Origin of the sequence: Amycolatopsis sp. MEPSY49 (assembly GCF_051337345.1) — a bacterium.
Lineage (GTDB): Bacteria > Actinomycetota > Actinomycetes > Mycobacteriales > Pseudonocardiaceae > Amycolatopsis.
Window position 1 is genome coordinate 219,934 of sequence record NZ_JBDLYJ010000012.1, and the last position, 41,744, is coordinate 261,677.

Here is a 41,744-nt window from a genome sequence, read left to right on the forward strand (position 1 = left end):
CGACGTGTACGCCGTCTACAGTGGACCGTTCGGCACGAAGGACGCCGCCTGCGCCCATCGCACCGGCGGCGCGTACGTCAAGCGGCTCGACAACACGACGTCACCGACCCAGGTCGTCAACTGCTGACGGCGTTCCACACGGATTCGGTGTCCACAAAGGACTCCAACAACGCGGTCAGGCGGGCGTCGCCGCGCCCGTTGAGCGCGTCGGAGGCGATCCGGCGGGCGACCCCGGCGAGGAAGTCGGCGACCTGCACGCGGGCGTCGGACCGCGAGTCGACGAACCGGACGCCGGCCAGCCGGTGCCCGAGCGTCGCCTTGAGCTGCAGCACGCGCTCGCCGGTCAGGGCCAGCTGCTCGTCGTGGACCAGGGCGACCGGGGTGCCGCCGGTGCTGAAGTGCCGGACGGTGTGGATCACCGCGGGCACCAGCGGATCCAGCACCGGGATCAGCCCGGGGTCGGTCGCCAGCCGGACGCGGTAGTCGGCGACGCGGCCGCCGCCGTCCTTGAGCCGGCCCAGGATTTCACCGGCTTCGCCGGGGGTCGCGGCGAGTTCGGCTGCCAGAGCGAAGAACTCCGCCGGAGACGTCGTCACGCCGCGCCGCGGCCGGAGCCGCAGCACGCTGGTGAACGCGGCCAGGAAGTACGCCCAGCGCTCGGCGCCGAACGCGGCCGGACCGGCGCGGTGGAGGGTGCGCGCCATGGCGTCGGTGCCGTCCTCGGCCAGCAGCGTGACCGCGGCCCGCACGGCGAAGAACGTCTTGTCGGTCAGGTGCACGTGCCCGCGGCCGGCGAGGGGGCCGCCGGAGTCGAGCAGCCACTCGAGCACCGGGCGGTGCTTGGCGCGCAGCAGGTGGTTGGCCTTGTACTCCTCGGCGGGCGAACCGATCCGGGCCCGGATCTCGGCCACGCAGGCACGCGCGGCCTCGGGGGTCAGGCGGACGCCGGCGTGGGCGAAGACGTCCGTTTCGCCGCCGACGAGGTTCTCGCCCTCGGAGCCCGACTCGTCGCAGGCGATCTCGACCGGGCTCACCGGTCCGATGGTGCCAGACGGGCGGCCCGGCGGCGACCGGTTACCGGACGCGGCGACCGTCCACCGTGAACCGGCGGACCGGGGTGAACGCCTGGAGCGAGGGTCCGTGGTCCCGGAGGAACCCCAGCCGCGCCAGGGCCTGGTCGACGGTGGGCCGCCGGCCGTCGGCCACCCACCACAACGCGGTCGCGGGCGGCGGCGTCGGTGCGAACCAGTCGCGGCGGCGCAGGAGGAACCGTCCGTGCGCGCCGCGGTAGACGAACTCGTGCAGGCTTTGGTAGTCGCGCCACACCGACACGTTGACGACCACTTCGACCCCGGCGGTGGTGGCGAGGACCGCGTGACCCGACTCGGCGGCGAGCCGCCAGACGAACCCGGGCGCGGCTTCGGCGAGCCGCGCGACGACGTCGAAGGCGTTCGCGAAACCGGCCATCACCGGGTCGTCGAGCGGCGCCCGCGGCACCGCGACGTTCACTTGGGCGAGCTCGGCCACGCCCCCAGCGTAGGTCCCGCGCTGTCACGGTTGGGCCACGGCGGCTAACGACCAGGAGGGGTCCGGTGACTTGCCGGAAGTAGGTGTTCCGGGAGGCGCCGATGGCCACGAACGACCGGCCGGCCCGGCTCGCACTGACCGCGGCGGTGCTCGTGCTGCTGCTCGGTGGGGCCGGAGTGCTGGTGCAGCACCGCTTTCTCGCGACGGAGAGTCCGGCTGGGACGGTCGCCGGGATCGAGGTCGACGCGCGCGTCTCCGTGCGGCCGGTGCCGGAACCGGCCGTCGCGCCGCCGTTGACGCGGCGGGTCGGCGGCGGCGCCGACCTGGGTTTCGACGGCACCGCGCCGGTGCGGGTGCGGATTCCCCTGCCCGCGCCGCCGCCGGCCGGGTTCGCGCCCGTCGTCATCAGGGAGGGAACACTCGTCCCCGCGGTGTACGACGCCGCGAGCCGGAGCATCGTCGCGGACGTGGCCCGGGAAGGCCCGGTCTGGGGCGGGCTGCTCGACTTCGCCGCGCTCGGCCGCGAAGCCCGGCCGGCACCGGCGCCCCGGCCGGGCTGCGCCGGCCGCTCGGCAGGCTCCGACGGCGTCGTCGTCGCCCTCGGCGGCCTCGACCCGGCGGCACCGCTGTCCGCCTGCGTGAGCGCCGGCCGTGGCCACGCGAGCGTCACCTTGACGTCGAACGCCCGCGTGCCCTACCGGATCACCCTGCCGCCGGGCTGGCCCGCACCGGCCGCCCGGATGGTCACCGCCGGCGGGCCGGCCGGCCGTTCGCGGCAGGGTGACCTGCTCTGGCCGGGCTCCGCCGTGACCTACGACGTCCCGTTCGGCCGGCTTCCCGGCACCGTCCGCGGCCGGGCCGAGCCCGGGCCCGCGATCGGCACCACGCTCGCCGCGGCCACCCACCGCCTCGCCGCGCTGTTCGGCCTGACCGACGCCGCCGAGCCCGCTCCCGAGGTGGCGGCGTGCGCCGCGGACGCCGGCGCGGGGCACGTCACCGCGGACCGGCCGGAGGCCGCCGTCTGAGCCGCGCTCGGGTCGTGCCACCCGGCCGGCGGCGACGTGGTGCGCCGGTTCCTCGCGCCCGGGATCGGGCCGGTGACCGCCGGTCTCGCCGGGGAGGGCCCCGCGTTCGACGTCCGGGTCACGACGAGCCGTGCGCAGCGGTTCACCCAGACCGTCGAGTACCGGCCGCGGGCCACGGCGAACCGGGCGACCGGGGTCTGCGGCTCGGTGTCGGCGGTGACGGGCCGACACGACGCGTACCGCTGCACGAGCGGCGGGACGACGTACGACCCGTGCTTCGCCATCCCGGGGACACGGGTCGTTTGCCCGGCCTCGGTGGTGAAGGCCGTGCTGCTGGCCTACGGCGGTGCGCTGCCCGTGCCGCCGGAGCCCGGTGGGACCGCCGACCCGTTCCTGCTGACGCTGGAGGGCGGCGTGCAGTGCACGGCGGTCGCGGACGATTCCGTCCCCGGCACCCGGTTCGCCTGTGCGGACGGCCGCGTCACGCGGGGGTCACTGGACACGTCAGGTCCACTGTGGACAGTTGACGGGCTGACCGTCGTGAAGGCTTACGCCTAGGAGTCTCAGTCCACCGGGACGAAGTCACCGCCGGCCCGGGCGGCGGCGAGATCGGCGTGCGTGGACGCGCGGGTCAGGAAGCGGCCCCGGACCACGCGGACGCAGGAACCGTCCAGCGGGAAGACGAGCACGAACTTCGCCCCGTCGTTCCCGCGCAGCACGGATCCCTTTCTGAGGTTGCCGAGGAATTCGACGATGTCGCGTTCGATCTCCTCGGCGAATCCGCGCTGCCCGTCCCGTGCGATGCCGTACAGGTCGGTGTCGATGTCGTAGGTGGCGCTCCGGCCGGTCACCGGATCCCGGGCCTCGAACTCCACCCCGAGCCAGCGCCCGGGCTCGACGACGACGGTGGCCTGCCACGTCGATCCGCCGAGCCGCCACTGCGACCCGGTGCCCGTCTCCTCGACGGCCACCGTCCACGAGGTGGTCGCCCGGACCTCCCGGAGGAACTCGAGGAGCCGCTCGCCCGCCCCGGACGTCATGCACCCACCACTTCTCAGGCCAGCGTGATCTTGCCTTTCGCGACGGTGACCGCCTTCTTGTCCAGGGCCTTGGCCGCCGGGCCGTTCGCGACCGAGCCGTCGGCGATCTTGAACTTGCTGCCGTGGCAGGGGCAGTCGATGGTGCCGTCCGCGACGGTGTCCACCGTACAGCCCTGGTGCGTGCAGACCGCCGAGAAGGCCGCGAACGTCCCCGCCGCCGGCTGGGTCACCACCACCTGCTTGTCCGCGAACACCTTGCCGCCGCCGACCGGGACGTCCGCGGCCGCGCCCAGTTCGGTGCCACCCGGTGCGGCGGGCGCCGGCGCGGCGGACGATGTGGCCGTACTGCCGCCGTACGTGCTGCAGCCCGCCACCAGTCCCGCGCCGGCCGCCGCGATCGCCGTCCGGCGCGTGACCGCCGGGTCCGTGTCTTCGTTGCCCACGATCCCCCCTAGAACGTCAAGCCCGATTGGGTGAAGAACCACAGCGACGCGGTCAGCCAGAGCCCGACGAGCCCGGTGAACACGAGCCCGCCGAGGACCGGGAGCGACCATCCGGGCGCGCCGTCCTTGCGCAGCAGCAGCATCTTCGCGACGAACACGCCGTAGAAGAAGCAGCCCAGCAGCGAGTGCAGCAGCACGCGCGTGTCGAACGCCTGGAACCCGAGCGCGTAGAGGCAGTGCAGCGCCACCGGGATCGACACCAGGAACGCGAGCCGCCCCGACCACCGGTGCACCGGCGACACCCAGGCCGGGACGTTCCGGCCGAGCTTGCCGTACATCGCCAGCGCCGAGAGCAATTGGACGACGGCCAGCACGACGACGACCGTCGCGAGCCACGCCTTCACCGCCATCGGGCTCGAGAACCCGGCGACGTTCACCGCTACGCCGGTCGGCGTGTGCAGGCTGCCGTAGACGCCGAGCACCACCGAGACGACGGCGCCGACGACGAGGGGCACGAGGAGCGCGGCCGCGGCGCGGTTGCCCGCCGTGGTCATCAGAAGTCACCGTTCCCGGTGAGGCCGCTGACCGGCTCGGCGGTCACGGGCGCGCCGTCGACGGTCGCGGTGCCGGCCGCCGCGTCGAGCGCGGGAGCGGCCGCCGAGTCCGCCTCGGTCGTGAGGATGCCGACCTGGCTGCCGTCGGGCTGCACGATCCAGCCGACCTTCGCCGGCTTGCCCTTGACCTTGGGCGCCGCGCGGTAGAGCCCCGCGGGCTTCTTCGCCGTGGGCGCGATGAACTGCCAGGTCTTGCCGGACGCCGTCACGGTCCCGGTGACCGCGGCCGCGTCGAAGCTGCCCGTCAGGCTCGCGTTCTTCGCCCCTTTGAGGTCGAGTTTCCCGCCGACCGTCACGCCCTGCAGCCAGGCTTCGACCTTCTTGCCGTCGCAGAGGTAGGCGATGGCGTGGCCGTCGCGCACCGACACCGCGACGGACGCGCCGCCGCCGGTGACGCGCCCCGCGTAGTCCGCCCGGGCGGGCGCATCCACTTGGGGTGCTTCGGTTTTCGGCACGCCGGACGTCTTGGGCGGCGCCGCCGTGGTGCCGGCGGCGGCCGCGTTGGCGGCTCCGGCGACCGGTGCGACACCGGTCCCGGTCGCCAGGTTGACGATCCCGATCCCGCCGGCGAGCACGACACCGGCGAGCAGTGTGCACAACGGCCCCGGATGTTTCATGGTTCTACCCCGCATTCCCCTGACCCACCACCGTGCCCATAACACGGAGGTCGAGGCGAAACGGCTCAACGCTACGCGCGGAAAAGAGGTATCGCTTAGCCCCCGCAACCGGTTGGGCCGTGGTTGACTGGCGACATGCTGCCCTGGGACGGCGACCTCGCCGGCCGGCTCGACCGGCACACCGTCACTTCCGCCTTGCTGCGCGACAACCCGCTCGGCGACCCGCACGAGCGGCCGCTGTGGGTGTACGTCCCGCCGGGGTATGACGACAGCGCCGAGCGGTACCCGGCGGTGTACGTCATCCAGGGCTACACCGGGCACCTGTCGATGTGGGCCAACCGGACGCCGTTCCGGCAGCCGTTCGTGGAGACGGCGGACGCGGTGTTCGCGAACGGCGCGCCGGGCTGCGTCGTGGTGTACGTCGACGCGTGGACGGCTTACGGCGGCTCGCAGTTCGTCGACTCCCCGGGCACCGGCCGGTACCACTCGTACCTGTGCGACGAGATCGTCCCGTGGGTCGACGAGCACTACCGGACGATCCCGGACCGCGAGTCCCGCGCGATCGCGGGCAAGTCCTCGGGCGGCTTCGGCGCGATGATCACGCCGATGCTGCGCCCGGACCTCTTCGGCGCCCTGGCGACGCACGCGGGCGACTCGCTTTACGAGCTGTGCTACGTCCCCGACTTCGGCAAGGCGGTCCGCGCGCTGCGGGGCTACGGCGGCGACATCCACGAGTGGTGGGCGGACTTCCGGTCCCGCCCGGCGTTCACGTCCCCCGACGACCCGACGCTGCTGCAGCTGCTCGGGGTCTCGGCGTGCTTCTCGGCCCGCCCCGACGGGACGCCGGAGCTGCCGTTCGACCCGGCGACCGGAGTGCTCCGCCCGGAGGTGTGGCAGCGGTGGCTGGACTGGGACCCGGTCCGCATGGTCCCGGCGCGGGCGTCGGCGGTGAGTTCGTGGCGAGCGGTCTGGATCGACGCGGGCACGAGCGACGAGTACTTCCTCGACGTGGGCGCGGAGGCGTTCCGGGCGGAGGTCCTCAAGGCGGGGTTGCCGGCGGAGCGGATCCACTTCGAGCTGTTCGAGGCGGGTCACGCCGCGATCGACTACCGGTACCCGTTGTCCTTGGCCTGGCTGGCGGGAAAGCTGGCCCGGTGAACGTCACCGAAACCGACCTCGCCCTGCCCGGCGGGCGCACCCTGCACGTCTACGACACCGGCGGCCCCGCGCCCCTCACCGTCCTCTGGCACCACGGCACGCCCAACCTCGGCGCCCCGCCCGGACCGCTGCTGCCGCTCTCCGACACGCTCGGCGTCCGGTGGATCTCCTACGACCGGCCCGGCTACGGCTCCTCCACGCCCGTGCCCGACCGGACCATCGGGGACGCCGCCGAGTACGCGGCCGCCGTCGCCGATGCGCTCGGGGTCGGCCGCTTCGCCGTCATGGGCCACTCCGGCGGCTGCGCGCCCGCCCTCGCCACCGCCGCCTTGCTCCCCGACCGCGTCCGAGCCGTCGCGATCCTCGCCGCCGTCGCGCCCTTCGAAGCCGAGGGCTGGTTCGACGGCATGGCCGCCGCCAGTGCCGATTCCCTGCGTGCCGCCGCCGAAGGGCGGGCCGCCAAGGAAAAGTACGAAGCCGCCGCCGAGTTCGATCCCGAGGTCTTCACCGAAGCCGACTTCGCCGCCCTCAACGGGTCGTGGTCCTGGCTCAACGACGTCGTCCGGCCCGCGCTCGGAGCCGTCGGCCTGATCGACGACGACCTCTCCGCCGTCCGGCCCTGGGGCTGCGACCTCGCCGCCATCACCGCGCCGGTCCTGCTGGTGCACGGCGAGGACGACCGGATGATCCCCGCCACGCACAGCAAGTGGCTCGCCGAGCGGATCCCCGGCGCCGAGCTTCGCCTCTCCCCCGGCGACGGGCACATCTCCGTCCTGAGCCACGCCGCCGACGCGCTCACCTGGCTCGCCGGTCAGGACAGCAGCGCCAGCGACGCGACGACCGGGGCCAGGTAGAGCACCGGGAACGCCAGGTGCCCGTACGACCGCGCGCGGGCCACCGTGACCACCGCGCCGAGGAAGTACAGCACCAGCCCGATCGCCGCGGCGACGCCGATCGGCGGCACGAACAAGCCGACGACCAGGCCGGCCGCGCCGGCGGCCTTCGCCGCGCCGAGCCGGTTCCACCACGCCTGCGGCACGCCGTAGGAGGTGATCGGCTCGACGACCCACTTCGCGCGGGTGAAGACCGAGACGGCCGAGAAGCCGACGAACGCGGCGGCGAACAGGGTGACGATCACGTAGGCGGTGGACATCGGAACTCCTTCGAGGGGCGCGGACGCCGGGATTCGGTGTCCGTCACTCCCACGACTCCGCCCACCGCACCGATGTGACCGGCCGTGACGGCGATCACAAGTCGAGCCGCAGCACGATCTCCCCGTGGTCGATCTCGCCGGTCGGCGCGAACCCGTACCTGCGGTAGAAAGCGCCGGGTCCGTCGTCGCCGGGCTGGTGGCTCGTGAGCAGTTCGGTCGCGCCGGCGGCCCGTACCAGCGCGACGACCTCGTCCAGGACGGCGCGGCCGATCCCGCGCCCCTGGTGCCGGCCGTCGACGAGCAGCCGCCACAGGAAGTACGGCCCGAGGATGCCGTCCCGCCCGGGCGGGACGTTCCAGCTGAGCATCACGAACGCCACCGGCTCGTCGCCGGAGTACACGGCCCGGTACCAGGGCTCGCCTTCGGGCGTCGTCACGGCGTCGTCGAGGGACTTCGCCACCGACGCCACGAACCGCTCCTGGCCGGGCCGCACGCGCAGGGCGCACACCGCGTCGCGGTTCGCGTCGGTGATCTCGACCAGGTGCACCGAGGTGGTCATCCCGCTCCCGTCGGCCGGGGCACGCGCACCTCGGCGGGGGTCCGGTCCGGGCGCAGGCCGCGCCAGGACGTGTGGCGCAGCCGCAGGTCCGGGGTGACGCGGCGGTAGACGACTTCGCCGACGAGGTCCGGCTCGACCCAGTGCGCGCCCCGGGCGCGGTCTCGCGGCACTTCGGTGCCGAACGGGCACTGCGTGCGGGCCAGTGGTGCCAGGACGTCGCGAAGGCGGTCGAGCGCCTCGTCGGTGAACCCGGTGCCGACGTCGCCGATGTAGACGAGCGCGCCGTCGTCGTCGTAGCCCCCGAGCAGCAACGCGCCGAGCGTGCCCGCGCGACGGCCGGCGCCGGTCCGCCAGCCGCCGACGACCACTTCGCGCGTCTGGGTCAGCGCGTGCTTGGTCCACAACGGCGACCGCGTGCCGGGCAGGTAAGGCGCGTCCAGCCGCTTCGCGACGACGCCCTCGATGCCGTGCTGGGCCGCCGTCGCCAGCAGCTGGTCCGGCGCGATGTCGGCACGGGAGTACCAGGGCGGGACGACGAGCCGGCCGTCGGCGGGCCGGACCAGCTCGGCCAGGAGCTCGCGACGCTGCTCGTACGGCCGGTCCAGCAGCGGCTCGCTCCCGATCCGCAGCAGGTCGAAGGCGAAGTAGACGACCGGGACCTCGGCGCGCAGCTTCGCCGTCGGCTCGTGCATGGCGCGGCGCTGCATCAGCTCGAACTCCGGGCGGCCGGCCGCGTTCAGCGCGACGACCTCGCCGTCGAGCACCGCCGGGTGCCCGCCGAGCGCGGGCGCGAAGACGTCCTGCAGCTCGGGGTAGCGGTGGGTGTGGTCGCTGCCGCTGCGGCTGGTGATCCGGGCTTCGCCGCCGGCCGCGACCCGGGCGCAGCCGCGGAAGCCGTCCCATTTCCACTCGTAGCCGTGCTGGTCGTCGTCCGGGAGCGTCCCGTCGACGGCCAGCATCGGCGCCACCGCGTCCGGCACCGTCCCCATCGCTCCAGTGTGGAGGATCGCCCCGCGTCGCGTCACCCGGCCGGCAGCAACGGCAGCAGGTCCTGGTGGCTGCCCGCGCGGCGCAGCACGGGTGAGCCGGGCCCGTCCGGTGCCAGGTCCCCGGCGCGCAGCGCGGCCAGGAACCGCACGACCACGCGCGACGGCGGGAGGATGTCGGCCCCGCCGAGGTAGGCGAGCACGATCATCTCCTCCCCGCACGCCGCCTCGACCGCGACGGCCCAGCCGTGCACCTCGTCCCACAGCAGCGCCACGTCGCGGTCGGGGTAGCGGCGCAGCCGCCAGTCCACCGCGACGTAGGCCGACACCGGGACGTCGACGTCCACGGTGCAGGACTCGAAGCCGAAGCCGAGCGCGCCCGCCACCTCGCCGAGGTACGCGCGCAGGCCGCGCTGGAACCAGAACTCGAGATCGGTGTCGATCAGGACGGACACCCGTTTCCTTTCTTCCCGGACCCCGCCGGGCACCGTGCCCGGCCGGTCGAAGCGGATCAGCCGGCCGCCGCCAGGGCGTCGGCCCGATCCCGGTAGCAGGAGAAGCCGGCGACGCCGGTCCCCCGCAGCAGCCGCCGGACCGCCGGGGTGCGCACCACCCACGCGACCGGGACGGCCAGCTCGTCCGCGCGGTGCTGCACCCGGTGCAGCGCCCGGAGGCCGGCGCCGGAGCAGAACGTCGTCCCGCCGAGGTCCACGACGAGCGCGCCGCCGCGCGCGAGTGCCATTTCCGCGCATTCGACAAAAGTGGCGACGGTCGCCAAATCGATGTCACCCACCACCACGAGAAGCGTGCACCGGTTACCGGGGAACGTCGTGGTCACCGAGAACGGCTCGCACAACGCTCCCGGCGACGAACGGCCGAAAGCACGCGAAAGCCGCGGCGGTTTCTGGATCTTCATGACCGGCTCCGGCGGCTCAGGACGAACGGTTACGGGTAGACCGTACCCACTCCGTCCACCTTGCCGCACAACAAGATCCGCCCGCCCGCCGGGGTGTGCAGCGACACAGCCGTCTGCACGTGCAAAAGTCCACAAGGGACGATCGAAATCGCCTGGTCGGGCGTGCGGTTTCGCAATTCCACCGAACCGTCCGACCGACACCCCCGGAACCGGGGTGTCCACACCGGAGAATTGCGGTTTCCGAAATTCAGCCGAATGCGGGAATCGCGGCGCGCGTCCGGCCCAGGTCCGCGAACAGGTCGCCGAGGTCGTCGACGCGCTCGAGCACCTCGCCGGCGGTGAAGCGCAGGTGCGAGACGTGCCGGCAGGCGCGCACCTCGTCCCACGTGACCGGGGTGGACACGGTCGGCTCGTCGCGCCCGCGCAGCGAGTACGGCGCGACCGTCGTCTTGAACGGGTTGTTCTGGCTCCAGTCGATGAAGACCTTCCCCGGCCGCAGGGTCTTCGTCATCCGCGCCACGACGAGGTCCGGCGTCTCGGCGGCGAGCCGGTCCGCAAGCGCCTTCGCGTACTGCGATGTTTCGCCGGGGTCCGTCGTCACGACGCCGGCGTAGAGCTGCATCCCCTTGGAGCCACTGGTCTTCGCGACGGGGGTGAGCCCGTCGGCGGTCAGCACGTCGTGCAGGCGCTCGGCGACACGGCAGCAGTCGACGACCGTGGCGCCGGGCCCGGGATCGAGGTCGAAGACGAGCCGGTCCGGCGTGCTCCGCTCGTCGTCGGCGTCGACGGTCCACTGGTGGACGTGCAGTTCGAGCGCGGCGAGGTTGGCCGCCCAGACGAGCTCGGGCAGGTCGTTGATCAACGGGTAGGCGACGACCTCGGAGTCCTTCCCGCGCCCGCCGACGGTCAGGCGCGCGGTGCGCACCCAATCGGGCGCGTGGCGCGAGACGTCCTTCTCGAAGAAGGAGCTGCCGGCGACGCCGTCAGGGAACCGCACGAAGGTCATGGCGCGGTCGCGGATGTGCGGCAGCAGCACCGGCGCGACGCGGGTGTAGTAGTCGAGCACCTCGCCCTTGGTGAAGCCGTGCCGCGGGTAGAGGACCTTTTCGAGGTTCGAGAGCGCGAGCTGCCGCTCGCCCACCCGCACCGTGATCCGGCTCCCCGCCACGCCGCCGACGATATCACCCATGGTTATGATGCACTTGTATCAACACCGGGAGGGGACAGTCGTGAAGTTCGACGTGCTGCAGATCGTGGGGGCGGTTTTGACGGTCCTGGGCGCCCAGGGCGCGATCCGGCTGCTGCTGGACCACGGCAACACCGGCCTGCTGACCTGGCTGGGGGCGGGGTTCGCCGGAACGCTGGTCTGCTCCGTGGTGGTGACGGCGGCCGGCGTCGTCCTGGCCGGCTGGGCGCACGACCGCGCCAAGGCGCTGGGGCGGCGGAAGTAGGGGCTCGCCGAAGCTAGGCGCCTTGCTCCTCGGCCAGCGCCCGGTACACCGGCCGGAGCAGCTCGGCGACGTCCTCGCCGCCCGCCGTGATCGTGAACGGCGGGGCCTGGTCCACCAGCGCGTCGACCGACGTCCGCGGCCCGTGCAGCGGCGCCGCGCCGCCCAGGCCGGGGGCCGCGCCGCAGTCGAAGAACGTGTCCATGACTTCGGTCAAGGCCGGCGACCGGTCGTCGGGATCGAGCGGCTCGGCGGAGATGAGCCGGTTCTTCAGCTCCTCGAGCAGCGCTTCGCGGTCCCGGCCGCGCAATGCGAGGACGGTGAACGGATCGTCGGCGACCCGCGCCACGAGCGCGGAGAACACCGCGTTCAGGTGGCCGCACGGCACCTCGGCGGCCGGGCAGGTGCAGTCCAGCGACACCTCCCACGCCGACGAGGGGAACAACGGCAGCCGGACCGCCTTGAAGACCTCTTCGACGTCTCGGGGCAGCTCGCCGCGGAGCAGCTGGACCGTGGCCGACGCCTTCGCGGCGAGCGCGTGCGTGATCGCCGCCCACTCCGTCTTCCCGAACGCCGTCAGGCCGATCCGCACCTGATAAGTCCGGCTGTCCCGCACCTCGGCGTCGACGCGCCCGGCGCCGACCGTCAAGGACCCGACGCGTCCCTCGCCGGGTGCGGGCAGCAGGATCCCGATCGCCGTCAACGCCCGCATGAACCGGGTCGGCCACCACGGAAGCGGCTCAGTCATCGATCGCCTCCTCCCCCAGGGTGAGCACCCCGCGCAGCGCGTCCGTGGACAGTTCGGTGAGCCAGCTGTCGCCTTCGCCGACGACCATGCCCGCGAGCGCGCGTTTCCTGGTGATCAGCGTGTCGATGCGTTCCTCGATGGTGCCCGGGCAGACGAATTTGCGGACCTGGACGGTGCGGCCCTGCCCGATCCGGAACGCCCGGTCGGTGGCCTGGTTCTCCACGGCCGGGTTCCACCAGCGGTCCAGGTGCAGGACCTGGCCGGCGGCGGTCAGCGTGAGCCCGGAGCCGCCCGCCTTGAGCGAGAGCAGGAGGATCCGCGGCCCGTCGCCGGCCTGGAAGCGTTCCACGATCGCGTCGCGCGCCCCTTTCGCCAGGCCACCGTGCAGAAACGCGACTTCGGCGCCGAGCCGGTCCGTCAGGTGGGGCACGAGCAGGTGGCCGAATTCGGTGTACTGCGTGAAGCACAGCACCCGATCGCCCGACGCCAGGATTTCCGCCAAGATCTCCTCGAGGCGGCTGACCTTGCCGGAGCGCTGCCCGATCGGGGAACCGTCGTGCAGCAGGTGCGCCGGGTGGTTGCAGACCTGCTTGAGCTTCGTGATCGCGGCGAGGATGTTGCCGCGGCGCTTGATGCCCTGGCTGTTCTCGATCTTCGTCATCATCTCGTCGACGATCGCGCTGTAGAGCGTGCCCTGTTCGCGGGTGAGCCGGTATTCCTGGCGGATTTCGATCTTTTCCGGGAGTTCGGGGACGATCGCGGGGTCCGTTTTCACCCGGCGCAGCAGGTACGGCTGCGTGAGGCGGCGCAGCGCGGCCGCCGTGGCGGTGTCGCCGCCGCGCTCGATCGGGGCCGCGAACCGCTGCCGGAACTCGAACCTGGTGCCGAGCAGCCCGGGGTTGAGCACGTCCAGCACCGACCACAGGTCCGCCAGCCGGTTTTCCACCGGGGTGCCGGTCAGCGCGAGCCGGTGCCCGGCCGGGAACCGCCGCACCGCCTTGGCCGTCGCGGTGTCGGCGTTCTTGATGGCGTGCGCTTCGTCGAGCACCAGGCGCCGCCAGGTGACCGTCTCGAGTTCGCCGGCGTCCCGGGTCGCGGTGGCGTAGGTCGTGACGACGAGGTCGGCCGCGGCGACCTGCTCGGCGAGCGCGTCCCCGTGCGCGCGGGCGCCGCCGTGGTGGGCGAGGACCCGCAGGCCCGGGGCGAAGGTCGCGGCCTCCCGCTGCCACATGCCGACCAGCGACATCGGGCACAGCACCAACGTCGGCCGGCGCTCGCCTGCCGCCCGCTCGACGGCCTCGAGCGCCAGCGTCTGGACGGTTTTGCCGAGGCCCATGTCGTCGGCCAGGCACGCACCGAGCCCCAGCGCCGCCATGAACGCCAGCCACGCGACCCCGCGCTGCTGGTAGGGGCGCAGCGTGGCGCGGAACGACGGCGGCAGCCCGACCGGCCGGAGCTCCTGGTGGACCCGGCCGGCCAGGACGTCCCCCACCCAGCCGTCGGCGCTGACCTCGGCGACCGGGAGCGGTGTCTCCTGCCCGAGCCGGACGAGCTCCAGCAGTTCGGCCGCGGTGGGGCGCTCGGTCTGCCGCCGCGGGTCGCGGCGGAGGAACTCGAGACCGGCGCGGAGCCGGTCGGCGTCGACGCTGATCCACCGGCCCCGCAGCCGCACCAGCGGTGTCTTCGCCGCGACGAGCTTCGCCAGTGTTTCCTGGCCGATTTCGTCGTCGCCCACCGCGATCGACCAGCGGAACGCGGCCAGCTCGTCGCGGCCGACGCGGCTGCGGGCGACGACCTGTTCCGACGGCGTGCTGCGGACGGACAGCCGCAGCCCCAGCCGGCGCCGGCCGTCCCAGGTGGCCGGGAGCTGCGCTTCGAACCCGGCCTCGATCAGCCGGGTCGCGCCCGAGGTGAGGAACTGTTCGGCTTCCTCGACGGTCAGGTCGTACTCGGACGGCTGGGTCCGGCGCAACGCCGGCGCGAGCATCGGTTCCACCAGCGCGGCCCGGCCCAGTTCGGCGACGAACAGCCCCTTCGGGTCTCTGACCAGCCCGTTCGCCTCACCGGACCAGATCTGCCCCGCCGACAGCAGCAGGCTCGGATCGGCCGTCGCCCGCAGGAGGAACTGCAGCTGCCACTTGGTGCCGTCGCCGGTCTGGTCGTCGGGATCGTCCTCGGCCGGCCGGCGCAGGGTGCCGGCTTCGGCCAGCCGGAAGCACGCCCGCCCGTCGACGACGTCGGTGTCGGCGACCTCGTCCCACTTCGCGACGGCGTCGGCCAGGACGCCGAGCTCATCCAGCGGCAGCTCGACGCGGGCGTCGCCGCCCTGCAACGCGGACAGCCACACCCCGGCCGCGCCCCGGCTCCCGCGCAGGTCGACGGGCGGATCCGCCCGCGCCAGCCGGTCCCGGACCGCAGTGTCGACCAGTGCGTGCAGGGCATCGGTGGCGAGCGCGCGCGGCGACGCCCCGGTGAGCGGCGCGATCTGCTCGGCCCGCCCGACCGGCGGCATGGCCTCGACCAGCGAGCCGAAGGCGACGAAGTCGACGCCTTGGAGCACGGGCCGCCAGCGGGCCTCCGCCGCGTCGCCCCGGCGGACCAACGTCGGTAGCACCCGGCCGCGCCGCACGAGATCCGCGGCCAGGCGGGCCACTGCCCGCAGGTAGCCGACCGACGAGCCGTACGAGGCCGAGTCGTCGAGGTCGTCCAGCTCGGTCGCGTCGACGATCAACGCCGGCACCGACCAGGGCCGCAGCGACGGCGCACGCCGGTGGGCGCCCGCCGTCGGCTCGGAGGAGGCGAGCGGCCGGTTCGCCCGCGACGGCAGCAGCAACGTCGCCGACGTGGGCTTGCCGGGATGCAGCGCGGTCAGCTGCGCGCTGGAGACCGCGAACGGATGCGGAAGGGCGATGTGCGCCGAGCGGCTAGACGTGCCGGCCGGGCGCCGGTCGTGCTCGGCCCAGAGCAGCAGACCCCGGCCCGGAGACCACAGAGCGTGCACCAAGGGCAAGGTCTGAGGCTCCTTCGTCCGATCCGGGTTCCCCGCAGATCGTCGCACGGCGGAGGTCGCCGCCGGAGACCACGCCACCGGCCGGGCTTACCGCCCCAGTCGGTCGCGGAGTACGTGCTTGCGGATCTTCCCGGAACCGGTCAACGGGAATTCGGTGACGAAACGCCAGATCCGGGGTGTCTTGTGGGGTGCGAGGTGCCGGCGCACGTGGGCGAAGAGTTCCGCTTCGCCGGCGGTCTCGCCGGGCGTGAGCCGGACGAACGCCGCGACCTGTTCTCCCCATTCGGGGTCGGGGGCGCCGACGACCGCGACCTCGTGCACGGCCGGGTGGCCGAGCAGGACGTTTTCGATCTCCCGGGGGTAGATGTTCTCGCCGCCGCGGATGATCATTTCCTTGACCCGGCCCTCGATGCGGAGGTAGCCGCGGTCGTCCATGGTGGCGAGGTCTCCGGTGTGCAGCCAGCCGGCCTGGTCGATGACCTCCGCCGTCTGGTCGGGCCGGCCGTGGTAGCCGGTCATGACGTGGTAACCGCGGGTGCACACTTCGCCGATCTCGCCGTGGGCGCGCACGTCGCCGGTGACGGGGTCGGTGATCTCGACCTCGCAGCCGGGCAACGGCTTCCCGAGCGTTTCCGCCCGGTCTTCGGGGCTGTCGTCCAGGCGGGTCATGGTGATCCCCGGTGAAGCTTCGGTCTGCGCGTAGATGATGCTCATCGGCACGCCCAGCGTGGCCTCGACGCGCCTGACCAGTTCGGGCGGGACGGTCGCGCCGCCGGCCAGGGCGTAGCGCACGGACGAGAAGTCGGTGCCGGCGAACCGCGGGTGGCCGAGCAGAGCCAGCAGCATGGTGGGGACCCCGCCGAACACCACCCCGCGTTCGGCTTCGATCAGTTCCAGCTGCAGCCCCGGGTCGAACCACGGCAGCAGGACCTGGGTGCCGAGCGAGGCCATCGGCGCCAGGGTGGCCAGCACGCACCCGGCGGTGTGGAACAGCGGCATCGGGTTGACGAACGCCTCGCCGGGCCGCATCTCCAGGGTCCGCGCGTAGGACAGCCGGGCGTTGTTGGTGATGCCGCGGTGGTGCAGGACCGCGCCCTTGGGGGTGCCGGTCGTGCCGGAGGTGTACTGGATCTGCGCCGGATCGCCCGGGTTGACCTCGGGCAGCACTTCGGTGGGGGACCCGGATTCGCGAAACGCCGGCCAGTCCTCGAAGAGGACCGTCTCCCGCAGGTGCGGGAGGCCGGGACGCACCCGGTCGAGCGTCTCCGCCATCGGGTTGCCGCGGTAGTCCGCCACCAGGAAGATGCCGGCCGCCTGCGACTGGCTCAGCACGTGCCGCAGCTCCTTCTCGCGCAGGGCGGGGTTCACGGTGACCAGCGTCGTGCCGGCGAGGGCCGCCGCCATTTCCAGCAGCACCCACTCGGGGATGTTGTGGGCCCACACCGCCACCCGCTCGCCCGGCCGGAACCGGCCGAGCAGCGCCCGAGCCGCTTTTTCGGCTTCCGACAACAGGTCGGAGTACGTCCAGCGGCGCCGGGCCCCGGGGTCGGGAACGCCTTCGACCAGCGCGGGCGCGTCGGGGCCTGCCTCGGCAGCCGCACGGAGGAGGGAGCCGACGGTCAGCTCGCGGACGGCGTCCGCGTCCACCGCGGGTGCGTAGGCCAGGTCCGGCATCGAAGCCCTCCTCGGGTCGCCAGTACGAATAGCCACCACACGACGGCGGTTTTCCGACGATTCCGCCCATTCCCGAAATCGCGGCAAATGATTTCACAGCGGAATCTTCCGGGCAAGCTTGTCAACGATGACAACAAATGTCGTCCGGACATTTTCCGGTCCTGGCGCGGTATTGCGCGAGTCGGTTAACATCTGCCGCCCCGAGGGAAAGGAACGGAATGCACAAGACCATCAAGTCGCTCGCCGTGCTGGCTGCCGCCGCCGCGCTTCCCCTGACGACGAGCGGGACGGCGTGGGCCGACATTCCCTTCGACCAGCCCATCAACGGGCGCGCCACCTACTACAACGACGCCGGCTTCGGTGCGTGCGGCACGCAGATCGACGCCGCCACGCAAATGCTCGTCGCCGCGCCCGCCGCGTACTGGACCACCGCCAACCCGAACAACGATCCGCTGTGCCAGGGCGTGTCCATCCGGGTCTCGTACAACGGCCGGACGATCACCGTGCCCGTGGCCGACAAGTGCCCGAGCTGCGACAGCGCGCACATCGACCTCAGCGCGCCGGCGTTCGCCCAGCTGGCCGATCCCGGTTCGGGCACCATCCCGGTGACCTGGACGTTCGTGCGCTCATGACGGCGACGACCGTGAGCTCACCGGCGACCCCGGCCACCGGCGGGGCTCGTCAGGTCGGGAAGAAGGCGGTGGGCAGCGGTCCGCGGAACTGCTCGGCGGTGAAGCCGAACCCGAACTCGTCCGCGAGCACAGCCAGAGCGACGACGAACTCGGTACGCGAATCACGCGGTGTCTCCCGGTCGATGAGACCGGCTTCCCGCAGCGGCTGCTCGAACCGCGCGGTCGCCTCACCGGCCAGGCCGTCGTAGGCCTGCCCGACCTCGAGGCCGAACTGCAGGCGGCCACGTGCGATGTGGCCGAGCCACCCTTGGCCCATGAAGTTCATCGTGGCGATCACCACGTCGGTCTCGGACGGGCTCGATCGCCGCCGTCCAGGCGCCTGACGCGGCCACCCGCAGACACGGCCGTCCGTCGTAGGCAGCTCCCGAGGGCGCCCAGCAGTCCTCGAGGCTCCGCAGTGTCGCCGATGCCGGGTCAAGGCCGAAGGCTGTGAAGACAGCGTCGACGTCGGCAGTGCGCACGAACGTGATCCGGCCGTCGTCTTCGAAGATCGTCGGGTGCCGCAGGACCCCACTGTCGTCTCGGTGCATCGATCCGATTAAACAGCCCCGCTGGAAACGACCCGCTCCACGAACCGCTCGGCGATCTCGCGCAGTTTCACGTTCTCCCGCTGCGACTGCTCGACCAACAGCGCGAAGGCGTCGTCCGCGCCGACCCGGCGGATCGCCATCAGCATGCCTTTGGCCTGGTCGATGACCGCGCGGGAGGTCAGCGCCGTTCGCAGGTGCTCGGCCGTCTCGCGGGCCGCCAGGTACCGGTGGTACACGCGGAACACCGCTTCCACCGCCGTCGTGTACAGCTCGAGCAGCTGCGCTTCGATCTCCTCGAAGCCGTCGTCCTGCCGGCCGTAGCAGTTCACCGCGCCCGTGTACTCCTCGTCCGCCACCAGCGGCGCCGCCAGGAAGCTCCCGAAGCCCGCTTCCCTGGCGCCGCTCGCGAACGACGGCCAGCGCTCGATCGCGTCGGTCACCGACGTGCGGACGATCTTGCCGCTGCGGACGGCCTCCAGGCACGGACCGTCGCCGAGGCGGTACTGGTCGGCGTCGAGCTCGCCCACGACGGCGGCGGTCGCGGACGCCGTGTGCGGCTCCTCGGCGCGCACCAGCGTGATGGATGCTTCGGCGACGCCCGGGACGGCGTGACACACCTGGAGACACACGTGCCGCAGCAGGATCCGGAAATCGTCTTCCTGCCGCAGGACGGCGGTGAGGGCCTCGAGCGCCCCGGTGACGTCGTCGAGCGACGGTGAGGCCGTCGTGGTGGGTTCCGGCAGTTTCACGTCCGCTCCTCCCGCTGGGGCGCTCCGGGTACCCACTTCGCGCCCGGCCATGTGCACGTTTGACCGCGGCCTCCCCTTGGTATTCAGCGGCCATGGCGACTGAGCGGGCGGACGGGCTGCCGCTGGACGGTGAGCTGGCGGTGGTCGCCGCGCGCATGTCGGGGCTGCTGCTGTCGCGCGAGACCGTCGACTCGGTGCTCGAACTGGTCGTCTCGCTCGCGGGGAAGACGATCGCCGGCGCGGCCGGCGCCGGGGTGACGCTCGTCGACGACGAAGGCCAGCCCGCCACGACGAGCGCGTCGAGCCCGCTGGTGCGCGACGCCGACACCCTGCAGTACGAGCTCGGCGAGGGCCCCTGCATGGCCGCGCTCGCGGAGTGCTCGCCGATGCGGATCGACGACGTGACCACCGATCGGCGCTGGCCGCGGTGGTGCGCCGCGGCCGGCGCGGCCGGGCTGCGCTCGGTGCTCACCACCCCGCTCATCGCCGGGGACCGCTGCCACGGCGCCATCAAGATCTACGCAACGACCGCCGGCGCGTTCAGCGAAGCCGACGAGCGGACGCTGGCGTCGTTCGCCGCCCGCGCCGCCACGCTGGTCGCCAACGCCCGCGCCTACGAGCGGGCGAGCCGCTTCAGCGAGCAGTTCAAGCACACCCTGCGCGACCGCGACCTGGTCACCATGGCGAAGGGGTTCCTGATGGGCCGCGACGGCCTCGACGAGGACGCCGCGTTCGACCGGCTGCTGTCGCTGGCCCGCGCGGACGGCCTCAGCCCGGCCGAAGCCGCCACCGGCTTGCTCACGCCGGTGCCGCGGGGAAGGTGAGCCGCCCATGCACTTTCTGCCCGAGGACGAACAACAACGGCTGCTCACCGCCTGCTTCCCCCGCAGCGGCCTGACCCTGGAACAGCTGTGGATGCGCTACTTCGCGCTCGGCGGCAGCCAGAGCCTGCTGGAGCTGGACGCCTACCTCAACGGCCTGACCACGCTGCCCCGCGTCGACCGCGACATGCTCGCCCACGCCGTCAACGAGCGGCTCGACGAGCTGGCCGGGCCGCCCCGCGCGCCCTACAGCCACTCGGTCCGCGACGGGAAGCCGTTGCACGGCCCGCTGAAGGCGCTCGTCGATCTCCTCGAAGGCGCCCATCGGGCACCGCCCGAGCGGCTGCCCGCCGTCGTCGCCGCGGCCGGCCGCGCGCTCGACCTGCGGATCGGCCTGTACCTCGCCGACTACGACCAGCGGACGCTCGTGCGCGCCGACTCGGCCGCGGAGCTGGACATCGACACCACCGTCGCCGGCGACGTCTTCCGCCGCGCCGGGACCGCGGTGACGCGGGACGACCCCGGCCCCACCCTGTGGACGGTGCTGCTCGACGGCGTCGAGCGGCTCGGCGTGCTGGAGATCGTCCCCACCGACGACGCCGACCCCGACGACCCTGTGCTGCGGGAGCAGTGCCGGTGGCTGAGCACGCTGCTCGGGCACCTCGTCACGGTCACGACCCAGTACGGCGACGGTCTCGACGTCCGCCGCCGCCGGCGCCACCGCGGGTCCCCCGCCGAGCTGCTGTGGCAGAGCCTGCCGCCGCTGACCGGCGCGACCGAGAGCGTGGTCGTCGGCGCGAGCGTCCAGCCGGCGTACGACCTGTGCGGGGTCGTGTTCGACTACGCGCTCTCGGAACGGTGGGCGCGGCTGGCCATGTTCGACGCCGGCCCGCACACGGGCGACGCGAGCTATGCGGTGGTGAACGCGCTGGCGGCCTACCGCGCGGCGCGGCGTGACGGGGCGACGCTGGACGAGCAGTACACGGCGGTCGGCCGGCGGCTGGCCGGGTCCGGCGCGGCGGTCACGGGGGTGGTCGCGGAGCTCGACCTGGTGACCGGCGTGGTGCGCTGGCTCGACGCCGGTCACCCACCCCCGCTGATCCTCCGCGGCGACGCCGTGCTGCCGGAAACGGGCACGGTGGCGACCGGGTTCGAAGCTCCACCGCGGGCCACGGAAGCGCGGCTCCGCCCCGGCGACGTGCTCGCGCTGTACTCGCCCGGTCTGGCCGGCGCGACGGACCGGATGGGGACGCCGTTCGGGCGGGAGCGGGTGGCGGGGTGCCTGGCGGGCGGGACGCTGCCGCCGGAGACCGCGCGCTTGCTGACGCAGGCGGTCGTCGCGCACGCCGGCGGGGAGTTGAGGTCCGACGCCGGGGTGCTGGTGGCCCGCTGGCTCCCGCGCTGAGCGAGGCGGGTACCGAGGAGCACCTGCTGTAGTGAATGACTCATTCCTGTCGCCAGGCGACAGGAATGAGTCATTCACTACATCGGGACCGGATCAGGAACCGCGGCGGTCGGCGACCACGGCCGAGATGATGTCGTCCAGCGTCCGCGTGGGCGAGAAGCCGATCTGCTGGTTCGCCCGTGTGCAGTCCGGGATCCGGCGCTGCATGTCCTCGTACCCGTCGCCGTAGGCCTCCTCGTACGGGACCTTCGCGATCGTGCTCGCCGAGCCCGTCGCCGCGATCACGCGNAGGCCGTGTCCCGCACCCCCGCGGCCAGCAGCTCGCGCAGCGCGTCCGACAACGACGCGAACATCGGCACCACCGCCGCCAGCCCCGTGATCCGGAACAGCCGGGCCAGCGTGCGGCTGTTCGCCACCACCCCGAACCGCCCGCCCTCCGTGCTCGCGAGCTGCGCGGCGGCCGCCAGGGCGCGGGCGCCGGCCAGGCCGAGGAACGCCACCTGCGTGAGGTCGACCACCGTGGTCCCCGGTGGGGACGCCGCCAGCTCGCGTTCCAGGATCGGCAGGGTCAGGGCGTCGATCTCGCCGGCGAAGGTCAGCACCAGCAGACCGGGGCGATACTCCGTACGGCGCGCCGTGAGCGGCGCGGACCGGGTGGGGACCGGGGACGTGGGGGACACGGGTTCGGCAGGCCTTCCGCGCCGGCGTCCGGGGCCGGCGTCGCGGGTGGGGTGATCAAGGTCGGGGTCTTGATACCCAAACCGCCGGAACGGAAACGCCCTATTCCGCGGTGAACGCCGACCAGAGCCGTTCGGCCGCGTGCCGGGCCGGGGCGCCGGGGCGGATCTCGGGGGCGCCGCCGGGCCCGGGCGCGCGTCCGCCGCCGACGTGCTCGACCAGCGCGACGGCCAGCTCGCGGACCTTCACGTTGAACTCCTGGCTGGCCCGGCGCAACGTCTGCCAGGCCTCGTCCGGGGCGCACCGCCGGACCGCCATGACCACGCCTTTCGCCTGCTCGATGGCGGCGCGGGAGGCCAGCAGATCCAGCGTCTGGTCCGGGTCGCCCAAGGTGGCGGTCTCGGCGACCACCAGGGTCGTCTCGGTGAGCTTCTCGTAGCGCCGCAGGACGCTCAGGACTCCGGCGTCGAGCGGCCGGTCGAACACCGCCGACAGCACGAACGCGCCGGTGTCCTCCCAGAGGCCGGGCAGTGCGGCCGCGCCGTGGATCGCGGCGAGCTCCGGGCGGCCCGTGACGGCACCGGAAAGCCCGGGCCAGCGTTCGTCGGCGAAGAGGTCGTCGGTGGTCACCGGCTCACCGGTGGCGGCCGCGACGGCGACCGGGCCGCCCTCCGCCAGCGAAACGGGCAGCAGGCCGGCGGCGACGCCCGCGGCCGCCAGCACCCGCGGCGGGCGGCCGCCCTGCCCCACCGTGAGTCCCGCGCCCAGGCACCCCGGCAGCTCGGCGGTGATCCGCTCGAGCAGCGCGCCCAGCAACTCGGTCAGCGGTCTCCACCGGTCCGCCGCGTTCACCAACGTCTCGGTCACCCGAACCTCGCTTCCACCCGTGTCCTCGTCTCCCTGATTTACCCGGAGACGAGGCGATCCACCTCCGGGACGCGGGCGAACCGGTACCGCCGTCCGGGGGAACGGCGGATCACCCGGTGACGGCGGCCGCGCGACCCGAACGTGCGGTTTACCCACCGCGCGGAACCGGGTAGCCGATCTACGCCAACCGAGGAGGCGCCATGACCGACCGGCGGTACCGGTGATGTACAGCGAAGTCGTGGTCGTCGGGCAGATCGCCCGCGACCTGGTGGTCGAGGTCCCGGACGCGCCCGGCGCCGACTCCTCGGCGCCGGTGAAGCACCGGAAGGAGATGCTCGGCGGGAAGGGCGCCAACCAGGCCGTCGCGCTGAGCCAGCTCGGCGTGGCCGTGTCGCTGGTCGGCGTGGTCGGCCGGGACCGCACCGGCGACGCCCTGCGCGCGCAGGCCCGCGCCGACCGGATCGGCACGTCGCACGTGGTCCGCCGGCCGGGCACCGAGACGGCTCTGCTCATCGACGTCGTCGACGCCCACGGCCGCCGCCGCTACCTCGAGCACGTCCCGGAGGGGACGCTGGTGACCGAGACCGACGTCTTCGCCGCGTCCGCGCCGATCTCGGCGGCGAGCTCGCTGATCGTCCAGCTGCAGCAGCCGGCCCCGGCGGCGCTGCTGGCGGCGCGGCTCGCGCACACCGCGGGCACGCGGGTCGTGCTGGACGGGGCACCCGAAGACCGGGCCGACGAGCTGCTCGCGCTGGCCGACGTCGTGCGCGCCGACGGGCACGAAGCCGAGCTGCTCACCGGCCGGCCGGTGGACGACGTCGCGAGCGCGGCCCGCGCGGCGGCCGACCTGCGGGACCGCGGGCCGTCGCTGGTCGTGCTGGAGGTGGCCGGGCAGGGGAACCTCTTCGCGGGCCCGGCGGAGTCGTGGTTCGTGCCGCATGTGGAGACCGAGGTCGTCGACCCGACCGGCGCGGGCGACGCGCTGGTCGCGACGCTGACGGCGGCGCTGACCCGCCGCCGCCCGCTGGAGACGGCGGCGTGCCTGGCGGTGGCGGCCGCCGCGGCGACGACCGAGCACGCGGGCGGCCGGCCGCACCTGTCCCGCCCCGACCTCGACCGGCTGCAGCCCCGGAAGCTCGAGACCGTCCACGCCTGACCCCTCTCGTGAGTGCGTAACAGTGTTAGAGCACTGTTACGCGCTCACGAGCCCTTACAGGCCCGGCAGCTTCTGCTCGATCCCGAGCAGCACCGCGAACGGGTCGCCGTGCTTCGCCAGCCGCTCCGGGACGTCCCGGATCGTCCAGCGGTCCGGGGTGAGGCCGTCGTCGTCCAGCTCGGCCCACTCCAGCGGCACCGACACCGGCGCGCCCGGCCGCGGGCGCACGCTGTACGGCGCCACCAGGGTCTTGTTCAGCACGTTCTGCGTGTAGTCGAGCCGGGCCCGGCCCCGGCGCTTGTCCTTCGACCACGCCCAGCTCACCAGGTCCGGCAGCACCCGCCCGATCGTCTTCGACACGGTTTCCGCCCACTCCCGCGTCTGCTCGAACGTGCAGTGCGGCGCGATCGGCACCCACACCTGGATCCCGCGCTGCCCGGTCACCTTCGGCCGCCCGGTCAGGCCCAGGTGCTCCAGCGCCGTGCGGTGCAGCCGCGCCAGTTCCAGGACCTCGGCGAACGATGTCTCCGGGCCCGGGTCGATGTCGAACAGCACCCACGTCGGGTGGTCGACGTCGGCGGCACGCGACGTCCAGGCGTGCAGCTCCAGGGCGCCGTAGTTCGCGAGCCACGCCAGCGTCGCGACGCTGTCCGCCACGACGTACCGCTGGCTCTCCCCCGCCGCGGCGCGCTCGTTGCGCCACGTCGTCAGCCACTCGGGCGCGTGCTTGGGAACTTCCTTCTGCCAGAAGCCGGTCTCGGTGACGCCCTGCGGGAAGCGGTGCGTGTTGAGGGGCCGGCCCGCCAGGTACGGCAGCATGACCGGGCCCGCGGTGACGTAGTAGCGGATCAGGTCCCGCTTGGTCACCGGCTCACCGGCCCCAGCCGGCGGGAAGAGGACCTTGTCCAGGTTGGTCAGCGACAGCTCGCGGCCGGCGACCGACCACTTGCCCTTGGCGCCGAGGTCGTCGAGGGCCGCCAGCTCGTCGTCGGTGGCGGCGGTGAACCCGACGGTCTCCTCCGCCTGCGCGGCCGGCCGGTCGCCGTGCCACAACGCGCCGGGCGCGGCTGCCACCTCCTCGTTCGTGCGGCCGCTCTTCACCGAGCGCGGGTGGTTCTCGGCGTCCCAGCCGGCTTCGGCGTGGTCGTCCTCCTTGTGCAGGAGGAACCACTGGTCCTTCTCGCCGCGGTTGGTGCGGACGAGCACGAACCTGCCGGCCAGTTTCTCGCCGTCGAGGTCGAAGTGCAGAGTGCCGTCCTCGATCGCCTTCGCCGGGTCCGCGTCGACCGGCCGCCACTCGCCACGGTCCCAGACGATGACGTCCCCGCCGCCGTATTCGCCGCGCGGGATCACCCCTTCGAAGTCGGCGTACTCGATCGGGTGATCTTCGACGTGCACGGCCAGCCGGCGGGCCTTCGGGTCCAGCGTCGGGCCCTTCGGCACCGCCCAGCTGACCAGCACGCCGTCGAGCTCCAGCCGGAAGTCGTAGTGCAGGCGGCGGGCGCGGTGCCGCTGCACCACGAACCGGTGCCCTCCCGGCCCGCCCGCGGCCCCGCCGGCCGGCTCGGCGGTCCGGCCGAAGTCACGCATCTCCTGGTAGCGCCGCAGTTTGCGGGCGGAACCGTCTGCCATGCCGAAGGGGTACCCACTCAGTCCGGCGACGACCAGGGCGGGTTCTTCTTCGCCAGCTCCTGGTACTCCTCGACTTCCTGCGGCGTCGGGTCGAGCCCGGCCTCCTCCGCGAACTCCTCCGGGTCCCGGGGCGCTCGAGGTTCTTCGGACGTTACGGCCCTCACCGCCCCAGCGCGCCGCGGATGAGGTCGCGCGCCCGGTCGATGATCGCCGCGGGCGGGCCCAGCACCAGGTTCGCCGTCGCGCTCTCGACACCTGGGTGCGGCCGGGTCGGTCCGACGGCTTCGGCCAGCTTGGCGGTCGCGGCCATGGCGCGCAGCCGCTCCGGCGGCCGGTGGGCGCGCAGCAGCGGGAACTCCTCGCGCTCCTCGTGGTCGGCGTGCGCGAGGACGTCGTCGCGCAGCTGGACGAGCAGCGTGTCGAACCCGTCGGCGCCGGGCCCCATCTTCTGCAGGGTGGTCAGCAGTTCCTTCGCGCGGTGCTCCTCGCCGAGCCGCGCGTCGACGACCGGCCCGGCCGCGGGCTCGAGGTCCCGGATCTCCGGGTGCACCACCAGTTCTTCCGCCGTCTCGTGCACGGCCAGCAGCCGCACGAGATCGGCGAACACCTCCCGCCGCCGGTCGTCCTCGGCGGTTTCCAGCGCGGCAAACAGCTCCCGGATTTCGCGGTGCTGCCGCTGCAGCAGTTCGATGACGTCCTCGTCGTGGTCGGGCACGGAAAGCCTCCTCGTCGGTGGTGTGGGAGAGGCTTTCCCGGTCGCGGCCCGCTTACTCGTGCCGGTCGCCCACCGTGAGCCACAGCACGCCGGCGACGATCAGCGCGATCCCCGCGACCGTCCACCACGACCACCACGTGAAGAACGCGACGACCAGCCCGACGGCGAGCAGCACGCCCCCGCCGACGGAGGCGGTGTCGTCGTTGCCCGCGCGCGAAAACCCGCCGGCGACGGCCATCAGCCCATCCTCCCGTCGACGGCGGCCACGACCAGCGCCGCGCACCGCGCCACCGTCAGGCCTCTCTCCTGGGCCATCGCCTTCAGGGCGGTCTGCGCGGCGGGACGGCTCATGCCTTGGGCCGCAAGGACTTCCAGCGCCAGGCCGACGACGTCGGTGGCGGGCGGGGCGGCGGATCGGACGGGCATCGGACGACCTCCGGCTCGAAACGGCGGCAGCGAACGCGACCGGGTACCCGGCCGCTACGGAGTCAAACCCGCCGGGTGACGTCGCTTCACCTCCTGGCGAGCCACACCGCGGCGTCCGGCGGCACCTTGCCGTCATCGAGCGGCACGCTGGACAGCAGAACCCGGTCGCCGGCCGGGAGTTCGACCGGTTCCGCCGACAGGTTGGCCACGCACCCGAAGCCCGGTTCCCGCGTGAAGGACAGCACGCCGGGAGAAGAGGGCATCCACGTCAGCGTCCCGTCCCCGAGCGCCGGGTTCGCCCGGCGCTCGGCCAGCGCGGCCCGGTACAGGCTGAGCATCGACGCGGGATCGCCCGCCTGCGCCTCGGCCGTCGCCGTCCGCCAGTGCTCCGGCTGCGGCAGCCACGTCCGCACGCCGTCGGGTGCGAAACCGAACGGCGGCTCGGAGCCCGACCACGGCAAGGGGACCCGGCAGCCGTCGCGGCCGCGGCGCGTGTGGCCCGAGCGTTCCCACGTCGGGTCGGCGAGCACGCCCTCCGGCAGGTCCTGGACTTCCTCCAAGCCCAGCTCCTCACCCTGGTACAGGTACGCGCCGCCGGGCAGGGCGAGCATGAGCAGCAGCGCCGCCCGGGCCCGCTGCCGGCCACGCGCGAGGTCGCCGTCGGGCGCGAACCGCGTCACGTGCCGGACGACGTCGTGGTTGGACAGCACCCACGTCGCGGGCGCGCCGACGGCGTGCAGTGCTTCGAGGGTCCGGTCGACGACCTCGCGCAGCGCGCCCGCGTCCCAGTCGCAGCGCAGGTAGTCGAAGTTGAACGCGGTGTGCAGCTCGTCCGGGCGCACGTACCGGGCCAGGCGGTCCGGCCGGTCGACCCACGCCTCGGCGACGAACACGCGGTCCGGGCCGAACTCGCCGGCGATCTTCCGCCAGGCGCGGTAGATGTCGTGGACGCCGTCGAGGTCCCAGTGCGGGTGCGCGGCGCGGTCCGGCGGCTGTGCGATCTCCTCGTCGTCGGCGCCGAGGTCGGGGAAGGCCGGGTCCTTGAGCAGGCCGTGGGCGACGTCGATGCGGACGCCGTCGACACCGCGGGAGAACCAGAACCGCAGCAGCTCCTCGAAGTCGGCGCGGACTTCCGGGTTGTCCCAGTTGAGGTCGGGTTGCTCCGGGGCGAACAGGTGCAGGTACCACTCGCCGTCGGCCGCCCGCGTCCAGGCCGGCCCGCCGAAGACGCTGCGCCAGTCGGTCGGCGGGAGCTCGCCGTCGGGGCCGCGGCCGGGCCGGAAGTGGTAGCGGGCGCGTTCGGGCCCGCCGTTCAGTGCCGCCCGGAACCAGGGGTGGCGGTCGGAGGTGTGGTTCGGGACGACGTCGATCAGCAGCCGCAGCCCGGCCCGGTGCGCCTCGGCGACGAGGTCCAGGACATCGGAATCGGTGCCGAAGAGCGGGTCGGGGGTCCGGTGGTCCTCGACGTCGTAACCGCCGTCGACCATCGGCGAGCGGTACCACGGGGTGGTCCACACGGCGTCGACGCCGAGGTCGGCGAGGAAGCCCAGGCGCGAGCGCAGGCCCGCGAGATCCCCGGTGCCGTCCCCGTCCGCGTCGGCGAAGCTGCGTACGTAGACCTCGTAGACGACGGCGTCGCGCCACCAGTTCGCGGAGTCCATGACACCCGAGTATCTACGCTGGGCGCGTGGCTGAGGTGTGGGAGTGGGATCCGTCCCTCTATTCGGGCAGTGCCGGGTACTACACGCGGGGTCGCGCCGCGTATCCCCCGGAACTGGCCGAGGCGTTCGTGGCGGAGCTGGGCCTGGACGGGTCGGGGCGCCTGCTCGACGTCGGCTGCGGGCCGGGGTCGCTGACGTTGCTGCTGGCCGGCTCGTTCGAGGAGGCCGTCGGGCTCGACGCCGACGAAGACATGCTCGCGGAAGCGCGGCGGCTGTCCGAGGGCTGCCGGTGGGTGCACCGGCGCGCGGAGGAGCTACCGGCCGGCCTGGGCCGGTTCCGGCTGGTGACGTTCGCCCAGTCGTTCCACTGGTTCGACCGGCCGAGAGACGCCGCGGCGGTGCGCGGAATGCTGGAACCGGGCGGGGTCTGCGCCCACGTGCACGCGGCGACCCACGAGGGTGCCGGATCGGTGCCGCGCGCGGAGATCACCGAGCTGGTGCGGGAGTACCTCGGATCGGTGCGCCGGGCCGGGCAGGGAACGTTGCCGCGGGGAACGCCGGGCGGCGAGGCGGAGATCTACCGCGGCGCGGGCTTCCACGGACCGCGACGGTTCACGGTCCCGGGGCGGGTGGTCACGCGGACGGTGGACGAGGTGGTGGCCGGGGTGTTTTCGCTGTCCAGCTCGGCGCCGCACTTGTTCGGTGAGCGCCGCGCGGAGTTCGAGGCCGGGCTGCGCGAGCTGCTGGAGCGCGCGAGCCCGGCCGGGGTGTTCACCGAACGGCTGAGGGAGATCGCGGTCGACCTCTGGGAGCCGTGATCGCCGGGCCGGCTGCTCGGCCACCGCCGCCGCCTCGCAACCGCCGGAGACCCGCGGTCGACCTCCGCGAGCCTTACCGGCTCACCAGGGGTTGTTGTCGAAATCGTCGTCGGACTCCGCCGCCCGTGCTCGGCGCGCCCGCCGCGGTGCCTCGTCCCGCGCCGACGGCGGCGGTGCGGCCGACGGCGCGAACGGCGATGCCCCACCGGGCTCGCCGCCGAACGCGTCCGTGTCGAACGCCGACGGCGGTTCCGTGCCGCGGTCCGTGCTCCAGCCCGACTTCGTCTTGCGCTGTGCCATCTCGCGCACGTGCTGGACGTACCGCTCGGCCGCCTGGACCTGCTTGGTCATGTACTCCTGCGACCGGGCCTTGATCTCCTCGCCCCGCTGCTCGCGCAGCGCGCGCCGCTCGGACTGTTCGCGCACCAGGCCGGCCAGCTCGGCTTTCATCGCGGCGATGTCGGTCATGGGTCCTCCTACCAGGTCCGGCGAGCGGACGGCGGGTCTTCGTCGTCGTTCAGGGAGCCGATGATCCGGCGGCCCGGCTCGCCGAGGTTGTCGAACACCGCGCCCTCGATCCGGTACGCGGGCGACCGCCGCTCGGTGTCGCCCCCGCCACCACCGTGGGCGCCGCCCATCGCGCCCATGCCCGGCATCCCGGACATCGGCTGGCCGCCGGTCCCGGCCGACGCCCCCGCCGGCGCGAACGCGGCCGCGGGCTGCGCCTGCCCCATGCCGGCACCCGCGCCGCTGTGCACGCCGCCGGACACCGGTGTCTCGCCGAGCCCGGCGTGCGAGTCGAACCCGGCCGAGGACAGCCCGGCGCCGCCGTGCGGGCCCCCGCCGATCCCGGCCCCGGCGCCACCGCCGCCGTGGTGGGCGCCGGCGCCGCCACCCTCGTGCCCGCCCGGCCCATCGCCGGCGTGGTGCGCGCCGGAGCCGCCGCCGTCGGACGACGACCCGAGGTCCTCGAGCGTGCCGCGATGGGTGGGCAGGTCGTCGTCGAGTTTCTTGCCGGGCGTGTCGCCGAGGACGTCCGACGGCTTGCCGTCCTCGCCGAGCGTGTAGGTCGTCGGGGTGCCGCTGCCGTCGTCGACGGTGACGACGGTCGGCCCGTCCGGACCGTCCGGCCGCTCGGCGGTGATCTTGAGGTCGCCGTCCTCGATGTGGATCTTGCCGTCCGGGCCGGGGCAGTACGTGTCGTCCGTCCCTTGTGGACTCTGCCCGTCGGCGTCCGTGGACCAGTCGAGCTTGAAGTCCTTGACGGCGTCGGTTCCCGCGCCGACCTTGATGTCCATCTTCCCGTCGTGGTCGGGTTCGGTCATCTCGAAGGTCTTGTCGCCCTGCTTGACCTTCAGGGTGTCGGGGGTGTCGTCGCCGTCCTTGCCGTCGGCGTCCTTGCCGTCTTCGCCGAGCAGGCCGTCCGGCTTGCCGTCGCCGTCGGTGTCCTTGCCGTCGGGCTTGCCGTCGCCGTCGGTGTCGAGACCGTCGGGCTTGCCGTCCCCGTCGATGTCCTTGCCTTCGCCGGATCCGGTGTCGCCGAGTCCCGCGCCGTCGCCGGAATCCGTCTTGATCCCTTCGCCGCTGAACTCCTTCAGCGCGTCGGCCGCCTTCTGCTTCGCCTCTTCCGCGGCCTGCTCGGCCGCCGCCTTGCCGTCGTCGCCGGACCCACCGGAGCCGGACCCGCCACCGGAGCCCGAGCCGGAGCCGCCGCCCAGGCCTTCGCCACCGCCGAGACCGCCGCCCCCGGAGCCGGAACCGGCGCTGTCGCCGGACTCGGTCTGGATCCCCGGGCCGCTGAACTCCTTGAGCGCGTCGGCGGCCTTCTTCTTGGCCTCTTCGGCGGCCGCGGCCGCGGCGTCCTGACCACTGGACGAAGGCGGCGGCACGGACGACGGCGACGTGTCATCGGAACCCGAGCCGGAGCCCGAGCCCGAACCGGACCCGCCGCCCAGGCCTTCGCCACCGCCGAGGCCGGCGCCACCGCTCCCGCCGCCGTCGAACGAACCCAACGCTTCCGAAGCCTGCTTCTTGGCGGCTTCCGCGGCCTCCGCGGCCTGCTTCTTGGCCGCCTCCGCAGCCGCCTCCTGGTCGCCGCCCGACGAACCGGAGCCACCACCGGCCGACCCGGCACCCGAAGGCGTGTCCGTGTCCGGGATCGGCGGCACGGAACCGCCACCCCCGGACCCCGACCCGCCGGAACCCGATCCACCGGACCCCGAGCCCGAGCCGGAACCACCGCCCGGAATGCCCGAGCCACCGGCGCCGGAGCCACCGGACCCCGAACCGTCACCCGGGATGCCCGAGCCGCTGCCCGAACCGGACCCGAAGCCGCTGCCCGCCCCGGAACCGGAACCACCCCCGGCCCCGGAACCACCGCCGGACCCGAAACCGCCGCCGGAACCACCCGTGCCCGAGCCGTTCCCGGTCCCGTACCCGTTGCCCGCTCCGGAACCGCCACCGGCGCCGCCGGCGCCCGCACCGCCCGGGCCACCGGCCCCGCCCGTACCGGACCCACCGGGCAGCGAAACGCCCTCGAACTCGTTCTTCACCGCGCCCATGACCTTGTCGAGCGCGTCGTAGGCCTGGTCGACGAGGTCCTTCGTGTCCTTGCAGGTCTTCTCGAAGCCCTTGTACAGCCGGTCCCACATGTCGGGGTTGAACTGGTTCTGGATCCACTGCTTGGCCAGGTCCTGGCCGTGCTTCTTGATCTCGTCGCCGTCGCAGCAGCCCTGGTCGTTGAGGGTCTTGACCAGGTTGGTGCCGAAGTTGAGGTCCATCCAGCCCGCGATCTGGGCCAGGTCCTGCTCGTTGCCGTGCTCGCCGCTGGCGACCGCGATGACCTTCTGCGCCATCGTGTAGTCGGCCTTGCCGACCAGGTCGGTGTACATGCCGATGACGGCGTCGGCTTTGCCCTTGCACAGCTGGAACACCGTGGTCGCGGTGGTCTGCGTCGCTTCGCTGACGTTGCCGAGCGTCTGGGCGAGCTTGGCCGCCTTCGGCTGGATCTTGTCGTTGTAGGTGTCGGCCGCGGCGTCCGCGCCCGCGCCGCTCCACGTCTTGTAGAGCGTGCCCAGCTGCGAACCGGTGTCCTCGACCGTCCGGTCCACCGTCTCCGAGCCGGTCTTGAAGTGCGCGGCGTCCTGGATGAAGTGCTCGAAGCTGATCCCGCGCTGCTCGTCGAACGGCGCGCGGATGTCCTTGTCGAGGTCGAGCGCGCGCGTGTTGCCGCGGCAGTCGGCCGGGATCTTGGCCAGCAGCGACCCGAAGGTCTCGAACAGCTTCAGCGCGGGCGCGGCGGCGTCGAAGATCTCGTCGGACGTCTTCGTCCCGGTGGTGCCGCCGCCGTCGGCGGCCGCGGGCGGCTGGGTGCCGTCGAGCTTCGACTTGCCCTCGTCGACGGCCTTCTTTTCCTGGTCTTCGTTGTAGGAGTTCTGGTCACCACTCGACTTGGCTTTGTCGAAGGCCTCGTCGACCGACTGCCCGGCGAAAAGCGGGTTGGCGTTGTACGCGTTCGCGTACTTCTCGGCTTCCTGCCGCTTCTGCTTGATGTCGTCCGGTTCCTGGTCGGCCAGGAACGGCGGGGGCGGCGGGTTCTCCCGCAGCCAGCTGCTGATCAGCGCGCTCTTCTGCGGGGCCGGGACGCTGGGGTCGTCCAGCAGCGCCTTGACGTCGGACCACTTCTTCTTGTTCTCGTCGGCCATCAGAGCGAGCCCCCGGCGTTCGTGATCGCGCCGGCCTGGTTGTCCTCGTTGGCGCTGTAGCTCGATCCGGCGGTGCCGAGGTTGGTGCCGAAGGAGCCGAGCGTGCTGCTGTAGCCGGAGACGGCGGCCCACAGCGCCTGCGCGCCGGCGGTGTACTTCGCCGCGTGGGCGTTGTGCGCCCGGCCGAACCCCTCCGCGGTCACCTGTGGGGTCTGCAGGTCCGGGTTGTCGTCCAGCAGGTGTTCCGCCAGGTCCCCGATGGTCTTGGACGCCGTCGACAACGCTTCCGTCGTCGCGGTGTACCCCCCGCCGCTCATTTCCGAGCCTCTCCTGTAGATCCGCCAGTTCCCAGGGCTTCCGCGAGCACGGCGGCCACCGAACCCACGTCGGTGAACCGATCGAGCTGGTCCAGGTCGATCGTCACGCCGTAGTAGACCTCCAGCGCCGCGAGGAGCTTGATCCGGCCCTTCGAGTCGATGCCCAGCTCCTCCAGCGGCGCGTCGGGCTCGACGAGGGCCGGGTCGAGCCGGAAGGTCTCGCTGACGACCTTCGTGACCTCGGCGCGGTGATCACCCACGGGCGCCACCATAACGTGCCTTCGCCGCCGACCGGGCGACCTTGCCACTCGATGTGCGCGGAAGTCCGCCGGAAGGGACCAGATGTACCGCACGGAGCGTGAGATCGTGCTCGCGCGACACCGCGCGCAGCACCGCGCGGGTCACCTCTTTGAGGTCGGCGTCAGCGTCGCGGGCCCACTCCGCCACCACGACCGCGCCTTCGCCGTGCTCGTCGGCGACGCCGAACGCGGCGACGCGGTCGCGGCGGACCGCCGGGTGGGCCTCGCCCGCCGCCGCCTCGATGTCCTGCGGGTGGAAGTTGCGGCCGTCGACGACGATGAGGTCCTTGAGCCGGCCGGTGACGTAGAGGTCGCCGCGGTGCACCACGCCGAGGTCGCCGGTGCGCAGCCAGCCGCCGGTGCCCGCCAGCTTCGCGTCGAACGCGGCGGCGTCGCCGCGGCCCCAGTAGCCGGTGGCCACGTTGGGGCCGCGGAGCCAGATCTCGCCCACCAGGCCTTCGGGCTGCTCCTGTCCTTCGTGGACGATCCGCACGTCCTGCCCGACCGGACGCCCGACGGACACGAGTTCCTGGCCGTCGACGGTTTCGACGGCCCGGCCCTGCGCGAGCGTTTCGCGGTCGAACACCGCGCCGCGCGGCCCTTCCGGTCCCGCGCTCGCGACGTAGACGGTCGCCTCGGCGAGCCCGTACGACGGCCGGTACGCCTCGCGCCGGAAGCCGTAGGGGCCGAAGACCTCGAGGAAGCGTTCGACCGTCCGCGGGCGGACGGGCTCGGCGCCGTTGAGCGCGACCCGCACGTCCGACAGGTCGAGGCCGTCTTCGGCGCCGGCCTCGACGGCGAGGTCGTAGGCGAAGTTCGGCGCGGCGGTGAACACGGCCGGGTAGTCGGCAAGCTGCCGCAGCCACCGCCGCGGCCGGTGCACGAACTCGGCCGGGGCCATGAACACCGCGCGCCCGCCGGCGAACACCGGCAGGCACAGCAGCTGGATCAGGCCCATGTCGTGGAAGAACGGGATCCAGCCCGCGCAGGTCGTGCCCTCGTCCACGGCGTAGGCCCGGCTGCCCTGCCAGCAGGCCGCGACGATCGCCCGGTGCGGGATCACCGCGCCGGCCGGCTCCCGCGTCGAGCCCGAGGTGTACTGCAGGTAGGCGGGGCTCTCCGGCGCGACCGGCACCGGGTCGGCGCCCGGCCCGGCCAGCTCGTCGACGACCAGGAGAGCGCCGGGGTCGCCGAACTCGCGGACCCGCGCGGCCGCGGCCGACGACGTCAGCCACACCCGCGCGCCGGAGTCGGCCAGCACCCCGCCGAGCCGCTCGGCCTGCGCGCGGTTCCCCGGCGGCATCAGCGGGACGGCGATCAGCCCCGCTGCGAGGGCGCCGAAGAACGCGAGCGGATAAGCCAGTTCCTGCCCGGCGAGGACGGCGACCCGCTCCCCCGGCTCGGCGACCCGGCGCAGCTCACCCGCGACGACGCGGACCCGCGCGGCGAACTCGGCCCACGTCACCGTGTGCTCGGCGGCGTGGCTGTGGTCCTGGTGGGTGAACAGCGGGCGCTCGTCGTCCGCGCGGGCGAACAACCGCTCCACGATCGAGACGCGCAGCACCGCCTCGGGCACGGTCGCGGGACGGGGCACGCAACGCAACCTACCGCGCGGGCCGGAGCCCGCCGAGTCCGGCCACGTCCACGACGACGGCGGTGCGAGAGAACAGCGTGCCGGCCGGGAAAGCGTGCGTCTCCGGATCGCGGTTGCCGGCGAGCGGCAGTCCCGCGGCGCCGGGCCACCGGTGTCTACTGTGGACTCAAGGCAGCACGGCCGGGAGGTCGAACAGCGCCGGCACGGCGGGATCGGCGAACACCACGTTGTGCGCCACGCGCCCGCCGGCCACGGTGAACACCTGCAGGGTGTGCAGCCGGTACACCCCGGTGTCGTCGCGGCAGTAGGCCACCAGCGCGGGCTGGCCGTTCGCGGCCGCGCGAGTCATGCGCCAGTCGCGGCCACGCATCGCGAACAGCCGCTCCAGGAACCGGCCGTAGCCGTCCGGCCCGAGGTACCACAGCGGCACCGGTGGCATCTCCATCACGACGTCGCCGGTCAGCAGCCCGACCAGGCCCGCGACGTCGGCGGACTCGAACGCGCGGACGTACCGGTCCAGGACCGCTTCCACCGCCGAGTCGTCCGGTTCGGGTACTTCGTCCACGGTCAAACCGCCCAGACCCGCGCGGGCGCGCTGCAGGGCGCTGTTGACCGCCGCCGGCGTCGTCTCCAGGAAGCCGGCCACCTCCGCCGCGCTGAACTCCAGGACGTCACGCAGGATCAGGACCGCGCGCTGCTTCGGCGGCAGCGTCTGCATCGCCGCGAGCAACGCCAGCCGCAGCGTGCCGCGCCGGGCCAGGCGCAGGCCGGGGTCGTCGAGGCGCGCGTCCGGGAACGGGTGCAGCCACGGGATCTCGAACGACGGCGTCAGCGGGGCGGCCGGGTCGTCGCTCGGCCGGCCGAGCCCCGACGGCAGCGGCCGCCGGGCCCGGCCTTCGAGCGCGGTCAGGCAGGCGTTGGTCGCGATCCGGTAGAGCCAGGTGCGCACCGACGCGCGGGCCGGGTCGTAGCCGTCCCACGCCTTCCAGGCGCGGACCAGCGTCTCCTGGACCAGGTCCTCGGCCTCGTGCACCGAGCCCAGCATGCGGTAGCAGTGGGCCACGAGCTCACGCCGGTGCGGCTCGGTGCTCGTCGCGAAGTCCGGCATGGCTCTCCCGTCACCTGGGGTACGGGAGCCGATTCTCTACAGGTCGTCGAAGTCCTCGGGACGCAGCCCGTCGAGTTCGGCGCGGAACCGGGCGACCTCGGCCTCGGTGTCCAGCACGTCGGCGGCGGGGCCCTCGGCCTCCTGCTCGACCTCCAGCTGCACCGACGCGACGTCGAGCACCTCTTCGGCGACTCTGATCGGCGCGCCCTGGCGCAGGCCGAGCGCGACGGCGTCGCTCGGGCGGGCCGACACGCGCGTACCGGAGGCGAGCACGAGGTCGGCGTAGAAGATCCCGTCCCGCACCTCGGTCAGCTCGACCGCGGCGACGCCCTGGCCGAACGCCGCGAGCACGTCGCCGAGCAGCTCGATCGTCCCCGGGCGCGGCTGCGCGATCTGCTCGCGCGCCCGCACGAGGGCCTCGGCTTCGCCGTACCCGATCATGATCGCCAGCCAGCGGCGGGCCCCGTCCGGCTCCCGCAACAGCATCAGCGGCGCCTCGCCGGGCACCGGGACGGCCATTCCCACCACCTCGATCGGGATCACGCTGACCACCGCACCCTCCGTGTAGGGACACTCCTCCGCGCGCGAGATACCCAGAACCCGCGGTCGGCAACCCGGTTCCGCGCGGGAGTTTTTCACCGTCGACTCTCCTCCGCTGCGGACTCCGCGGGAACCCCTTGCCGGGTGTGCCGGGGCGCTGTCACCGTCGGGGCGTGGAACCGACGATTTCGCGCGGCATCGACGTCCCGGCCGACGCGGGCACGGTGTGGTCGTGGGTCACCGACCTGCCCCGGATGGGCGAGCTGAGCCCGGAGAACGTCGGCGGCCGCTGGCTGGACGAGCCGGGCCTCGGCGCGCGCTTCCGCGGCCGCAACCGCAACGGCGACCTGCGGTGGTGGACGCGGGTTCGGGTCGTCGCGTTCGAGGAGAACCGCCGGTTCGCGTTCGACGTGCGGACCCCGATCGGGTCGCGGGTGTCGAGGTGGGAGTACGTGCTGACGCCGACGGCGGCGGGCTGCCGGGTCACCGAGAACTGGTACCGGATCGGCAGCTGGGTGGTCCGGAAGTTCATGGGGCCGCGGGTGACGGGCCGGGCCGATCGGCCGGGGTACAACGTGCGGTCGATCGAGCACACCCTCGCGGCGCTGAAGGCGAGGGCGGAGGAGCGGGCCGCGGCCGCTTGAGCCGCCTCGGAACGCCGGCCTCGGAACGGCCGCTCCGCCCGCTCCCGATCCCACACTGCCCACTCCCCGCCCCTCCCCGCACCAGAACGTCGCGAATGACGCATTCGGGACCTCCGGCGCCGCGAATGCGTCCTTCGCGGCACTCCGGGCCGAGCGCCGGCGGCGTGACCTCCATCGCGCCCAACTGGTCAGTCTCTTGTTGAGACCCACCTGATCCGGCTAGGTTGCTTTTTCAAACCTAGGAGGACCATGACCGACACCGCGCCGAAGCCCGGCCTCGTGCTGCTGGTCGTCTCGACGGCGGCGTTCCTCGCCAGCCTCGACACGTTCATCGTCACGATCGCGTTCCCCGGGATCCGGGCCGCCTTCCCCGGCGACGACCTCGCCACGCTGTCGTGGGTCCTCAACGGCTACACCGTGCTGTTCGCCGCCTGCCTGGCGCCCGCCGGGCGGCTCGCCGACCGGTACGGCCGGAAGCGGCTGTTCCTGCTCGGCGTCGCCGTGTTCACGCTCGCCTCCGCCGCGTGCGCCGCCGCGCCGTCCATTCCCCTCCTCATCGCCTTCCGCGCGGTGCAGGCGGTCGGCGCCGCGCTCGTCATGCCGACGTCACTGGCCCTGCTGCTCACCGCGTTCCCCGCCCACCGGCGGCCGATGGCGGTCGGCGTCTGGGCGTCCGTCGGCGCCGCGGCCGCCGCGCTCGGGCCACCCGTCGGCGGCCTGCTCGTCGAGGCGTCGTGGCGGTGGGTCTTCCTGGTGAACCTGCCGATCTGCGCGCTGACGCTGCTCGCCGGGCCGCGGGTGCTGCGCGAGACGCGGGACACCACCACCGGCGTCCCGGACCTGCTCGGCGCGGCGGGCCTGCTCGCCGGCGTCGGCGCCCTCGCCTACGCGCTGGTCGAAGCACCCGACCACGGCTGGACGTCGGCGCCCGTCGTCCTCGCCTTCGCGATCGCCGCCGTCGCGCTGGTGTGGGTGCCGGTGCGCTCCGCGCGGCACGCCGTGCCGGTGCTGGACCTGCCGGCCCTGCGCGTCCCGACGCTGTGGCTGGCGTGCGTCACGACCGGGGTGTTCGCGGCCGGGTTCGCCGCGATGCTGTTCGGCAACGTCCTGTTCCTGACGTCGATCTGGCACGACTCGATCCTGGTGGCCGGGCTGTCACTGGCGCCGGGGCCGCTGATGGTGGTGCCGGTGTCGATCCTCGGCGGCCGGTTCGTGCACCGCTTCGGCCCGGGTCCGGTGGTCGCGCTCGGCGGCGTCTCGTTCGGCGCGGGCACGTTGATCTGGCTGCTGCGCATGGGCTCGACGCCCGACTACGCCGGCGCGATGCTGCCCGGGCAGCTCCTCACGGGCATCGGGGTCGGGCTGATCCTGCCGAGCCTGTCGGGGGTGGTCGGCACGGTCCTGCCGCCGGCCCGCTGGGGCGCGGGCTCGTCGATGGTCAACACGACGCGCCAGATCGGCACGGTCCTCGGGACGGCGGTGCTGGTGGCGGTCTTCGCGGGCACGCCGGACCTGACGGACTTCCGCCACGGCTGGCTGCTGGTCCTCGCCACGGCGGCGGTGACGGCGGCGGGCGGGCTGCTCATCGCCGCGCGCCGCCGGGTCGACCACTACGTCGAGCCCCAGGCCGCATCCAGCGCCGCGAGCCCGTCGTCGATCCGCTCCACCGGGATCGAGCCGTAGCCCAGCACCAGCCCCGGTGACGGCGATCCGCCGCACAGGTCGGAAAGCGTCTGCACCGCCACTCCCGCCGCCGAGGCCCGCGCGGCGACCGGCTCCAGGTCGGTGTCGGCCAGCGCGCACAGGTGCAGCCCCGCCGCCGACGGCACCACCCGGAGCCGGCCCGCGAACCGCCGGTCCACAGTGGACATCAGACGCTCGTGGCGCTCCGCGTACACCTTCGTCGCACGGCGGATGTGGCGGGCGAACAGGCCTTCGTCGACGAACCGGGCCAGCGCCGCCTGGGCCGGGACGTCACCGTGCCAGTCCGAGAGCTGGCGCGCGGCGCGCAAGGCGTCGCGCAACGACGCCGGAGCCACCAGGAAACCCAGGCGCAGCATGGGAAGCAGCGTCTTCGAGAACGACCCGACGTACGCCACGCGGCCGCCGCGGTCCAGGCTCTGCAACGGCTCCAGGGGCCGGTCGGAGAACCGGAATTCGCTGTCGTAGTCGTCTTCGACGACGACCGCGTCCGCCTTCTCGGCCCACGCCAGCAGCGCCGTGCGGCGGGCCAGGGACATCGGCGTGCCGAGCGGGAACTGGTGCGACGGCGTGACGTACACCAGCTTCGTCCGCGTCGGCAGCGCGTCGACGTCGAGGCCTTCGCCGTCCACCGGCACCCCGACGACTTCGGCGCCGTGCGAGGCGAACAACAGCCTCGCCTGCCGGTAGCCGGGCTCCTCGACGGCGACGCGGTCGCCCGGGGAAAGCAGCACCCGGCACAACAGGTCGAGGGCCTGCTGCGCGCCTTGGGTGACGAGCACGTCGTCCGCGTCGGCGCGCACCGAGCGGGAAACGCCGACGTGGCGCGCGATAGCCGCGCGCAAACCCGCGTGGCCGCCCGGGTCGACGTAGTGCGCGAAGCCGGTCCGCAGTTCGCGCCCGAGCAGCCGCCGCCAGGTCTCGAGGGGGAACAACGCCGGGTCGGGGACGCCGACGCGGAAGTCGAACTCCGGCTCCCCCGCCACCGCGGCGGCCGGCGCCGGCAGCGAGCGCCAGACCGCCTTCGGCCGCGGCCCGTGCCGCGAAGGAGCCTTGCGCGGCTTGGGCGCGGGCAGCGAACCGCTGACGTACGTCCCGGCTCCGACGCGACCGGTGACGAAGCCGTCGGCGGTCAGCCGGTCGTAGGCGACCGCGACGGTGTTGCGCGAGACGGCCAGGCGCCGCGCCAGCTCCCGCGTCGGCGGCAGCCGCTCCCCCGCCCGCAGCCGGCCGTCCAGCACGGCGTCCCGCAACTGCCGGTAGATCCGGACCGACAGGTCGCCGCGCCCGGCCAGGCTGACGTGGAAGTCCATCCGGCGAGCCTACATTGGCCCAATCCGATCCTGGAGAATTGGATCTGGGATCGGGCCAAGTAGCGATCTACGGTAGCTCCATGACGCTGACCCAGGACCGCCCCGCGCGGCTGCTCGCCGCCGCCCAGCTGGCCGGCTCGCTCGGCGACGGCGCCTTCCTGACCTGCTCGGTCCTGTTCTTCACGCGGGTCGCCGGGCTGACGCCCGCGCAGGTCGGGCTGGGCCTCACGCTCGGCTGGGCGGTGGGCTCGGTCGCGGGCGTGCCACTCGGCCACCTCGCCGACCGGCACGGCGCCCGCGGCTGCGCGATCCTGCTGGCGCTGGCGACGAGCGCGTCGATCCTGGTGTTCCCGTTCGTCCGCACGCCGCTGCTGTTCGCGCTGGCGGCGTGCCTGTACGGCAGCTGCCAGACCAGCCTGGCCGCCGTCCGCCAGGCCCTGCTGGCCGCGCTCGCCGACCCGGACCGCCGGACGCGCATCCGGGCCCGGCTCCAGTCGGCGGGCAACGCGGGCCTCGCCGTCGGCGCCGGGCTGGGCGGGCTCGCGCTCTCGGCCGACACGGCATCGGCGTACGTCATCGTCTTCGCGCTCGACGCCGCGGCCTTCGTCGTGACGGCGGTGCTCATGCTCTCGCTGCCTCCCGTGGCGGCGTCGGTGCCGCGCGCCGGCGAGCCGAAGCTGGCCGTGCTGCGCGACCGGCCGTACGCGCTGGTCACGCTGCTGAACGCGGTCCTGCTGCTGCGGATGCCGCTGCTGAGCGTCGCGATCCCGCTGTGGATCGTCGAGCGGACCGCCGCGCCGGGCTGGACGGTGTCCGCGCTGTTCGTGCTCAACACGGTCGTGGTGGTGCTGCTGCAGGTCCGCGTGGCGGGGCGGCTGGCGAGCATCGGCGCGGCGGCGCGGATGGTCCGCCGGTCGGGCGTGCTGCTCCTGGTGTCCTGCGTGGCCTTCGCGCTGGCGGCCGGGACGTCACCGTGGACGGCGTTCGCGGTACTGGTCGTGGGCGCGCTGGTGCAGGTGTTCGGCGAGATGCTGCAGTCGGCGGGCACGTGGGATATCGGCTTCGCGCTGGCCCCGGCGGACCGGCAGGGGCAGTACCAGGGGTTCTTCGGCACGGGCGTGTCGGTGGCGCGCGCGGTCGGGCCGGTGCTGCTGAGCACGGTGGTGGTCGGGTGGGGCCTGCCGGGGTGGCTGCTGCTGGGCGCGGTGTTCCTGGCCGCGGGCGCGGCGATGGACCCGGCGGTCCGCTGGGCCCAGGCGGCCCGCACCCCGGCCGACGCCGTGGCGGTGCGCTGACCCGCGCCGCCCGCCACGCGTTGAGCCGCGCCATCCGCCACCAGCTGCCGCGCGCTGACCCGAGCCGCCCACCACCAGCTGCCGCGCGCTGACCCGAGCCGCCCACCACCAGCCGCCGCGCGCTGACCCGAGCCGCCCACCACCAGCCGCCGCGCGCTGAC

General features: G+C 73.5%; 48 protein-coding genes (1 of these 48 running past the window's edge). 14 read left to right on the forward strand and 34 right to left on the reverse strand.

Annotated features, from left to right (window positions below):
• A protein-coding gene (locus ABFJ78_RS39410; protein ID WP_436392550.1) for a protein kinase domain-containing protein crosses the window boundary here: on the forward strand, positions 1 to 127 show its final stretch. The gene continues 1,304 nt to the left of window position 1, outside the view; 127 of the gene's 1,431 nt are visible here — the last part of the coding sequence; its start codon lies beyond the left edge, outside the window; its stop codon occupies positions 125 to 127.
• Here ABFJ78_RS39410 and ABFJ78_RS39415 read toward each other — a convergent pair.
• Together ABFJ78_RS39415 and ABFJ78_RS39420 are read right to left on the reverse strand one after the other, a co-directional pair.
• Entirely contained in the window at positions 117 to 1,034 is a 918-nt protein-coding gene (locus tag ABFJ78_RS39415) for a DUF3800 domain-containing protein (protein ID WP_436392551.1), read from the reverse strand. The two genes, ABFJ78_RS39410 and ABFJ78_RS39415, sit on opposite strands and share 11 nt — an antisense overlap.
• Before the next feature lie 40 nt (positions 1,035 to 1,074).
• On the reverse strand, positions 1,075 to 1,527 hold the full coding sequence (locus ABFJ78_RS39420) for a DUF3291 domain-containing protein (protein WP_436392552.1): 453 nt from the start codon (positions 1,525 to 1,527) through the stop codon (positions 1,075 to 1,077).
• Between the two features lie 101 nt (positions 1,528 to 1,628).
• Here ABFJ78_RS39420 and ABFJ78_RS39425 point away from each other — a divergent pair, with 101 nt between their 5' ends.
• Both ABFJ78_RS39425 and ABFJ78_RS39430 read left to right on the forward strand, forming a co-directional pair.
• On the forward strand, positions 1,629 to 2,552 hold the full coding sequence (locus ABFJ78_RS39425) for a hypothetical protein (RefSeq protein ID WP_436392553.1): 924 nt from the start codon (positions 1,629 to 1,631) through the stop codon (positions 2,550 to 2,552).
• 39 nt (positions 2,553 to 2,591) lie between these two features.
• Complete coding sequence (locus ABFJ78_RS39430; protein WP_436392554.1) at positions 2,592 to 3,110, forward strand: hypothetical protein; 519 nt, start codon at positions 2,592 to 2,594, stop codon at positions 3,108 to 3,110.
• A 5-nt stretch (positions 3,111 to 3,115) separates the two neighbouring features.
• Here ABFJ78_RS39430 and ABFJ78_RS39435 read toward each other — a convergent pair whose 3' ends face one another.
• Genes ABFJ78_RS39435 through ABFJ78_RS39450 form a run of 4 tightly spaced genes read right to left on the reverse strand, consistent with a single transcriptional unit; the run spans position 3,116 to position 5,266 of the window.
• Positions 3,116 to 3,592 carry a hypothetical protein gene (locus tag ABFJ78_RS39435; RefSeq protein WP_436392555.1) on the reverse strand — a complete coding sequence of 159 codons (477 nt, stop codon included), beginning with the start codon at positions 3,590 to 3,592 and terminating at the stop codon, positions 3,116 to 3,118.
• Positions 3,593 to 3,606: 14 nt separating this feature from the next.
• Positions 3,607 to 4,035 carry a Rieske (2Fe-2S) protein gene (locus ABFJ78_RS39440; RefSeq protein ID WP_436392556.1) on the reverse strand — a complete coding sequence of 143 codons (429 nt, stop codon included), beginning with the start codon at positions 4,033 to 4,035 and terminating at the stop codon, positions 3,607 to 3,609.
• Positions 4,036 to 4,043: 8 nt separating this feature from the next.
• Complete coding sequence (locus tag ABFJ78_RS39445) at positions 4,044 to 4,589, reverse strand: DUF6529 family protein (RefSeq protein ID WP_436392557.1); 546 nt, start codon at positions 4,587 to 4,589, stop codon at positions 4,044 to 4,046.
• A complete protein-coding gene (locus tag ABFJ78_RS39450; RefSeq protein WP_436392558.1) occupies positions 4,589 to 5,266 on the reverse strand; it encodes a hypothetical protein in 678 nt (225 codons plus the stop codon). The genes ABFJ78_RS39445 and ABFJ78_RS39450 overlap by 1 nt, the downstream gene beginning before the upstream one ends.
• A gap of 135 nt (positions 5,267 to 5,401) precedes the next feature.
• On the opposite strand from ABFJ78_RS39450, the gene ABFJ78_RS39455 reads away from it, so the two are divergent.
• Positions 5,402 to 6,424, forward strand: coding sequence for an alpha/beta hydrolase (locus tag ABFJ78_RS39455; RefSeq protein WP_436392559.1), 1,023 nt, complete (start codon positions 5,402 to 5,404; stop codon positions 6,422 to 6,424).
• Positions 6,421 to 7,278, forward strand: a complete 858-nt coding sequence (locus ABFJ78_RS39460) for an alpha/beta fold hydrolase (RefSeq protein WP_436392560.1) — start codon at positions 6,421 to 6,423, stop codon at positions 7,276 to 7,278. The genes ABFJ78_RS39455 and ABFJ78_RS39460 overlap by 4 nt, the downstream gene beginning before the upstream one ends.
• On the opposite strand, the gene ABFJ78_RS39465 is transcribed toward ABFJ78_RS39460, so the two are convergent.
• From ABFJ78_RS39465 to ligD (ABFJ78_RS39490), 6 genes are all read right to left on the reverse strand, one after another.
• A complete protein-coding gene (locus tag ABFJ78_RS39465) occupies positions 7,236 to 7,577 on the reverse strand; it encodes a DoxX family protein (protein WP_436392561.1) in 342 nt (113 codons plus the stop codon). The genes ABFJ78_RS39460 and ABFJ78_RS39465 overlap by 43 nt on opposite strands.
• Positions 7,578 to 7,671: 94 nt before the next feature.
• Positions 7,672 to 8,136 (reverse strand): GNAT family N-acetyltransferase, encoded by a 465-nt coding sequence (locus ABFJ78_RS39470; protein WP_436392562.1) that lies wholly within the window; start codon positions 8,134 to 8,136, stop codon positions 7,672 to 7,674.
• Positions 8,133 to 9,125, reverse strand: a complete 993-nt coding sequence (gene ligD, locus ABFJ78_RS39475) for a non-homologous end-joining DNA ligase (RefSeq protein ID WP_436392563.1) — start codon at positions 9,123 to 9,125, stop codon at positions 8,133 to 8,135. Before ligD (ABFJ78_RS39475) ends, ABFJ78_RS39470 begins: the two co-directional genes overlap by 4 nt.
• Positions 9,126 to 9,157: 32 nt before the next feature.
• Positions 9,158 to 9,577, reverse strand: coding sequence for a DUF6292 family protein (locus ABFJ78_RS39480; protein ID WP_436392564.1), 420 nt, complete (start codon positions 9,575 to 9,577; stop codon positions 9,158 to 9,160).
• A 56-nt stretch (positions 9,578 to 9,633) separates the two neighbouring features.
• The gene (locus ABFJ78_RS39485; protein ID WP_436392566.1) at positions 9,634 to 10,038 is read right to left on the reverse strand and encodes an STAS domain-containing protein; all 405 of its coding nucleotides are present in this window, start codon (positions 10,036 to 10,038) and stop codon (positions 9,634 to 9,636) included.
• 247 nt (positions 10,039 to 10,285) lie between these two features.
• Positions 10,286 to 11,227, reverse strand: a complete 942-nt coding sequence (ligD, locus tag ABFJ78_RS39490) for a non-homologous end-joining DNA ligase (RefSeq protein WP_436392567.1) — start codon at positions 11,225 to 11,227, stop codon at positions 10,286 to 10,288.
• Between the two features lie 40 nt (positions 11,228 to 11,267).
• Here ligD (ABFJ78_RS39490) and ABFJ78_RS39495 point away from each other — a divergent pair, with 40 nt between their 5' ends.
• On the forward strand, positions 11,268 to 11,489 hold the full coding sequence (locus tag ABFJ78_RS39495; protein WP_436392568.1) for a hypothetical protein: 222 nt from the start codon (positions 11,268 to 11,270) through the stop codon (positions 11,487 to 11,489).
• A gap of 13 nt (positions 11,490 to 11,502) precedes the next feature.
• Here the strand turns inward: ABFJ78_RS39495 and ABFJ78_RS39500 are convergent, their stop codons facing one another.
• The 3 genes from ABFJ78_RS39500 to ABFJ78_RS39510 form a co-directional block, all read right to left on the reverse strand.
• On the reverse strand, positions 11,503 to 12,234 hold the full coding sequence (locus ABFJ78_RS39500; protein ID WP_436392569.1) for a hypothetical protein: 732 nt from the start codon (positions 12,232 to 12,234) through the stop codon (positions 11,503 to 11,505).
• The gene (locus tag ABFJ78_RS39505; RefSeq protein ID WP_436392570.1) at positions 12,227 to 15,244 is read right to left on the reverse strand and encodes a DEAD/DEAH box helicase; all 3,018 of its coding nucleotides are present in this window, start codon (positions 15,242 to 15,244) and stop codon (positions 12,227 to 12,229) included. Before ABFJ78_RS39505 ends, ABFJ78_RS39500 begins: the two co-directional genes overlap by 8 nt.
• Positions 15,245 to 15,331: 87 nt before the next feature.
• Entirely contained in the window at positions 15,332 to 16,918 is a 1,587-nt protein-coding gene (locus ABFJ78_RS39510; RefSeq protein ID WP_436392571.1) for an AMP-binding protein, read from the reverse strand.
• 218 nt (positions 16,919 to 17,136) lie between these two features.
• Between ABFJ78_RS39510 and ABFJ78_RS39515 the strand changes: the two genes are divergently transcribed.
• Positions 17,137 to 17,550: a cysteine/serine endopeptidase inhibitor gene (locus ABFJ78_RS39515; RefSeq protein ID WP_436392572.1), complete on the forward strand. Its 414-nt coding sequence runs from the start codon at positions 17,137 to 17,139 to the stop codon at positions 17,548 to 17,550.
• A 49-nt stretch (positions 17,551 to 17,599) separates the two neighbouring features.
• Here ABFJ78_RS39515 and ABFJ78_RS39520 read toward each other — a convergent pair whose 3' ends face one another.
• Both ABFJ78_RS39520 and ABFJ78_RS39525 read right to left on the reverse strand, forming a co-directional pair.
• Positions 17,600 to 17,866 carry a hypothetical protein gene (locus ABFJ78_RS39520; RefSeq protein WP_436392573.1) on the reverse strand — a complete coding sequence of 89 codons (267 nt, stop codon included), beginning with the start codon at positions 17,864 to 17,866 and terminating at the stop codon, positions 17,600 to 17,602.
• A 282-nt stretch (positions 17,867 to 18,148) separates the two neighbouring features.
• A complete protein-coding gene (locus ABFJ78_RS39525) occupies positions 18,149 to 18,889 on the reverse strand; it encodes an ANTAR domain-containing protein (RefSeq protein ID WP_436392574.1) in 741 nt (246 codons plus the stop codon).
• A gap of 92 nt (positions 18,890 to 18,981) precedes the next feature.
• Here ABFJ78_RS39525 and ABFJ78_RS39530 point away from each other — a divergent pair, with 92 nt between their 5' ends.
• Together ABFJ78_RS39530 and ABFJ78_RS39535 are read left to right on the forward strand one after the other, a co-directional pair.
• Positions 18,982 to 19,713, forward strand: coding sequence for a GAF domain-containing protein (locus ABFJ78_RS39530; RefSeq protein ID WP_436392575.1), 732 nt, complete (start codon positions 18,982 to 18,984; stop codon positions 19,711 to 19,713).
• A 7-nt stretch (positions 19,714 to 19,720) separates the two neighbouring features.
• Positions 19,721 to 21,115, forward strand: coding sequence for a PP2C family protein-serine/threonine phosphatase (locus tag ABFJ78_RS39535; RefSeq protein ID WP_436392576.1), 1,395 nt, complete (start codon positions 19,721 to 19,723; stop codon positions 21,113 to 21,115).
• Between the two features lie 93 nt (positions 21,116 to 21,208).
• Here ABFJ78_RS39535 and ABFJ78_RS39540 read toward each other — a convergent pair whose 3' ends face one another.
• The 3 genes from ABFJ78_RS39540 to ABFJ78_RS39550 form a co-directional block, all read right to left on the reverse strand.
• Positions 21,209 to 21,400 carry a hypothetical protein gene (locus ABFJ78_RS39540; protein WP_436392577.1) on the reverse strand — a complete coding sequence of 64 codons (192 nt, stop codon included), beginning with the start codon at positions 21,398 to 21,400 and terminating at the stop codon, positions 21,209 to 21,211.
• A complete protein-coding gene (locus ABFJ78_RS39545) occupies positions 21,397 to 21,795 on the reverse strand; it encodes an STAS domain-containing protein (protein WP_436392578.1) in 399 nt (132 codons plus the stop codon). The genes ABFJ78_RS39540 and ABFJ78_RS39545 overlap by 4 nt, the downstream gene beginning before the upstream one ends.
• A gap of 100 nt (positions 21,796 to 21,895) precedes the next feature.
• Positions 21,896 to 22,660, reverse strand: coding sequence for an ANTAR domain-containing protein (locus tag ABFJ78_RS39550; RefSeq protein WP_436392579.1), 765 nt, complete (start codon positions 22,658 to 22,660; stop codon positions 21,896 to 21,898).
• A gap of 223 nt (positions 22,661 to 22,883) precedes the next feature.
• On the opposite strand from ABFJ78_RS39550, the gene ABFJ78_RS39555 reads away from it, so the two are divergent.
• On the forward strand, positions 22,884 to 23,816 hold the full coding sequence (locus tag ABFJ78_RS39555) for a PfkB family carbohydrate kinase (protein WP_436392580.1): 933 nt from the start codon (positions 22,884 to 22,886) through the stop codon (positions 23,814 to 23,816).
• Between the two features lie 54 nt (positions 23,817 to 23,870).
• On the opposite strand, the gene ligD (ABFJ78_RS39560) is transcribed toward ABFJ78_RS39555, so the two are convergent.
• The 6 genes from ligD (ABFJ78_RS39560) to ABFJ78_RS39585 all read right to left on the reverse strand — a co-directional run bounded on the left by ligD (ABFJ78_RS39560) (position 23,871) and on the right by ABFJ78_RS39585 (position 28,250).
• Positions 23,871 to 25,448, reverse strand: coding sequence for a non-homologous end-joining DNA ligase (gene ligD / locus ABFJ78_RS39560; protein ID WP_436392581.1), 1,578 nt, complete (start codon positions 25,446 to 25,448; stop codon positions 23,871 to 23,873).
• 17 nt (positions 25,449 to 25,465) lie between these two features.
• On the reverse strand, positions 25,466 to 25,612 hold the full coding sequence (locus tag ABFJ78_RS39565; protein WP_436392582.1) for a hypothetical protein: 147 nt from the start codon (positions 25,610 to 25,612) through the stop codon (positions 25,466 to 25,468).
• Positions 25,609 to 26,163 carry a hemerythrin domain-containing protein gene (locus tag ABFJ78_RS39570; protein WP_436392583.1) on the reverse strand — a complete coding sequence of 185 codons (555 nt, stop codon included), beginning with the start codon at positions 26,161 to 26,163 and terminating at the stop codon, positions 25,609 to 25,611. Before ABFJ78_RS39570 ends, ABFJ78_RS39565 begins: the two co-directional genes overlap by 4 nt.
• Positions 26,164 to 26,215: 52 nt before the next feature.
• The gene (locus ABFJ78_RS39575) at positions 26,216 to 26,401 is read right to left on the reverse strand and encodes a hypothetical protein (protein WP_436392584.1); all 186 of its coding nucleotides are present in this window, start codon (positions 26,399 to 26,401) and stop codon (positions 26,216 to 26,218) included.
• A complete protein-coding gene (locus ABFJ78_RS39580; RefSeq protein ID WP_436392585.1) occupies positions 26,401 to 26,589 on the reverse strand; it encodes a hypothetical protein in 189 nt (62 codons plus the stop codon). Before ABFJ78_RS39580 ends, ABFJ78_RS39575 begins: the two co-directional genes overlap by 1 nt.
• Before the next feature lie 86 nt (positions 26,590 to 26,675).
• Positions 26,676 to 28,250: a glycoside hydrolase family 13 protein gene (locus ABFJ78_RS39585; protein WP_436392586.1), complete on the reverse strand. Its 1,575-nt coding sequence runs from the start codon at positions 28,248 to 28,250 to the stop codon at positions 26,676 to 26,678.
• Between the two features lie 26 nt (positions 28,251 to 28,276).
• On the opposite strand from ABFJ78_RS39585, the gene ABFJ78_RS39590 reads away from it, so the two are divergent.
• Positions 28,277 to 29,068 carry a class I SAM-dependent methyltransferase gene (locus ABFJ78_RS39590; protein WP_436392587.1) on the forward strand — a complete coding sequence of 264 codons (792 nt, stop codon included), beginning with the start codon at positions 28,277 to 28,279 and terminating at the stop codon, positions 29,066 to 29,068.
• Positions 29,069 to 29,149: 81 nt separating this feature from the next.
• Here ABFJ78_RS39590 and ABFJ78_RS39595 read toward each other — a convergent pair whose 3' ends face one another.
• The 7 genes from ABFJ78_RS39595 to ABFJ78_RS39625 form a co-directional block, all read right to left on the reverse strand.
• Positions 29,150 to 29,536: a hypothetical protein gene (locus ABFJ78_RS39595; protein WP_436392588.1), complete on the reverse strand. Its 387-nt coding sequence runs from the start codon at positions 29,534 to 29,536 to the stop codon at positions 29,150 to 29,152.
• Positions 29,537 to 29,544: 8 nt separating this feature from the next.
• Positions 29,545 to 32,772: a WXG100 family type VII secretion target gene (locus ABFJ78_RS39600; RefSeq protein WP_436392589.1), complete on the reverse strand. Its 3,228-nt coding sequence runs from the start codon at positions 32,770 to 32,772 to the stop codon at positions 29,545 to 29,547.
• Entirely contained in the window at positions 32,772 to 33,089 is a 318-nt protein-coding gene (locus ABFJ78_RS39605) for a hypothetical protein (RefSeq protein WP_436392590.1), read from the reverse strand. Before ABFJ78_RS39605 ends, ABFJ78_RS39600 begins: the two co-directional genes overlap by 1 nt.
• The gene (locus tag ABFJ78_RS39610; RefSeq protein ID WP_372672530.1) at positions 33,086 to 33,349 is read right to left on the reverse strand and encodes an acyl carrier protein; all 264 of its coding nucleotides are present in this window, start codon (positions 33,347 to 33,349) and stop codon (positions 33,086 to 33,088) included. The genes ABFJ78_RS39605 and ABFJ78_RS39610 overlap by 4 nt, the downstream gene beginning before the upstream one ends.
• Entirely contained in the window at positions 33,342 to 34,982 is a 1,641-nt protein-coding gene (locus tag ABFJ78_RS39615) for a fatty acyl-AMP ligase (protein ID WP_436392591.1), read from the reverse strand. The genes ABFJ78_RS39610 and ABFJ78_RS39615 overlap by 8 nt, the downstream gene beginning before the upstream one ends.
• 166 nt (positions 34,983 to 35,148) lie before the next feature.
• Entirely contained in the window at positions 35,149 to 36,090 is a 942-nt protein-coding gene (locus tag ABFJ78_RS39620; protein WP_436392592.1) for a sigma-70 family RNA polymerase sigma factor, read from the reverse strand.
• A gap of 36 nt (positions 36,091 to 36,126) precedes the next feature.
• A complete protein-coding gene (locus ABFJ78_RS39625) occupies positions 36,127 to 36,642 on the reverse strand; it encodes a bifunctional nuclease family protein (RefSeq protein ID WP_125307654.1) in 516 nt (171 codons plus the stop codon).
• A gap of 161 nt (positions 36,643 to 36,803) precedes the next feature.
• On the opposite strand from ABFJ78_RS39625, the gene ABFJ78_RS39630 reads away from it, so the two are divergent.
• Positions 36,804 to 37,274 carry an SRPBCC family protein gene (locus ABFJ78_RS39630; RefSeq protein WP_436392593.1) on the forward strand — a complete coding sequence of 157 codons (471 nt, stop codon included), beginning with the start codon at positions 36,804 to 36,806 and terminating at the stop codon, positions 37,272 to 37,274.
• Positions 37,275 to 37,523: 249 nt separating this feature from the next.
• Positions 37,524 to 38,957, forward strand: coding sequence for an MFS transporter (locus ABFJ78_RS39635; protein WP_436392594.1), 1,434 nt, complete (start codon positions 37,524 to 37,526; stop codon positions 38,955 to 38,957).
• Here ABFJ78_RS39635 and ABFJ78_RS39640 read toward each other — a convergent pair.
• The gene (locus tag ABFJ78_RS39640; RefSeq protein WP_436392595.1) at positions 38,885 to 40,288 is read right to left on the reverse strand and encodes a PLP-dependent aminotransferase family protein; all 1,404 of its coding nucleotides are present in this window, start codon (positions 40,286 to 40,288) and stop codon (positions 38,885 to 38,887) included. The genes ABFJ78_RS39635 and ABFJ78_RS39640 overlap by 73 nt on opposite strands.
• 80 nt (positions 40,289 to 40,368) lie before the next feature.
• On the opposite strand from ABFJ78_RS39640, the gene ABFJ78_RS39645 reads away from it, so the two are divergent.
• Positions 40,369 to 41,583, forward strand: coding sequence for an MFS transporter (locus ABFJ78_RS39645; protein ID WP_436392596.1), 1,215 nt, complete (start codon positions 40,369 to 40,371; stop codon positions 41,581 to 41,583).
• The last annotated feature ends 161 nt before the right edge of the window (positions 41,584 to 41,744 follow it).

What these genes read in the sequence shown, in the direction of transcription:
- ABFJ78_RS39435 (WP_436392555.1), bottom strand. Translation starts at nt 3,592, where the DNA reads ATGACGTCCGGGGCGGGCGAGCGGCTCCTCGAGTTCCTCCGGGAGGTC.
- ABFJ78_RS39455 (WP_436392559.1), top strand. Translation starts at nt 5,402, where the DNA reads ATGCTGCCCTGGGACGGCGACCTCGCCGGCCGGCTCGACCGGCACACC.
- ABFJ78_RS39515 (WP_436392572.1), top strand. Translation starts at nt 17,137, where the DNA reads ATGCACAAGACCATCAAGTCGCTCGCCGTGCTGGCTGCCGCCGCCGCG.
- ABFJ78_RS39470 (WP_436392562.1), bottom strand. Translation starts at nt 8,136, where the DNA reads ATGACCACCTCGGTGCACCTGGTCGAGATCACCGACGCGAACCGCGAC.
- ABFJ78_RS39500 (WP_436392569.1), bottom strand. Translation starts at nt 12,234, where the DNA reads ATGACTGAGCCGCTTCCGTGGTGGCCGACCCGGTTCATGCGGGCGTTG.
- ABFJ78_RS39520 (WP_436392573.1), bottom strand. Translation starts at nt 17,866, where the DNA reads ATGGGCCAAGGGTGGCTCGGCCACATCGCACGTGGCCGCCTGCAGTTC.
- ABFJ78_RS39585 (WP_436392586.1), bottom strand. Translation starts at nt 28,250, where the DNA reads ATGGACTCCGCGAACTGGTGGCGCGACGCCGTCGTCTACGAGGTCTAC.
- ABFJ78_RS39635 (WP_436392594.1), top strand. Translation starts at nt 37,524, where the DNA reads ATGACCGACACCGCGCCGAAGCCCGGCCTCGTGCTGCTGGTCGTCTCG.
- ABFJ78_RS39450 (WP_436392558.1), bottom strand. Translation starts at nt 5,266, where the DNA reads ATGAAACATCCGGGGCCGTTGTGCACACTGCTCGCCGGTGTCGTGCTC.
- ABFJ78_RS39425 (WP_436392553.1), top strand. Translation starts at nt 1,629, where the DNA reads ATGGCCACGAACGACCGGCCGGCCCGGCTCGCACTGACCGCGGCGGTG.
- ABFJ78_RS39530 (WP_436392575.1), top strand. Translation starts at nt 18,982, where the DNA reads ATGGCGACTGAGCGGGCGGACGGGCTGCCGCTGGACGGTGAGCTGGCG.
- ABFJ78_RS39595 (WP_436392588.1), bottom strand. Translation starts at nt 29,536, where the DNA reads ATGACCGACATCGCCGCGATGAAAGCCGAGCTGGCCGGCCTGGTGCGC.
- ABFJ78_RS39485 (WP_436392566.1), bottom strand. Translation starts at nt 10,038, where the DNA reads ATGAAGATCCAGAAACCGCCGCGGCTTTCGCGTGCTTTCGGCCGTTCG.
- ligD (WP_436392567.1), bottom strand. Translation starts at nt 11,227, where the DNA reads ATGGGTGATATCGTCGGCGGCGTGGCGGGGAGCCGGATCACGGTGCGG.
- ABFJ78_RS39580 (WP_436392585.1), bottom strand. Translation starts at nt 26,589, where the DNA reads ATGCCCGTCCGATCCGCCGCCCCGCCCGCCACCGACGTCGTCGGCCTG.
- ligD (WP_436392563.1), bottom strand. Translation starts at nt 9,125, where the DNA reads ATGGGGACGGTGCCGGACGCGGTGGCGCCGATGCTGGCCGTCGACGGG.
- ligD (WP_436392581.1), bottom strand. Translation starts at nt 25,448, where the DNA reads ATGGCAGACGGTTCCGCCCGCAAACTGCGGCGCTACCAGGAGATGCGT.
- ABFJ78_RS39600 (WP_436392589.1), bottom strand. Translation starts at nt 32,772, where the DNA reads ATGGCCGACGAGAACAAGAAGAAGTGGTCCGACGTCAAGGCGCTGCTG.
- ABFJ78_RS39645 (WP_436392596.1), top strand. Translation starts at nt 40,369, where the DNA reads ATGACGCTGACCCAGGACCGCCCCGCGCGGCTGCTCGCCGCCGCCCAG.
- ABFJ78_RS39640 (WP_436392595.1), bottom strand. Translation starts at nt 40,288, where the DNA reads ATGGACTTCCACGTCAGCCTGGCCGGGCGCGGCGACCTGTCGGTCCGG.
- ABFJ78_RS39575 (WP_436392584.1), bottom strand. Translation starts at nt 26,401, where the DNA reads ATGGCCGTCGCCGGCGGGTTTTCGCGCGCGGGCAACGACGACACCGCC.
- ABFJ78_RS39535 (WP_436392576.1), top strand. Translation starts at nt 19,721, where the DNA reads ATGCACTTTCTGCCCGAGGACGAACAACAACGGCTGCTCACCGCCTGC.
- ABFJ78_RS39465 (WP_436392561.1), bottom strand. Translation starts at nt 7,577, where the DNA reads ATGTCCACCGCCTACGTGATCGTCACCCTGTTCGCCGCCGCGTTCGTC.
- ABFJ78_RS39445 (WP_436392557.1), bottom strand. Translation starts at nt 4,589, where the DNA reads ATGACCACGGCGGGCAACCGCGCCGCGGCCGCGCTCCTCGTGCCCCTC.
- ABFJ78_RS39620 (WP_436392592.1), bottom strand. Translation starts at nt 36,090, where the DNA reads ATGCCGGACTTCGCGACGAGCACCGAGCCGCACCGGCGTGAGCTCGTG.
- ABFJ78_RS39510 (WP_436392571.1), bottom strand. Translation starts at nt 16,918, where the DNA reads ATGCCGGACCTGGCCTACGCACCCGCGGTGGACGCGGACGCCGTCCGC.
- ABFJ78_RS39555 (WP_436392580.1), top strand. Translation starts at nt 22,884, where the DNA reads ATGTACAGCGAAGTCGTGGTCGTCGGGCAGATCGCCCGCGACCTGGTG.
- ABFJ78_RS39605 (WP_436392590.1), bottom strand. Translation starts at nt 33,089, where the DNA reads ATGAGCGGCGGGGGGTACACCGCGACGACGGAAGCGTTGTCGACGGCG.